This is a genomic window from Companilactobacillus bobalius (genome assembly GCF_009764355.1).
In genome coordinates this window covers 115343-173013 of sequence record NZ_LNUA01000033.1, presented here as the reverse complement: position 1 = coordinate 173013, position 57671 = coordinate 115343, and the positions used below count along the sequence as shown (strand labels likewise).

Genomic DNA, 57671 nt, shown 5'->3' with positions numbered 1-57671 from the left:
GTCTGTGAAAAACTTTAAGAAGTACGTTCATTTGACTGCTAATTTAGATAAAAATAAAGTCATATTGACTAAGAAAACGGCCAAACTTCTTAACGTTCAGAAGGGTGATCAAATTCATGTAACAATGACCAATGGTAAGAAGCTCAATTTGAAAGTTGGTGCTATTACCGAGAATTATGTCGGTCACTTCTTATATTTGAGTCCACAAATTTATCAAGATAAAATTGGTACTTTGAAACCTAATACCTTGTTGCTTGGTTTGAAGAAGCAGACTAGTGCACAAAGAAAACATTTGGCTAATCAATTGCTAGATTCTAAAGAGGTAATGGGAACTAGTTATACGCATGATGTCTTTGATACGGTTTCTAAGATGTCGAGTCTATTACGTCCAATTATTTTAATTCTGATTCTCCTATCAGGAATATTGTCATTTGTTGTACTTTATAACTTAACGAATATCAATGTTTCAGAACGAATCAGAGAACTTTCTACTATTAAAGTTTTAGGGTTCTATAATAATGAAGTTACAATGTATGTTGTTCGGGAAAATATAATTTTAACGATAGTTGGTATTATTATTGGATATGGAGTGGGTAATTTATTGACCGCTTATATCTTGAATCAAGCCGCGACAGAACAGGTTATTTTCCCATTAACGATTCACTGGTTCGGTTATATCGTCGCCACATTGTTGATGATAATTTTCACAGCAATTGTTATGCTAGTTACACATCGGAAATTAAAACACATCGATATGATCGGTGCATTGAAATCTAATGAATGATTGAAGGTAAATTTATGTCTTTAGAAAATGATAAAGTTCTCGTTATTGGGGGAACTTCGGGGTTTGGTAAAGAAGTAGCTATCATGGCTCAACATAAGGACGCTGACGTATATGTCATTGGCCGTGATCAGGAACGTGTAAATCAGTTACGTTATGAAGAGAATATTCAAGGTAGTTCGTTAGATGCACAAGATGAAAGACAGTTGAAACGATTCTTTGAAAAGTATGGTTCCTTTGATCATGTGGTATCTATGTTAGGTGGCGCTATGAGTGGTGGTTTTCTAGATAGTTCAGTTGCCACTATTAAAAAGGCAATTGATGATAAATTTTTTGCCAACTTGCAACTGGTGCAAATTGTTAGTAAACATTTGAATAAGAATGGTTCAATCATTTTAACTTCAGGTTCAGGTGGTCATCCTTACGATGCCTCAGGTGCCATTGTGGGAAATCAGGCTATTAATACGATGGTTGACGGTTTAGCAGTAGAAATGGCTCCAGAATACCGAGTGAATGCTGTGTCACCAACTTGGACACCAACAGGTTTGTGGCGGGATTTGAGTTCAAAACAACTCGCTAAGCAAAAGCATAGTTTTGAAGAGGCAGTACCGTTGAATCGTGTCGCTACGGTTGAAGAAGTGGCTTCAGCATATATTTACCTAATGGAAAATGATTTTATTACGGGTCAGATTCTAAGAGTCGATGGTGGAGTTGATTTGTAGAAGATGTTATACTTGAAGTCAACTTTAAGCAGAAGGTGAAATAATGCCAGTAAATGAAGTAGAAGAGACAGCTAAATATCGGATCAGTGACTTTGCCAAAATGGTAGGATTGAACAGTCCTACGTTGCGTTACTATGAAAAGGAAGGCCTGATTAACCCTCATCGAACTGATAGTGGCATTCGTTACTATACCGATCAGGATATTCGCTGGGTCAACTTTCTTTTACATCTCAAAAGTACCGGGATGTCAATTGAACAATTAAAACGTTACGTTACATTACGTGCGCAAGGTGATTCAACCATCAATCAACGAATCGAATTGCTAGAAGAAGTTCGTCGTAATTTTGAAGTCGAATATCAAAGACTACAAGATGGCTGGACGATTCTCAATGATAAGTTAGATTGGTACAAAGGCAAGGAAGGCGGCCACATCGAAGATAGTGAAAGCTTTTCTGAGTATTTACAGAATTTGAATCATGGTTATTTAGAAGATAGATAATATTTTTTATTGTTTGCTTCAAATTTAAAGCAGCGTCCATTTAGAATAAACGTATGATTACGTTTCTAAATGGATGCTGCTATTTTTTTCTTTATAGTATCAATATATTTAAATTTCATTTATTATTTATAGCAATAAAGAATATTTATTACCTATAGTAATGAATTAAGAATGAATTTCCGTTAGTATATATACTATAAATATATTTTTAGGGTGGATTTTATGGGTGAAATTAATGAATCAGCAGTAAGTATTACTGACGATAATGAACCAAAACTAACTGATGAGGAATTGGAACGGGCAAAAACATTATCAAAACAACTAACAGTTGATAATCAAACTTCAGTTCTCGACTATGGGAAAGATGTTGAAGATAAATTGAGTTCTTTTTCAGACGGAGTATTGGTAAAGGTTCAAAATAAGGACTTAGGTGAAATTGGTGATAGTTTGCGGGAATTAGTTACTAATTTGAATGAAACCGATCCTGATAAATTAGGATTAACTAATCAATCTAAAATTATGCGTTTCTTTAATCGTGTTAAATCATCTATCTTTGAAATGACGGCTAAGTATCAGCAAGTTAGTGTTCAGATTGATCGATCAGCAGCGCAGTTGAAGACCCAAGAAGAATCTTTGATCAATGACAACAAAACGCTGGATGAAATGTATAAGGCTAATTTTGATTATTACCAATCCTTAAATGTTTTAATTGCTGGCGGAAAAATCAGATTAAAGGAATTAGGCCAAGAAATTGCTGATGCGCAAACTAATACTAGTGCTAGCGATCAAATGGGTGTTCAACGTATTCAGGATTTGATGGCAATGCAAAGTAGATTAGATAAGCGAGTTAACGACCTAGCTTTGACACGTCAAATCTCTATTCAACAGGCTCCACAAATTCGTCTAATTCAAAATACTAATGAAGTTTTGGCTGAAAAGATTCAATCATCTATTAATACTGCTATTCCACTTTGGAAAAACCAAGTTACGATTGCGTTAACTCTATTGCGTCAAAAAGATGCCGTGTCTACACAGATGGCAATTACAGATGCAACGAATGACTTATTGAAGAAAAATAGTGCAATGTTAAAACAATCAACGATTGATACTGCCAAGGCCAGTGAACGTGGTGTAGTCGATATTGATACTTTGAAGGAAACTCAAAACAATTTGATTGGTGCCGTGGAAGAAACAATTAAGATTCAGCAAGATGGTAGTGCTAAACGTAGAGATGTTGAAAACCAATTAAGACAAATGGAAACTGATTTACAAGTGAAGTTAAGTGGTAAGTCAAAAGAAGATCCTAAAGACGTAACACCAGGGGATACTAAATAAAAAGGATAGAGTCACTATCATGTTAGATTGTGGCCTTTTTTCTATATCAAGTTAGTGGGATTAAATAATGACATTAAAAATGAAAAGTGCAGTATTTGATAAATCAGTTCGAATTTGGTTTGAACTGTATTTTGTCTTGGTTGTTATAGGGACATTATTAATAAATAGATTGCCATTATTATTAGATAATCGGAATCCACTCTATTTATTCTTTTGGTTTGTGGCCATGGTGATTGGCTGTTTGAAGGCCATTAGAGTTAAATTGGCCGTAGATTCAGAATATAGGGCTGTAGAAATAGTCGAAACCCGTAGAGGGATAAATCTTTATTTAAGAAATTATTGGCGACCTATTTATGTGCCGTTTAAATGGCTCAAAATTAAACAATCCGATGAGAATAATGATTTTATCCTAAGTTACGATAAGGCTATTCAATTTAGATTTGGCAAAGCATTATTGGTATCAGGTAATCAGGTTGAATTCAGCGAGAAATACTTTGTCTTTGAAGAAATGTCAGATATCTTTGATGTTATCGCTAACCTGCAAAAAGATCCTAATGTTGTCATTGATTATGATAAATTGAATCCGGTTGAAAAAAATGTGACTAAGGATAAGTGGAGAACGGCTAAATTCTTTCCTTGGATTCTTCTAGGGACTAGTTTAGTAAGTGTCATTTTGACGGCAATTATCAGTGATGAATTCTTTTCACCCAGTCCGTATACGCTTCAAATGGAGACCAGTTTAAATTCACCTAACTATCATAGAATTTATGATTATTCCAAAGGTATGACTATTTCGACTAATTTCTACAAATTCAAAATTCTGCATGCGTACAAGGTTCAAGAAGCAGATACTGATGATGATTATATTGTGTTGAATATTAATGCAAAAACGGCCTCGGAATATGCGACGATAAGTGACGGTAATTTTATGTCCTTTGATAATTGGAGTATGAAAGCTGAAAAAGATTCTAATGAAATAGACGATGCAAATAATAATGAGGATCTCGTTATTAAGACTCACGGGCGGAAAAAAGGTGTTATTAATATGCTTCGAAGTGGCTGGGATGGCTCCGAAGGAAATGATAACTATACCTTTAACGTCGCTTTGAAAAAAGCGTCAGGACGGACAGATATTGTTTATGCCGGATTCCAGGCCATCTTGAGTAAGAGTAAGCATGAAGATACTTCCTTTGTACTAAAAATAAATCCTAACGACTTGGAGAAAATATAATGAGACGTAAAATGTTAATTACTTTGTTATTAGGACTTTTATTTTTGGGATTCAATAGCACTAATGTCGTAGCAGTTAAGCAGCCAATAATTGATAGAAATTATAATGGCAAGACTGTGGAGTTTGATCAGGAAGATCTACATTATGAGATTTTAGGGTACAAAGTTCTAAGCAATCCTTTACCACCTTCATCAGATGGAGATTATAACGGATTGGAAAGGTATCTCGTATGTACTGTCAAAATAACTAATGAATCATCTGGCAAAGAGGCCTCGGCCGAAGAAGTCATTGCCTATGACTTTATGGGATGGTCCGGTCCTAATACCTTGTATGCCGTAAGAAAACCAGCACATTATGAAAATCCAGAGGGGACCGTAACTTTGGAAACAGATTCTGATTCACATAATAACTCGGATACACTTAAAGTGAGTCCAGGATCCTCTAAGACATTATCGTTTTTCTATATTGTTTATCCAGATGATAATTTAAATATTACGGTTACCGGATTGAGTGGAACTATTGAGAATATTTCGCTTAAAAGAACGAATTCAAATAATGGAATCGTTGCAGACTAGGAGTAAAAAATGATACAAAAAAAATCTAATCCAATTTTTAAGGTTTTAATATGGATTGCATTCATTGTTTCTTTGACGGCAATTTTTTTTACTGAAGATAGTGATATGCAAATGCTTTTATTAATGGTCTTGCCACCGTTAAGTTATTCGGCGTTTTTCTCAATTAGACTTAGCTGGTTATTATTAGGTCCAGTAACAGATTTAGTATTCTATACAGCTTTGAAGAATATGTTTTTAAAAGAAATTGCTAATCAGCGTTTAGGTACTTTCTTATTAATAGTTTCTATTGGCATGTTGGCACTTTATGCTTTATCCGAGGTAGGCTTATTCATTGACCGATCTAAAGCAACAAAGCCTTACTTTAAAGAGATTACAGAAGCTAAACTTCAAACAGGTCCTTTGGTTTTTAATGAGATTGCGCTTCATGATTCTAAAATGACTGAATCAGAGCAAGAATTCTTTCGTTCAGAGATGAAAAAATATCATAAAAACTATGAGTATCTATGCGACGTCGATTCAGAGATAAAGTTAATGTTACCGACTTATTCAGAAGATATGAAAGTTATGGATGGAATCTTCCGAGAATTACTGAACGCACCAGTACAATTACTATCGGCTTCAGATTTTCTTTATCAAGATTTGCCAGACTATGTAAGCCTAGTTCAAGCAACAGAGAATGTTTTAGATAATGTGGTTAAAAGTGACGATGATAAAAAAGTTTTGGCCGATGTTCCAGATAAGATTGCATTAATATCCCAGAATCTACAGAAGGATTTTGAGAAAGTGACTGATAGTGAACGAGAAGCTCTGAAAAAGCAGCTAAAACAAGTTCAAACTATTAGAGATAGGAATAAGTAATGGCGATATTACGTATAACCAAGGCCAAGTTTGATAGATATATGCAGGCCTGGTTCTTGCAGTATCTCCTTTGGGCAGTAATAGGTACTGTGATTATTAACCTTTTACCATATTTCAAAAAAATTACATGGTTGAATATTTTCTTTTGGATAGTACTTTTGGTAATTGGAGTTGTTCAAGCTCTCAAAGCAAAGAAATTAGTCGATCAAGAATACAAGATTGCTGAATTATCTGAAACCAGAAAAGGGATTAATTTATATCTAAGCAATAATTTCTTTGAACCTATATACATTCCCTTTGAATGGTTAGCTGTTACAAAATCGGATTTGAAACAGGAATTTACTTTTAAATATAGTAAATCTATTAATTTCGGATTTCGTGGACGAGTACAGGTTTTTCCTAAGAATAAAATTAAATTGGATGATAAGTATCTTGATCCAACCGAATTAGAGAATTTCGTTGAGATTATTGGAAAAGTACAAAAAGATACTAATTTCAATATTAACGGTTTGGATTTGTATGAACCCCAAGAGCAATATAATACTGGGAAATGGAATTTCTGGAAAAATGGGCAAGTATTTTCTTGGATAATTTTATTATTGACGATTCCTACTGTGCTTTTTACGACGGTGGTAGAAAATAATATGCACTACGTTCCCTCTAAGCAATCTACCAAAAAGAAGACTGATGTAATTAATTATCATGCAATGTATAATTACAGTCCTAAAATGACAATTAAAACTGATTTTTGGAAGTTTAAAATTGAACATGCTTACTTGGTTAAGAACAGCCAAACAGACGGGGATTTCGTAGTTTTGAATATTCATCCCAAACTGATTACTAATAAGGATTATGTTGATTTTTATGCGGGCATGTTTGAGTCCTACAGTATGTGGACTTTAGACAAGGAACAAAATTATGAAAGTATTGATTCAGCGGATAACAATCCTACCTTTGTTGCGGATGTTAATGGGAATAAAGAACGAATTATTAATATTTTGAGAGAGGGCTGGGGAATTGATAATAGTTATAATCCCAAGAGTTTTAATATAGTCCTTAAATTAGCCAAGGGAAATCATACCGATATTCTTTATCAAGCTTATAGTGATAAAAGAACAAAAGATGACGATAATGACTTTGTTCTTTCAATAAACAAAAAGGATCTGGAGACAATTAAATGAAACGGAAAATATGGATCGTAGTTTTTATCGGTTTACTCTTTATTGGTTTGAAATCAACTAATGCCCAAGCAAAAGTTGAAAATAAAAACTTTACAGGTGAACCGATTACTTTTTACCAAGAGGGATTACGCTATAAATTACTTGATTATAAAATTATAGATGATCCACTTCCTACCATGAACGCTCAAGATACAGAAGGTGTCGAAAGATATATTGCTTTTAAGATTGATGTAAAAAATATGGAATCGGATGATGATTCAGATGATCCAGGGGAGCTTGTCACTTATAGTGACTTTTCGTGTCTGACTGGTCCGAATAAAGTTATAGCTGAAACACAGCCTTTGGATTATTATGATTTAGATTCTTGGGGCGAGACGCTTGTGCAAGGTGGCAAAGAACAAAGATTGAAGCCAGGGGAGGAAAGAACTTTTAAGATATTCTTCGTCATTTATCCAGGTGATCCGATTAAATTGGAAATAGGTGGGTCTTATCAAGATAACAGTTCAGTCATTTCCGTTGAGGATAATGTTTCTAGTAATGGGGTAACTAGTAAGGTGAATAGCGATGATAAGTAGAGAGTCGGATCGATTTTTGAAGTTACTTTTTAAGGGCTTAATTGTCGCCTTAATAGTAATGGTATATTTCTTAGGGAATGGTTATTTTAGTGCAATCATTTTATTGATTCTACCAAGTTTAGCTTTCTCAGCATTCTTTTCAATCCGTCGTAGTTGGTTGTTGTATGGTCCATTGGTAGATTTATTTTGTTTGTGGAGAAACAGGTTTGATCTGCCGGGGACTCAGTATAGCGAATTCTATCACTATGCTCCTCTAACTTTGTTCATTATTTTGATAATAGGAATAATTGTTGAGTTAGTAATGTATGTTCATAGTGTTAATCAAAGTAAAAATTACTTTAAAGAGATTTCTGAAGCTAAAGTTCAAAAAGAAGCTTTGATGTTTAATGAATCAGCATTAAAAGACTCAGGGATGACGGAAGCGGAACAAGACTTTTTCCGGTCAGAAATGCGTAAACATCATGCTAAATATGAATATTTGTGCGATATACCTAATAAAGTGAAATTGACTATTCCTAACTATAAAAAAGATATGACCATTATGAATGGAATATTTAATGAATTATTAAATGCACCAGAACAATTATTAGCGGCTTCTGATTTCCTATATCAAGATCTGCCTGATTATTTGAATATAGTCAAAGGTCTCGTTAACCTTTCAGATAATGTGGTCAAAGATAAAGAGGATGAAACAGTTATTGAAAAAGCTGAAGTGGAATTGCAGAAACTTTCTGGCAACTTGGAACCGGACTTTAAAAAGGTGACGGATAATGAACGAAAAGAATTGGTCAAAAGTCTAGAACAGGCTAAGAGTGTTAGAGAAAGGGTTAATGAGGGGAAAGATTAATATTTCATCAAATCTTTTTTGTATTTACAATAGTTATTCTTACGGGAATATTATTTATTCTTCAAATCTATTTGGTCAGAAGACGGCAAAAGAATCATTAAAAGTCTTAAGAACAAGATAAATCTTGTTTTTAAGACTTTTTTTGTTTTTCTCTTGACTTAAAGTTAACTTCAAGTTGTTTAATGTACTTATCAACTTGATACGAGGAGGAATTGATTATGGCAAAGAAACAAACTGCTGGACGTGACATGTTGGGAGATTTTGCCCCACAATTTGCAGCATTGAATGACGATGTATTATTCGGAGAAGTTTGGAGTAAAGAAAATGAACTTTCTGCCCATGATCGTTCATTAATTACTATTGCAAGTATTATTTCTGCCGGAAATATTGAACAGTTAGATGCACATTTAAAAATTGGTAAGAAAAATGGTATTACAAAAGATGAAATTGTTGCCGAAATCACTCACTTAGCATTTTATGCTGGATGGCCAAAGGCTTGGAGTGCTTTCAATCGTGCAAAAGAAATTTGGAAGGAAGATTAATTATGGCAAAAAATGAAGAATTAAAGACAGATGGAGTTTTTCCTGTTGGAGATAAAAATGAAGCTTATGCTAAATACTTTATTGGTCAAAGTTATTTGAACAGTTTAGTAAAACCAGAAGATAATATTGATTTTGGAGTTGGAAATGTAACTTTTGAACCAGGTTGTCGTAATGATTGGCATATTCATCATGATGGTTTCCAAATTTTACTTGTTACTGGTGGCGAAGGTTGGTACCAAGAATGGGGCAAGCCTGCTCAACTATTAAAACAAGGTGACGTCGTTGTTATTAAGGAAGGCGTTAAGCATTGGCATGGTGCAACTAAGGATAGTTGGTTTAGTCATGTTGCTATTACTAAAGGAAAGTCAGAATGGCTTGAAAAGGTTACTGACGAAGAATATAACAAATTGTAAAACTTAAAATGATTGATTGAAAAAGAGGACTGAAAACAGTCCTCTTTTTTTACACATAATTTACATTAAATAGATTATATATATACATAATTCCAACATACTATAGCTAATGACTTATATGGAGGGTTAAATATGTCTACATTATTAACAAATGTTTGTAAACAATACGATCAAGGAAAGACGGTTCTAAAGAATGTTACCGCCGAAATTGAAACGGGTGAATTCTTCGTAATCGTTGGACCATCTGGTTGTGGTAAGAGTACTTTATTACGTATGATTGCCGGACTAACTCAAATTAGTGACGGTGAGATCAGTATTGATGGTCAAGTAGTAAACAACTTACCACCCAAGGATCGTAACTTAACAATGGTTTTCCAAAGTTACGCTTTGTTCCCATTTTTAAGCGTTTGGGATAATGTTGCTTTTGGTTTAAAAGCTAGAAAGCATGACCAATCTGAGGTTGAAGAACGTGTTAACAATGCTTTGAAGATGGTTAACTTGGAAGATTTGAAAGATAGAAAACCTCGTGAATTATCTGGTGGTCAAAGACAACGTGTGGCTCTAGCTCGTGCCGTAGCCAGCGATGCTAAGATCTGTTTGATGGATGAACCATTATCAAACTTGGATGCTCAATTAAGAATTAAGATGCGTCAAGAAATTTATGCTCTACAAAGAAAATTAGGTATTACTTTAATCTATGTTACTCATGATCAAGTTGAAGCAATGACAATGGCTGATCATATTATGGTTTTACATGATTCAAAAGTTCAACAAATCGGTACACCGGCTGAAATCTACAAGACACCAGCTAATGAGTTTGTTGCTGGATTCTTCGGAGTTCCACCAATCAATATTCTTTATGCAACAAAGATTTCAGACAAGGCTATCCGAGTTAATAATGATTTCCAAGTAGATCTTGATCAACCAGTTACTGAAAAGGAATTAAAGGTTGGTATCAGACCAAATGAATTAATTGTTGAAAAGGCTGACGAATTATCTGCTAACGCAACAGTGCAAAACGTGGAATTCTTAGGGGACGAAAAGATCGTTTATGCAACATTCAGTAATGGTAATGAAGTATCAGCTATTGTTCCAAGTAATGCTCATTTCGATATGTTTGAAAATATCAAAATTACCTCAACAAATAATGTCTTATTATTTAATCAAGATGGAATCAATATAACTGCAAATGAGGAGGATCTAATCAATGCTTAAGACTTCAGCAACTGATGTCATACCTGAAAAGAAAGTTGAAGCAAAACAAAAGAGTAAATTCAAATTAACTGCTAATGATAAATACTATGCTTCCATTTTCGCTGGTCCATCATTATTTCTTTTAGGTCTTTTCGTTTTTTATCCAATGTTTAGAACTCTTTATATCAGTTTGTTCTTAACTAATACTTTCGGTGACACAACACTCTTTGTAGGTTTAGAAAATTATGTAAAACTAATTTCTTCACCAGATTTTGTTTCTAGTATGTGGGTAACACTAGTCTATGTTGTCGGAGTAACGTTCTTTACGATTGCCATGGGTCTATTATTAGCCAATTTGGCTAGTCAAAAGTTACCAGGAATCGCTATTTTTAGAACACTTTATTCAGTGACAATGGGAGTTTCTGTTTCAGTTGCGGCTATTTTCTGGCTATTCATTTTTAATCCATCTGCAGGATTCTTCACTTTGTTAACTAAGATGTTGAATCTCCCAACAATCAATTGGTTGGCTAATCCAACTAATGCGATGTGGGCAATTATTATTACAACAGTTTGGATGCATTTAGGCTTTGTTTTCTTAGTTTTTCTTGGTGCTATTGAATCAGTACCAACAACACTTTATGAAGCAGCTGATGTTGAAGGGGTTTCTAAACATTACCAATTTTTCCACATTACTTTGCCAATGATTTCTCCAACATTATTCTTTATTTCTACAATTACGATTATTGGTTCATTTAAGAGTTTTGGTTTGATTGATCTTATCACTAAGGGTGGTCCAACCAATGCAACTAACATGCTGGTTTACCGTATTTATAATGATGCTTTCTTTGGCGGAAACTATGCTAAATCAAGTGCAGAAGCAATTATCTTAACTGTAATTATTGCCTTCTTTACTTACTTGCAATTCAAATTCCTAGAAAAGAAGGTAAATTACTAATGGCCAATATTGATGAACGTAACGTTTTGAAAAATATTTTTAGTTATTTTCTTTTAATTCTATTGGCTGTAGTTATCTTAGTACCATTCTTCATTGGTATTTGGACAAGTTTCTTGCCAACAGCTGATATTTTAAAAGGTAATTATTTCAGCACTAATATTTCACTTACTAACTATATCGATGCTTTTACGAATACACCAATTCTACGTTACCTAGGTAATACCATTGTTGTGGCAACAATTACGATGTTTGCTCATTTACTTTTCTGTTCAATGAGCGCCTATGCCTTTGTTTTCTTAGATTTCAAATATAAAAAATTCTTCTTTGCTCTATTTATGATTACAATGATGCTACCATCTGAGGCTGCTATTATTCCTAATTTCCAAACAGTAAAGGCCTTAGGATTATTGGATCATTATTCAGCAATGATTGTTCCATCTTTAACATCAGCTTTCGGTACATTCATGTTGCGTCAATCTTTCATGCAAACTCCTAAAGAATTGAAAGAAGCTGCTGATATTGAAGGCTTGAATCATTTCCAAATTTTCTGGAAAGTCGTTCTACCATATAACCGTATCAGTTTGATCACATTAGGTGCTTACAGTTTTCTAGGTGCTTGGAATTCATATCTATGGCCAATTTTGGTTACATTCAGTAACAATTCACGTGTAATTCAAAATGGTTTGAAACAATTACAATCAGAAGAAACATTTAACAACTGGGGAATGATTCAAGCCAGTGCCGCAATTATTGTTATTCCAACAATTCTTGTTCTATTCATTGGACAACATTACTTCAAGTCAGGATTGAATGAAGGAGCTGTCAAATAATGTCGAAATATAAAAAACTAGTTCTGCCCTTGATTTTAGTCTTGGCAGTTGCCGTAGTAGCAATGTTTGGAAAAACATTGTCGACTAAGTCGGCAGCAGTAAAGGATAATCGTACAGAAGTTGTCTTTTGGCATGAAATGGGTGGTCCTGCTGAAAAATCATTAATGAAAATTGTTGATGGTTTTAATAAATCACAAACTAAGTATCGTGTTGTTCCTAAGTATCAAGGTTCATATGATGCTGCAATTCAAAAGATTCTTCAAACTCATGGTACTGGAACATCTCCAGCTGTTTTCCAAGCTTTCGATATTTCAGCTGCTCAAATGATGCACAGTAAGTTTACAGTACCAGTTCAAGATTTCATCGATAAAGATGGTTTTGATGTAAGTAAAATTTCACCAGTTGCTCGTTCTTTCTATTCTAATGACGGTAAACAACAAGCAATGCCTTTCAACACATCACAACCGGTACTTTACTATAATGCTTCATTATTAGAAAAGTATGGAATAACACCACCGCCAGTATCACCTTCATACAGTGATATCACACGTGTGGCAAAACAGCTTTATGAAAGATCACATCATCAAGTTAAAGGTATGACAGTACAAATCTATGGTTGGTTGTTAGAACAAGCTATGGCCAATGCTGGTGTAGGACTTACTAATAACAATGATGGTCATACAGGTATTCCAACTAAGGCAACAATTAACAATGGTGCTTCAAAGGAATTCTTTGAATGGATTCGTGAGAATCAAAAAGCTGGTGACTTCATGAACTATGGTTCGGGTGCAATGGCCGGAACTAACCAAACAACAGGTTTCCTAAATGGTAAGATCGGTATTTATATTCAATCATCAGCAAGTATTAGTCAATTGAACAAGAAGAATAAGAATAAATTGGGAATCACATACTTCCCACATCCAGATGGCAAGAAAGCTAATGGTGTTGCTATCGGTGGTGCTGCTCTTTGGATCTCAAATGACAAACCTAAAGAGGTTCAAAATGGTGCCTTTGAGTTCATCAAGTATTCTCTAAAACCAGAAGTACAAGCTCAATGGCAAAAGGATACAGGATACCTAGCTTTAAATAAGGATTCACAACAAACATCAATTCTTAAGGGACTTTACAAGCAACATCCAGAATCCAAAGTACCTAGTCAACAATTACAAGAAGCTGTTCCTAATCACTTCAACTCAGGTATTTTGATGGAAGGAATGCAAAAGACTCGTCAAATTGAACAATTTGCAATGGAAAGTATTTATAACGGTGGCGATATCACAAATGCCTTGAAGGATGCCGACAGGAAAATTGATGATAATTTGACAACTACTAATCGAGCTAACGGTTATCACTAAATACTTAGTTTAATAGGGATGGGGTAGTTTATGTCTAAGTATAAAAAAATAATCGTGTCTGTAACTGCTATATTGGGTATTATTTTGATAGGTTTCTTCGGTAAAAATGTTTTGGCTCAATCTAAGCCGCAAGATAATCGCACGCAAATTGTTTTCTGGCATGAAATGGGTGGTCCTGCCGAGAAGACTTTATTGAAACTGGTTAATGATTTCAATAAATCACAGAACAAATATCAAGTAATACCTAAGTATCAAGGCTCTTACGACACTGCAATTCAAAAGATTTTCCAAACTCATGGAACCAATACATCTCCAGCTGTTTTTCAATCTTCAAATGTTTCTACGGCTCAGGTTCTTCACAGTGGTTACACTACGCCAATTCAAAAGTTTGTTGATCAAGATCATTATGATCTAAGTAAGATTTCACCAGTTGCTCGAGCTTTTCACGCTCAGGGTGGTAAGCAACAAGCGATGCCTTTCAACACATCACAACCGGTACTTTACTATAATGCCTCACTATTAAAAAAGTATGGAATTACACTGCCGTCAGTTTCGCCTTCATATAGTGAAATCACTAAGATTGCTAAAGAACTTTATGAAAAATCCAATCATAAAGTTAAGGGAATGACGGTTCAAATTTATGGTTGGTTATTAGAAGAGGCAATTGCTAATTCCGGCGGAATGTTTGCTAATGAAAATGATGGACATACTGGAACGCCAACAAAAGTTAACATCAATACTCCTGAATCCGTTGAATTTTTCAAATGGATTCGTGAGAATATTAAGGATGGCGACTTTATAGATTACGGTTCCGGATCAATGGCAAGTACAAACCAAACTTCTGGCTTCTTGACCAATAAAGTAGGTATTTATATTCAATCATCAGCTAGCATGAGTCAATTGAATAAGAAAAATAAGAACAAATTGGGTATTACTTATTTCCCACATCCAGATGGGAAAAAAGCTAACGGTGTTTCCATTGGTGGAGCCGCACTTTGGATTTCTAATGATAAATCTGAAGCAATTCAAAAAGGTGCCTATGAATTCATCAAGTACACAGTTAGACCAGAAGTTCAGGCTGAATGGCAAAAATCAACTGGGTATATGGCTTTAAATAGAGACTCGCAAAAAACATCAATTTTGCAAAAATTCTATGCTAAACATCCAGAGGGTAAAATTCCGGGGCAACAATTAGATAGCACGGTTCCTAATTACGGTAACTCTGGAATCTTATTAGAAGGGATGCAGACAATTCGTAAGTTAGAAGAAGATGCAATGGAAAAGATTTACCGTGGTAGCGACATTGAACAAGTTTTAAATAGTGATGAAAAAGCTATTAATGATTTGGTTTATAGTCAAAATCGCGCCAATGGTTTAACAAAGAAATAAAAAAACACGTCGTCAATTCAAATAGAATTGGTGACGTGTTTTTGTTTTAATTATGATTTTTATAACGAAATTTTAGCCTAAAGAGATTAGGCGGTAGGGCTTGTAGGAAAGTGATACCTAGAATTAGTAAAGCACCAATTAATTCAGCACCACTTACCTTGGTATTCAACAATGTTACAGCTAAAACAGTCGCTGTCAAAGGTTCAAAAGCACTTAGCATCCCTGTAGTTGAAGGTGTTAAATAGTTGAGACTCTGTAAGTAAAATAAATACGAGAACATAGTTCCTCCGGTAACAATAAAGATAATGGAAATCCAAGCTGTACCAGTTAAAGTAGGAACGTTAGTTAGATCAGCAAAAGGTGCAAAGACGATACCACCCAACAACATAGACCAGCCGGTTACAATTCGAGCGTCAAAACGTTTCAACAATTCTCTTGGTAAAAGAGTATAAGAAGCTTGACTCAAACCGGCACAGACTCCCCAAAAGATTGCTGCTGGTGATAGCATCAATTGACCAATGTGGCCATGTGTTACTAGAAGAAAAGTTCCTAATAAGGCTAAAGCAATGGAAATAATATCGATTCGTCGAGGCCACTGTAATTTTCGTAAGGATAAATAGAGAATAATGAAAAGTGGTCCTAAGAATTGTAGAACCGTAGCAGTCGGTGCATTACCATATTTGATAGCCATGAAATAAGTATACTGAGCTGGAAGCATACCTAATAATCCAAAGGCCAATAATTGAATAACGTAGCGTGGTTTTTTCAAGATAGCGAATAATTCCTTAGAATCGGCGAAATAACACCAGATGACAAGCATCAAGCCAGCAAAAATTAAACGAATACCGACGATCCACTGTGTGGGGATGCTTTCTTCGGTGAAGAGATATTGAGCAATACTGCCAGAAAATCCCCATAGAACTGGCCCCATAATTGCGTAAAAGAATCCTTTTTGTTTGTCAGTCATATAAAATCCCCCAAGACACATGTTAATCCCTACTGTAACATAAGTATTTTCATAAGAAAGGTCTTGCTTAAACACAATATAGATAAAACTCTGTATAATTTAATTTAGTAACAGTACAAGGGGGAAAGCCAATGCTAAAGATAGATCATATTAGTAAACAATTCGGCGAGTTACAAGCTTTAAAGCAAGTAACTTTTGATGTTGCCGATGGTGAAATTTTAGGGTTGATCGGTCAAAATGGAGCTGGGAAGTCGACTACCTTTCATAGTATTTTGAACTTTCTGAATTACCAAGGTACTATTTCTTGGAATGATAAACCAATCACAGAGAGTGTTTTCGATGAAATTGGTTATCTTCCGGAAGAACGTAGTCTAATGCCAAAGTTGACGATTGAGCAACAAATTATTTACTTAGCTCGATTGAAGAATAAATCAGCTAAGGAGATTAGACCAGTAATCGATGACTGGTTGAAAAAGTTTGCGGTTAAAGGGACTAAAAAGGATAAGATTAAGGATTTATCTAAGGGTAATCAACAAAAAGTACAATTAATTTGTACTTTGATTCATGATCCTAAGTTAATTATTTTGGATGAACCATTTAGTGGTCTTGATCCTGTTAATTCTGATTTATTGAAACAAGCTATTCTGGACGCTAAAAAGCGTGGTGCATCGATTATCTTTTCCAGCCATGATATGGAAAATGTTGAAGAACTGTGCGATAAGTTAGTAATGTTGCGTAATGGAAAAGTCGTTTTGCATGGAACCGTCCAAGAAGTACGTGATTCCTTTGGAAAAACTAGAATTTACGTTACAACCGATAAAACTATCGATGAATTAGCCATGTTGCCACATGTGGTCGCTGCTAAACCATTAGAAAAACGCCGCTTTGTTCTTTATTTGGATGAAGAGTCTTCAGGTAAAGCTATTTTTGATGAAATAACTCAAGGCCAATATATCGAAGAATTCAGTCAACAAGCTCCAACTCTGAATGAGATCTTTAGAAGAAAGGCTGGTGAGAAAGATGAATAAGTTATGGATCGTAACTTTTGAAACCTTTTTGAGACAAGTTAAGTCATGGAGCTTCGTCATGTTGATTCTGGGACCATTTTTAATGTTAGGTATTACGATTGGTGCAGGGTATCTAGGAGCCGCTGGTGGGGCTGATAGTTCTAATGTAGCGGTTATCAGTTCACAGCCAACATTACGGAAGAGTTTTTTTAAAGAGAATTCAGATGACATTGATAAAAAGGTTACTGATGAAAAAGTAGCTACTAAGAAGATGAAGAAAGATAATTTAGCAGGTTATATTGTTTTAAAGGCCGACAATAAGTGTGTAACGGCCAAGTATGTGGGAACAACCTCATTAAGCTCATCAATGAAATCAAAAGTAAATTCTTTCTTAGTTCAGACTCAGCAACAATTGAATATGTCACGAGCAAAGTTGTCGGCTCAACAGTCACAAGCTTTACAGCAACAACCTAAATTAACAGAGCATATTCAAAAGAAGGCCGGAACCGCTAATTTGGGCAAAATCATATCCTTCTGGATCACAGTTATTATGGTCTACATGATTTTGATTACTTATACTAGCATTACAGCCCAAGAAATTGCTTCAGAAAAAGGTACTAAAGTTATGGAAATTATTTTTTCCAGTACAACCGCTTTGAAATATTTCTTAGGTAAGATTTTTGGTGTTTTGTTAGTCATTTTGACACAAATTTTAGTTTACTTAGTAGGTGGTTGGGGTGCGTACATCTTTGCCGAGAATTCATCGCTGACCAAGTCGTTTGTTAACGAGTATCAAACGTTGATTAATTCAGTTATGCATAATTTGTTAAGTGTTAACCTGATTTACCTATTATTAGGAGTAGTTATTTACACCATCTTAGCGGCCTTTTGTGGAGCTTTAGTTGCGAAAGTAGAAGACGCGTCGAAAGCAGCTCAACCGGTCATTATGTTGAATTTGGTGGCATTCTTCGTTACATTTCCATTCCAGAATAACGTGGATTCAATTGTTGTAAAAATTTTGTCTTACGTTCCATTCTTTTCATCATATTTCATGCCGCTACGTTTGATCAATAACAACGCTAGTACCATGGAAATAACGATTTCACTATTAATTCTCTTAGCAAGTATCATTTTGTTAGCAATGTATATTGGTAAAATTTATCAAGGCTTGATGTTGCAGACAGATGATTCTAGTTTTTGGAAGAGATTCAAACGGGGATTGTCATATAAATAGAAAAAGAGCTATAACTTCTGTTGCGAAGTTATAGCTCTTATTTTTGCTTTTATATTAATAACCATGGTTCTATGTTTTATAGTGGAAACGCGTTCCACAGGCCAGATTCCTGTGCTTTGCCTGACTTCACGAACTGTCTGCTACGCAGCCAATTCGCAAAGTCCTGCAAATGCTCAGAATCTAACCGGCTTGTTCCACGCTCTATTGAAATACGTTCCACAGGGACAACCTTTTCCGGTTTGCTACAGAAGTGAAATCATCCGCAAAGTTCAACGGATAATTCCACTTCTTAGGCAAATCCTCGGAGGCTAACCGTCCCTGTTACACGCTCTCTTTAGAAGAATGCTCCATATAACTTAACGGCACAAACCGCACCTAAGATTGGAGCAACAACTGGAACCCAGCTGTATTTCCATTGAGAAGAACCTTTTGGATTTAAAGGTAATAATGCATGCAATAGACGTGGTCCTAAGTCACGAGCTGGATTCAAGGCAGGTCCTGTTGGTCCACCAAATGAAACAACTAAACACATAACTAAGAATCCTAATCCGATAAAGTCGGCACGTGGATCAATGTGATCTGATGTCAAAGCAACGGCACCAAAGACTAAAATAAATGTTCCAATAAATTCGTTAATAAATCCGTTGATACGACTGTTTTCAGCATCGATAGTTGAGAATGTTCCCAAGATACTTTCGACGTTTTCAGTCTGATTGTAATAAGGTTTGTAGGCGGCAACGATCATCAATTGACCGAAGATGGCACCTAAGAATTGAGAAATGATATATGGACCGACTTCAGCCCATGGGAATTCTCCGTTGAAGGCAAGTGCCAATGTCATGGCCGGATTAATTTGTCCACCAGAGATGGGACCAAACATCATGGCTGGAATCATAACACCGATACCATAACCAAATCCAATCAAAATCCACCCACCGTGGAAACCTTTTGTTCCTTTTAATTCAACGTTGGCAACAGAACCGTTACCGAGGGCAACCATGATGGCTGTTCCGATAAATTCAGCGACACAACGTACTAACAACGTATAGTGCATAATAGATACTACCCCTAAATATAATTTAAATTTTCTCATTAGATTTATATTATAGTTAGTAAAACACGAATATTAAAATTCACTCAAAAATGGGTCAATCGTTTGTAATTCGCTCTAATTTGTCTTTCAAGAGTGCAAATTAACATAAAAAAATTGTCCCACCAATACGGGGCAACCATCACTAACACAAATAGTAAAATAAATCAAATAATGAGCAACGTGTAATATTGTATCATACATTCCGAATATTTTTTGACAAACAATTAAATATTGGGTAGTTTTTGCTATATAGTAGGAGCATAACCTAAAATTAAAAATGAGGTAGAAAGATGAAAGTTCTTAGTTTAGTTAATTTAACCAAAAAACAACGAGAGAAGATCGAATCAATTTCTAATATTGATTTACAAGTTGTATCTCCCAAACAGGTGACACCAGAAGATTTTGATGGTGTGGAAGTACTTTATGATTGGTCCAATACTTTGAAGGACGCCGTAGTTAAAAGCGATACTTTAAATTGGATTCAAGTTGTCCGTGCAGGTGTTGATGCACTGCCATTACCTGAATTAAATAGTAAAGGCGTTATTTTAACTAATGGATCAGGTGCTAATGCAATTAATATTGCGGAACAAACTTTGGCTTATATGTTAATGTTTGTTCGTCGCATGAATTTGACAGCAAGACATCAAGATGCAAGAGAGTGGAAGCATGATGAAGGTTATGACGAAGTTTATAACAAGACTGTCATGATTGTCGGTGTTGGTCATATTGGAACTCTGATTGCTAAATACGCCAAGGCTTTGGGTATGAAGACTATCGGTGTTCGTCACAGTGATAAACCAGCCGAATATATCGATGAAATGATTCCTATGTCAGAACTTTCTAACAGAATCAATGAAGTTCACTTTGTGATCAATGCCTTACCAGACACAGACGAAACTTTAGGTATCTTCAATAAAGATTTATTCGATGCTATGTCTAAGAAGGCTTATTACATTAATATTGGTCGTGGCAAGACAACTAATATGGATGATTTGGTTGAGGCTTTGAATGATGAAGCTATTGCTGGTGCTGCTTTGGATGTAACTACACCAGAGCCATTACCAAGTGACAGTCCACTTTGGGATATGAAGAACGTTATTATCACGCCACATGATGCAGGAATGAGCGTTCATTATGAAGAACGTGCCTTTGATATTTTCAAACGTAATCTTAAGTCATACGTTGAAAATGGTGAAGTTGTTGAAAATGTGGTCAATTACTCACTAGGTTATTAATATGTTTTCGTTTACAAAGTGAAAGTAACTTGAGAAATTCGACAGAAGTATTTAAAATTGAGTTAGATATATGAAAGGAAAAATAATGTTATCTAGTGACTATTTTATAGGATTCATGTCGATTTTCTTGTTTTGGCTCTTACTTTTACTTTTGGAAATAATTTTAAACATGAGGAACACGATAATAGAATTATCTTTCTTTTCTGATGAAAAACTAAGTACGTTAGATAGAAAACTAGATCAGCGCTTTGGAGCCCGATTTCAAGGACCCTTCGAATTTATTGAATTTTTGATTATCGGTTATATCGTCTATGCAGTGTTGACCGATTTGAGATTCCAAGGTTTTCAATTGGATGCATCATCATTTGGGCAGATTATCTTTTTATCCGTCATTGTTGTAGCTGTAATGGTGGGTGACATACTGTTGATTGCTAAGGATTTACATATCTATAAATTTATTAAGCACTCAGTTACGCTATCTAAGAAAAATTAAAAGTCCATAATTTTATGGGCTTTTTTGTTTGATTTTGTCTCAATGTCATATGGTGACACATTGATTTCATATAATTGCCCTAGATATTAAGTGGAGGGTTTAAATATGAAAGAAAATGTTGAATATACGGCTAGTACTATAGAGGATGCTGAGGCAGCCATGAATGAAGCTAAGTCATTTGAAAATGATCGAAGATGGGTAATTACAACTATGATTGGTCTTTTGATGACACTGAAAGATTGAATCAAATGCCCTTGAAAGAACTTGTAGGACACATGAAATCTCTAATTGGAGCCAAATTAGAATTGGAACAATTAGGCAAAGAATTTATTCAAGATGTCAATCAATATACAGAGTCGTTCAATCAAAAAGTAGATCAAATTGATGGTCGATATGAGGATTTTGCATATGTATGTCGTCATCCTAATGAAGAAGCATATTGTGCTAAGCATAATGGAATGTTGCCACAGACTAAACCGATTGATTATTTCCGAAGAACATTTTCTAATAGAGCTATTGTATTAGGTATTATTATGTGGATAATTCCAATTACACGTATTCTGGGAATACCTCTTTTAATTCTGGGAATTATTTTCCATTCTTTTGCCAAACGTGGATATAGAATTTCTCAACCGATTGCAAGTTTAAAAAATCATTTAATAGTTTCAAAAAAGAATAGCATCCTAAATGCTGATAAGAAATATTGTCAAGATCATGACTGCAGTGATACTACTTTGAAAGAAAAATTTAAATATGATTCAAGTTTGACACCAATTTATTCGGCTTTTACAGATCAAGTCAAGCTTGATAAAAACCAGGCAGAATATAAATTAAGTTATTATAGTGAAGTTATTCGACAAAACATTGTATATTTTCCTAAAACGGCGACTGATAATATGCATTACTTTTTTGAAATATATAAAACCCTATTAGAGGGAGTTCCCACTTGGGAAAAAGCCCTGAGATATGTGGGTCAAAATCAAAAAATTGAAGAAATGAAAGATACTCTTACTGATGCAATTAAAAATGCGACTTCAGAAATTACACAAGAAATTAGAAGTGCCACAAGTAAGGTAACATCAGAACTTAAGAAGAATAATGAAATGTTAAATAACGTAGCCCAAGAAACACATCGTCAAACCGATGCCATTAATTACTGGAATACTGTTCAAACTACTATGGAAGCATATCAAATTAGTGTTATGAACGAAACCAGAAAGAACACTGAAACTATAGCTGCACAATATCGTAACTAAAAAAAGGTACTTCCGTTCACGGAAGTACCTTTTTGAGTCTAATCATATCTTTTAAAACTAATTTATTTTCGATGATTGGTTCGGAATAGTTATCAACAAAAAAATTGTTATCAATGTTAACAACTCGAAAACCGCATTTTTGATAAAGGTAGAGTTGTGCAAAACTAGTGCTACCAGTTCCAATTTCAATTGTCTTGTAATTGTGTTTCTTAGCCCAATCACAAGTAAAGTTAATTAGATACTCGCCTAGACCATGATTACGATGTTTTCCATCCACAGCAATATTCACAATTTCCACTGTTTTTGGGTGAGTGTCTAACAGTAAAACCACGCCCAATAAATCTTTTCCACAGACTAATTCAAATTTATAGGCTCGTGGTAAATAGCTTTTAATTATTTCTTGAGACGGATCGGCCTCTAAAAATAGTTGCCTGTGTTTATCGGTGATTTGTTTGATAGGTTGAATTTTATTTTCTGATTTGTCCATCGCCTTGTACCAGATACTTTGTTGTTGTTAGTTCGTTGGCACCCATGGGACCTCTAGCGTGTAGCTTTTGAGTACTAATACCAATTTCAGCACCGAAACCGAATTGTTGCCCATCAGTGAAACGAGTTGAGGCGTTAGTGTAAACAACTGCGGCATCAATTTGTTTCATGAATTGGCGACTGCTACTATAGTTTTCGGTAATAATTGATTCGCTATGCTTAGTGTTGTATTTGTTGATGTGTTTGATAGCATCGTCAATTGAATCGACAATTTTAATGGCAATAATATAGTCGTCGTATTCGGTACCCCAATCTTCTTCAGTAGCAGGCACAATATCAGGTACGATAGCTTTAGATAAAGTGTCGCCACGGACTTCAACACTATTAGCTCTTAAAGCATCAAAAAGTTCAGGCAAAAATTGATTAGCAATGTCGCGATGTAAAATTACTTTTTCAGCGGCATTGCAAACGGAAGGGCGCTGAACTTTGGCATTGATGATAATCTTAAGAGCTTTGTCCAAATCGGCATCCTTATCAACATAGATATGGCAATTACCAGCACCGGTTTCAATAATCGGAACTTTAGCTTTGTCGACGACCATCTTGATAAATTTACCACTACCACGAGGAATCAAGACATCAATGTATTGGTTCAATTCCATCATTTTTTGAGCTGTTTCATGACTAACATCATCGATCAATTGAACAGCATCTTGGTTAATACCGACTTTTTGAAGGGCATGACGTAAAGTTTCTGAGAGAGCAATGTTGGAATTGATAGCTTCCTTACCACCACGCAAAATAACAGCATTACCGGCTTTAAAACATAAGCCGGCGGCATCAACGGTAACGTTAGGACGAGCTTCGTAAATCATTCCAATAACACCTAAGGGGACACGCTCTTGAGTAATGTCGAGCCCGCTAGTTGTTTGCCAGCCACGATCAACTTTGCCAATGGGGTCAGGTAGTTCGACAACTTGACGTAAGCCGTTAGCCATATCATTGATACGATCAGGTGTAAGCAACAAACGATCAAGCATCGCTTTTTTAGTACCGTTCTCCTTAGCTTTGTCATAGTCCTCTTTGTTAGCAGCGACAATTTCCTTAGTATTCAATACTAGACTGTCGGCCATAGTCAAAAGGGCTGTATTTTTTTCTTTGGAACCTAGTTGTCCTAATTCAAAGGCAGCATCTTGGGCTTTTTGGCCCATTTCTTCGAGATTAGTCATTATTTTCACTCCTAAAACGCTTTCTAATGTTTTAAGTATATCAGTTATTGGAAAAAGTAGTTACGCAAAAAAATAGTGGACCAATGTCCACTACTTTCTTGTCTAAGTAATTTTAATTTTTTTGCGTTGTGTTGTTGTCAACGTAATTAGTATTCTACTCTATTTTATGTGGCTGTCAACATATTTAACTGTTATTAATATTTTGACTAATCTTGCCAATCATTTCTAAGAAGAGACGTTGTTCCTCAGTACTTAAACCTTCAGTGGTACTTTTTTCAGCTTCCAAAAGAATAGCGTGTAGTTTTTTTGCCATTTCAGTACCACTGTTAGTTAAGCTAACGAGTGTTATACGTTTATCTTCTTTAGATTTAGAAGTTGTTACCAAGCCAGCTTTAGTCATACGGTTGATTGATTTGGCAATAGTTGAGTGGTCGACACATAAAGTAGTGACTAATTTATTTTGTGAAACATTATTATTTTTGAATAATTCCAGTAGAATCATATCCTGACCAGGGTAGAGTCCCAAAGGTCGAATTCTTTTAGTAGCGAGATTCTTGTAACTAGTAATCAAAGTAACGATAGCTTTGGCAATAGGGTATTCGTTGTTCATATTTTCCTCCTGTAGGTCATTGAATGTTTTTGGAGAAGAGAGTCCCAACTGCATCGCCGGAAAGAATATTGAAAATAACATCAGGATTTTTACCATTTGTAAGAACCATCTGTTGATTATGTTTCAAAATTAATTCTGCGGCTTTTAGTTTAGTTGTCATACCACCAGTTCCATATTTAGTTCCGTGACCACCAGCAGCGGCAATAATATCAGGATTGATTTTGTTGATACTGTCGATTAAATGAGCATCAGGAACTTTGAGTGGATTAGCTGAATAGAAACCATCAATATCTGATAACATGATTAATAAATCAGCATCGACTAAATTAGTTACGATAGCCGACAATTGGTCGTTATCACCAAATTTAGTGTGATGATCCAATTCAGAAACAGTTACAGTATCATTTTCGTTGACGATAGGGATGGCATTGTCCATTGACATCAATTCTTGGAAACTGTTCATCACATTAGTATGACTTTCGGGATAATCGATTATATCACGAGTAATCAACATTTGGGCGACTGACATTCCATATTCGTGAAAGGCTTCATTGTAAATCTGCATCAATTCTGCTTGTCCAACAGCGGCAACAGCTTGTTGTTTGGAAATTTTGATAGGACGCTTATCGATTCCCAGTACCCCCATACCGACACCAATAGCTCCAGATGAAACAAGAACGACATCTTTACCATCTTTTTTTAAAGTGCTAAGTACATGAGCTAGTTCTTTAATAACTTCTAAGTTGATTTTGCTGTTTTGACGAATCAGAGTACTAGTACCAACTTTGACTACGATTCGATCACCATAAATTTGGCGCTTATTTTGCATTTTTTCCATCCTCTAAAAATAATTGATTAAGTTTGTTGACTATTTAACACTAATATTATTATGCTAAGGCAAGAAGTGAAATAAGAAAAGGGTGTATTTAAATTGTATAAAGTATTAATCGTGCTTCACGAAGGCGACGACTATATCCGCATGAATAAAGTTTACATTGAAAGTATGCCCGTTGCTGGACAATATATCATTCATACAGATGGTTTGGCCTATTATGTAGAAGAAGTAACCACCTTTGTTGGTTATGTAAGTAGTAAGGGCGCTATTGCAATAGTAGTTGTTCATCCAGCTCCTAAGGATTCAGCTGTTAATAAGTTATATGGTGTAGATATTGAACGGGATTTGGATGATCCTGAATATAATAAAAATTAAATAGTATTTTAAGGGTGAGTTTAAGATGCCGCCCTCCACAAAAATCGGGAATGCATTGGAACGCTATGGGCACGGCTTGAAGCTAATTATTTCACACTTCGTGCAAAATAATGGATCTTCAAGTCCGGCCTTATTGTAAACGGCAAAGCCGTTAACAATAATCTCATAGCTGAATGCATTTCCGATTTTTGTTTCGGGCTAGATCCTATTCTTATTATTTATTTCGGGGTAAATAATAAATAGCTATTCGTTAGATGAATTAAAAGCAGTATCTATTTTATGGGATTAGTACACTTAAGTGTATTGAAAACTATGAATAAATACTGCTATTTTTTATCAGTTATTTCAAAAATTTAGAAAAGAAACAATACATAGAATACGTTTACTAGTCTGGAGTAACAAATCCAATTGGTCTCAGCTGTGAAATTGTCCTTAGTGGGTTTCCCACTTAGGACAAGACCAGTATTTGAGATAATTGTGAACTTCAATTAGCTCAAATCTGTGTCCACAGCGTTCCAGACCAATTGGATTTGTTGCGGAAGACGGCATATTTCACATAAAATTAATAAGAAAAACGTAATTTACAAATGTAGGCTTGCAATTTCTTGGTTTTAGTTTTAAATAGAAGCTGATAAGTCTATATTTGTAAACTTTATTTTCGAGAATTGGTATTAACCAATGTTCATGCGCTTTAGAGCAAAAAAAATAAAGGCCTACCACTAGCCTTTATTTTTGCGAGAAATTTAAACCAGAGCCTACCACTAACCCTGATTCCTAAGCAGTTGAGAAGGAGTACTACTCTAAAAGGATAACAATGAAACATTGTTAGGTTAATACATCTCGCCTATATAACCAAATTAATTATAAGTCTGATATAAATTTATTTCTACAATTCAGGAAAATAATTTGAGCAAAAAAACAAGATTTTAAAAAGATTCATAAATTAAATACACTATTTTGTTGTATTTGATGACATCAATGACAGAGGATACATTGAATGTCATACTCTAAGTACGTGTAGAATACTGATATTATATAACTTGTTCAGAAAAGTATAAGTATTTTATATAAAACTGGAAGCACATCAGTGACATTGTGATACATAATGGACATTGATAAAGAGAGATTATTGCATATTGAGGATATCTTATAGAGAAGGGTGGTATGACTTTGAAAGAAGTACGCATTTCTAGCGTGGAACGTGATAACTTTATTCGATCAGTAGAGGAGTCTGTTGGATCTTTTAACTTGGGTCGTGAAGGATCATTAATAAGACTAGTGTTCAAGCACCTAGAATTACTAGAGTATAATGACAGTTTGGAAGACGAGTTAAATAACTTTCGACGTGATTTGATTGAATATGATATCAACACGGGTCATCGTCACAATCGTGATGTAGAGGAATTATTATTCAAAATTAAAAATCGTAATTTACCGTATATATAATATAAAGTAGGAATATTCTGTATTCCTACTTTTTTTGTGCTTGATGCGATAATATTATGGTCATGAGGTGTGAAAATGCTAAAAATAATTCCTAGATCTATCCAAGATGTGCCAACATTAGAAGTCATACAAGAAGAACTAATTAATGAACCTTTGCCACTAGTAGTTTTTTATCACGGTTGGCGTTCAGCCAAAGAACAAGTTTTGACACAGGCCAGAAAATTAGCGCAGAAAAATATTCGAGTTGTTTTACCTGATGCACCTAATCATGGAGAACGTCATGCGGATGTTTCCTCGGTACCTTCAGTGACTTTCTGGAACAGTATTCAAGGCAATCTCAGTGAATTCTCGCTAATTTGCCAGTACTATCAAAAAAGTGATTTGATAAAAGATCAAAAGATCGGTGTTGGTGGTTACTCGATGGGCGGTATCACTACGGCGGCTTTATTGACGCAACATCCAGAAATCACCGCTGCTACAGTAATCATGGGCACACCTAATTTAAAAGGTTATGCTCAATTGATTATTGATGATGCCCAAAAACGTAATTTATATATGCCAGCTGATTTTGATAAATTGGTAGCTTGGATCGGTAATTACGATCTCAATAGTCGGCCTGAAAAAATCAATCGCCGTCCAGTCTTATTTTGGCATGGGACTAAAGATCCACGAATTCCATATCGGATGTCAAAAGATTTCTTCGATAATTTGCAAGGAAAAACTTATGGTGAGCAAGTAGCCTTTATTACTGGGTACAGAGCAGGGCATTTAGTGGAACCAAGATTGATGGATAAGATTGCTAATTTTTTTGAGTACTATTTAGAGTGATTTGCTTTAGGAACGAAGATAAATAGGATACCAAGATTGATTAGTCCTAAGATGACTAAAACGATAAATGCATGTTGAGTACCAATGGCAGTTGATGTTGCAGTACTCAAATGAGTGTTATTTTGACTTTGAGCGATAATGGCGGAAACAATTGAAGTACCAGTAGCTCCAGCAAACTGTTGTAAGGTGTTGAATAAGGCGTTACCGTCAGCTTGATCGTTGTTGGAAAGATATTTGAGACCGTCAGTCATAATGTTACCGAACGACATACCCATACCTAACATGTAGATAATGTAGAACCAAATAATCATTGTGTTACTTAACTTCAGACTGAAAATTGTAAAGATAATCAATGAAATATTAGCCAGAGTTACACCGGATAAAATTGGAATTCTGGCGCCAACCTCGTCCAAAATTTTTCCACCTAAAGGAGCTAAAATAGCGCCGACAACTCCGGCAGGTAAAACGGCTAAACCGGCAACGGTGGCGTTATTACCGTTAACCAACTGAATATAGTTTGGCAGTATAAAGGCAAAACCTAGAGACAAGATCTGAAATAGGAAGAACTGAATAGGTGACCACTAAAAATGTGATTTTTGAGGACACCTAAATTCAACAATGGTTCACTAAGACTGTTGGAGCGAAGGATGAACCAAATTAAACCGATAATTCCAATAACAAAGGCTAAGATAACAGTTAAATTCATTTGGCTCATGTTACTGAAACCAAAGATAAGGCCAGTAAAAGTTAGAATCAAAGCAATTAAACTCGGCAAATCAAATTTAGACTTTTGCAAAGGACTCTTTTGATTAATGTTTTTAATACCTAAAAAGAAAGAAATAATTAATACTGGTAGTAAGATGACAAAAATATAACGCCAACCGAATGAACTGACGACTAGGCCACCGAAAGTAGGACCAATAGCGGGAGCTACAGCTGTGATTAAGGTACCTAAGCCCATCATCAGACCGATTTTACTTTCGGGAACATTTTCTAAAATGATATTGAACATTAAGGGTAAAGCAATTCCTGTTCCTAATCCTTGAATAACACGTCCTAAAAGAAGTGCAGGGAAGATAGGGGCTATGGCGTCAATTAAAACCCCAAGAATGAAGAAGAGGTTTGCATAGATAAATAAAGTTTTAGTTTTAAAATTGCGTTTAAAAAATGAAGATAAGGGAACGATGATGGCAACGACTAACAGATAGATGGTAGTCATCCATTGAACAGTTGAAGTGTTGATGTTGAATTCTTTCATCAAAGTAGGGAAGGCTATGTTCATTGAAGTTTCAACGATAACCCCACAAAATGACATTAGCCCTGCCGCAATGACTGCCAGCAGAACTTTTAGTGGTATCTTTTCTTGATTTTCCATTATTTTTCCTCCTGAAAAGCTTGGAATTTAAGAAATTTCTCAACAATGGTTAATTCCTCAGTAGTAAAATTTTTCTCTAATATTTGCTGTTGATGAATCATGTAGTCACTGATTTTCCTTTCGAGTGCATGTGCTTTGTCAGTTAGATAGACTGATTTTTGGCGAGCATCTTGAGTTGAAGGTTTTCGATAAATCAAATCTTTTTTTTCCATTCGTTGTAAGGCAATCGTGGCCGTTGAACGTTGGATAAAGAATTCTTCCTCTATATCGCGTTGAAATAGTTCTCTGTCTTTATTGTGACTGAGAAAGTCAATGATCGACATTTGAACCCAAGTCATATCGTAGTCTTTGGCAAAAGCATCGAAGCGTCGGGACAATTGAGTGGATGCAATTTTTAGTAATGTATTGGTATTTTTTGACGTCATAAGTTAACCTCTTTAAAATAAATGTTAGATGTCTAACGATTAATTATCTTACTACGATGTTTTTTTGAATGCAATATGAAAAATGCCATCTTACACAACAAGTACGATTGGTCTCGAACGAATACTATTAAGAAAAAATCCTGTTAGGCTTATGTATAATCGGCCTTAACAGGATTTTGTTATTAATTTCTATAAAATTTTATACTTCATTTCGAATAGCTTAGTATGTAAAATCTTTCCACTGGTAGTCTTAGGAATTTTCTCGACTAAACGGAATTCAGTTGGGACTTGATAGTCGATTAAATTGTGACGACCAAATTCTTCCAGGGTAGCACCACTGAGATAGGCGTTCTGCTTTAATTCGATGTAGGCTACTGGGACTTGGTTTTCTAAATTATTATCAATTCCGACGATACAAATATCGACAATACCGTTGATACTGCGATAAATATTTTCAATTTCACGTGGATAAATAATTTTGTTACCACGATAGATCAATTCCGACTTGCGACCCTTGAGGTAAAGAAAATTGTCTTCGTCCAAATAACCCATATCGCCAGTTTTGAAGAAGCCATCTTTGGTGAAACGTGATTGGTATAGTTGACGTTTATTCAAATAACCAATAGCAATAGTGGGTGATTTAACCTCAATACAGCCGATATTATCTTGATTGATATCGGTAATTCTTATTTGTTCCGTGAAAAATGGTTGTCCACAGGATCCAGTTTTAGCCTCAGCATCGTTGAAACTTAAGGCGGCAATATTAGAAGTGGTGTCAGTCATGCCATATGATTGCAATACGGGGATGTCGAGCATGTTACAACGCAAGATAGTCCAGTTATCGACTAAACCATAACCTAGGAAAACACAACGGAATTTAGAATTGTAGCTTTTGCCTTTGGGTAAAGTGTTTAACAAATCTCGCAACATTGGTGGCGTAAGTGAGATTATTGTGGCTCTTTCATTGATAAGAACTTTATTTATCTGACTAATATCAAAACCATCAATTAAATAAACGCCAATACCATAAATCAATGAACGCATAATGATTGAAAAACCGGGAGCATTGAAAATTGGTAGTGTTAGAACCCAAATATCTTGTTTGGTAATGCCTAAACTCAAAGAAGTTCCCATAGCAGAGAAGAAAAAATTGCCATAAGTCAGCATAACACCGATATCATTGTTATCATTAGGAGTATAGAGAATAACAGCAACCTGATTATCGTCGAATTCGGAAACCGGCGTGTAGTCAGCACTTTTGTTAAGGCTCAAAATATCGGACATTAAGGTCTGTGACCAGTCCACTTTGGTAATCTCTTCTGTGGAAGCAGAGTCACTGATCAGGATAGTTTTGGGCTTGCAATCGTGAATTTGATAATTCAATGAATCAAAGGAAAGCTCGGTATCAAGCATGATTGTCCGTGCACCTAATTGTTGAAGTGCTAGAATGGCAACGTAACCGTTGAAACAATTATCGGAAAATAATGCTACGGGATCATTTTTGCGAATTCCGCTGGTAAATAATTTGCTAGCAAATAATTGAACACACACATTTAGTTCTTTGAAGGTGAAATCCGCATGTTCTAGGATTAAAGCCACCTTATCTGGATCTAATTTTGCACGTTTGACTAACCAATTTTCCAAAATGTGACCTCTTTTCCTTTAGTAATTTGATATTATTAAAATTGCTATAACTTGATTGTAAAACATTTGAAGAATAAAATTTTAACTAATTATGAAAAAAATTGAGGTAAAAAATGAGTTTGCTAAATGATTTGGGAATTGAAGTAGTTGAAGAAGGAAAACATAAAGTGGTTTTGCAGATGGATATCAACGACGAACATCTACAAATGGAAGAAAAAAAGGCTGGCAGTATCAATGCTATGTTGTCAGAAACGGCTGCTAGTATTGGGGCTAATTTGAATATGGAAAACAATGATACGGCTGCTATTTTGAGTGTATCGCTTCATAACCTCAATTCATTGAAAATCGGCAAAATTCAAGTAGAAGCAATCTCAATTAGAAATGGTAGTAATATTCAAACGTGGCAAGCCACGATTCATTATGACAACAGCGCTATTACAAATAGTTTGAGTACTATTACCTTAAAAAAAATCCAGATCTAACTTAATGACGATAGATTCTGGAATTTATAATTTCGAAAAAGGCCAATACAACTAGGCTTAATCCGAATAATTGATAAATGAATATAATTGTTTTAGAAGGGTTCAGAATAAACACAATACCTGCAAGCATTAGAAGGGCTGAGTAAAAATAGTCCAAGTAGGGTGTTATCTGAACCCTTTTTGTCATCTCGTGAGAATCTCGGAATTGATTGATACCATTCACTAACAAGATGATACCTAAAACGGGAGGTACCAAATTAACAAAAAAACGTGCAAATAGTAAAACCCCTAAGGCCAAGAATAAAGCGCCGACACCTAATCCAATAGCAATATTGTTTTCCCCTGTACTTTTACGAATACTTAAACCGTCGATAATTGATAGAACACCATAGATGGCGATGTAAGTAGAAACGATGTAGATGATGATATCAAAACTCTTGATTGGTGCAATGACAATTAGAATACCTGCCACTAGTAAAAAAATGAAACGCAACCAACGATAAAGCTGGAATTGCTTAACCATATTGTGATCCCCCTAGAAATGTCTAAATATATGATAACAGAAAATAGAAAAAATAGAATTACTCATAAATAATGTGTTCACAATCTGAGTTATCAAAATATAAATAAATTGATATATCAGGACGTGAGCATATTGCTTCTATTGTGAAATTATTATGGTACGGTATAAGTAACTGATACTAGGAGGGACAACTATGAGTGTTCGTGCATCTGATAAAATGGTCGAAGTTTTAGAAAAATGGGGTGTCGATAATATTTACGGAATACCAGGTGATTCCGTTGATACGACAATTGATGCTTTGTATCGTTCACAGGATAAGATTAAATTTACACATGTTTTGCATGAAGAAGTGGCTGCCTTGTCGGCTGCCGCACATGCTAAATTAACAGGTAAGTTAGGTGTTTGTTTGTCGATTGGTGGACCAGGAGCTATTCATCTGTTAAATGGTTTGTATGACGCTAAGATGGATCATGCGCCTGTTCTAGCAATTTTAGGACAAGTTCAATCGAAACTATTGAATACTGATTTCTTCCAAGAAGTTGATACGCATGTTTTGTTTGAAGATGTTGCCGTTTACAACAAAATTATCATGGATCCACAATCACTGCCAAGAATCATGGATGAAGCTATTAGAACAGCTATTGCTAAAAAGGGTGTTGCTGTTTTGACAATTCCAGATGACATTCCAGCACATATGATTAAGGATAATTTCACTCCTAATGTTGATAATTTCAAGTTAGATGACTACAAAGTTAATGATGATCAGATTAAGCAAGCCGTGGAAATGATGAAAATTCACTCTAATCCGATTGTTTTAGCTGGTGTTGGTATCAAAGATGCTAAAGCTGAAACAAAAGAATTCATTGAAAAATATAAACTGCCAATTATTTTGACAATGCCTGCCAAAGGGATGGTAGACGATGACCATCCTTATAACTTAGGTCAGTTAGGTAAATTGGGGACTAAACCGGCTTTTGAAATGATGCAAAAGGCTGATTTGGTAATTATGCTGGGTACAGACTATCCTTATGCACCATATTTAAATAAGAAAGTTGATGCTATTCAAGTTGATATCAATGCCGATCGCTTAGGTAAACGTCGTCACGTCAATTTAGCTATTCAAGGTGATACCAAAGAAGTCTTGAGTCGCTGGAATGAATTAGGTGAACCAGTTAAGGAACGTCATTTCTTGGATCTAGCAGTTGCAAAGATTGGCCAGTGGCACAGTTGGATGCATGATGTTTATTCCAAGAAACACGATGGTGTCTTACCGTCATTAATGTTCCATAATCTTAGTAAGAGTGCTCCTCGAGATACTGTATGGTCGATTGATGTTGGTACTTCGACAGCTTTTGGTGCTAGATTCTTAACCGCTAAATCTAGTCAGATGTATACTATTTCAGCTTGGTTAGGGACGATGGGCTGTGCTTTGCCAGGCGCGATTGCCGCCAAGATGGATATGCCTGATCGACCAGTTTATGCGATTGCCGGTGATGGTGCCTTTTCAATGGTAATGCAGGACTTTGCAACAGCAGTGAGATATAAATTGCCAATGCTATTTGTGGTCTTGAATAACAAACTACTAGCCTTTATCGAATATGAACAACAGTCAGCTGGGCAACAGAATTATGGTATCAGTTTGCCAAATATTGATTTTGCCAAGTTTGCTGAAGCTTGTGGCGGTATCGGTGAGAGAATCACAACTGATGAACAGTTCTCTGAAGCAATTGCCAAGTATCGTAACCCTGAAAAACCAGTTCTTTTGGATGTAGCAGTTAATGATGAGGCTCCACTTCCTGGTAAAATTATGATGGATGAAGCCCAAGGCTATGCTAAATTTGGTTTTGGTCACGTTGTTGATAAGAAGAGCTTGCCAGAATTACCACCAATGAAAGAAATTTTACGTTCATTCTTATAAAATTGAGATACAAAAAACCCGCCAATCTTTTTTAGATTCGCGGGTTTTTGTGTATCTAGTTATTAACGTCTGATATCAACATCATCAGCTTTAACAAATTCATCAGTAGCGACACGATAGTACTTTACACCATTAATGTAAGTAGTGGCATCGACTAACCAATTAGAACTAGCACCAAGAGTGCGTTCCTTAACTAGTTGACCTTTGTCGTTATAAACATTTTTAGCTGAATCGGCATGAGTTGTAACAACCAACTTGGCTGGTGTGTAAACATAAACGTCATCGGCTTTGACAAACTTGTTAGTAGCGACACGATAGTATTTATCACCATTGATATAAGCAATACTGTCAGCTTTCCAATTAGAATTGGCATTGAGGACGTAGTTTTCGACTAATTGACCTTTAGCATCATAAACTTTCTTACTTGAATCAGAATGAGCTGCCACGGTCATCTTAACTGGTGAATATACATAAACATCAGTGGCCTTAACAAATTCATTAGTAGCAACACGATAATATTTTTCACCATTAATGAAGTAAGCCTTTCGATCAGTGATCCAGCTTGAACTTGGAGCTAATGTCTTATTAGCAATCAAATCTTCTTCAGCTCTGTAAAGTGGTTTAGCAGAGTCATTGTAAGTTCTGATGTACAAATTCAAAGCTTCGTATGGATAGGCTTGAATAGTTTTGACGAATTCGTTAGTAGCAACGCGATAATAAGTTGTTCCGTCGATTGTGATAACGGCATCGCTCTTCCAATTAGTGTGATGAGGGAGGATACGACCTTTGATTGCTGTCATTGTATTGTCAGAATCAAGTCCATAAACTTGAACATCTGGTTTGTCAGCGTAGGTAGAAATTGTCTGATATTTCATTTCAAGAGTGGTTTCGTTACCAGTAACGTTTGAATTACTGTTATTTGAAAGAATCTTTGTGTAAATGACCTTATCAGCAGTAGTAATGCTGCCATCGGGATTGATAATGGCTTTAACTGTTCTGACATTTGAGCTGTAACCATCAATTTTTGGTACGACAACTTCTAAGGTATCTCCGACCTTACCGCTTAAGCCAGTAATTGTTTGGGTAGCATCTTTAGAATCCTTGGTTGTAGGAATATTTAAGGATTGATTGTTAACTGGATTACCAGTGTAAGTAACTTTTTCATTAGGAGTGACGGTTCCATCAGGATTCATAGTACCAGTGATAGTAGATTTATCAGGAGTATAGCCTTGAACATCAGGAACCTTGATAGTTACACCATTCTTGTTGTCGACTGTACCAGTTAAATTAGTGATAGTTTTATCACCATCGGGTGTACTGATAGTGATTTTACCGTTATTAACAGCATTAGGAGTGTAATTGACAGTTTCGCTAGGTGTGACAGTTCCATCAGGATTCATAGTACCAGTAATAGTAGGTTTGTCAGGGGTATAGCCTGGAACGTCGGGAACTTTAATGGTTACTCCATTTTTATCATCGACAATACCAGTTAAACCAGAAACAGTTTTATTACCTTTAGATGTACTAATAGTAGCTGTGACATCTTTAATATCGTTTGGTGTGTAGTTTACTTTTTCATCAGGAGTAACAGTTCCATCAGGATTCATGGTGCCAGTGATAGTAGATTTATCAGGAGTATAACCTTGAACGTTAGGTACCTTAATACTTACGCCACCTTTTTTATCAACAGTACCGTTTAAACCTGAAATTGTTTTACTACCTTTAGGTGTATTGATAGTAGTTGAGGCGTCTTTAATATTATTAGGAATGTAGTTAACAGTTTCATTAGGTGTGACAGTTCCGTCGGGATTCATAGTACCAGTGATAGTGGATTTATCAGGGGTATAACCTTGAACGTCGGGCACCGTAATAGTTACTCCGTTTTTGGCATCAACGACTCCATTTAGTCCTGTAACAGTTTTATCACCCTTGGAAGTACTGATGATGGTTGTGACATCTTTAATATTGTTAGGAGTGTAGTTAACAGTTTCATTAGTAGTAACGGTTCCATCAGGATTCATAGTACCAGTGATAGTAGATTTATCAGGAGTATAACCTTGAACATCGGGAACTTTAATGGTTACCCCGTCTTTTTTGTCAACGGTACCGGTTAAGCCGGAAACAGTTTTATCACCCTTGGAAGTACTGATGGTAGTTGTGACATCTTTAATATTGTTTGGTGTGTAATTAACAGTTTCGTTAGGTGTGACAGTTCCATCAGGATTCATAGTACCAGTGATAGTAGATTTATCAGGGGTATAACCTTGAACGTCGGGTACCGTGATAGTTACTCCACCTTTTTCATCAACAGTACCAGTTAAACCTGAAATTGTTTGACTACCTTTAGGTGTGCTAATAGTAGTTGAGGCACCTTTAATATCCTTTGGAGTGTAGTTAACTTTTTCATCAGTAGTAACGGTTCCATCAGGATTCATGGTACCAGTGATAGTAGATTTATCAGGAGTATAGCCCTGAACGTCAGGAACCTTGATATTTACACCATTCTTATCGTCAACAGTACCAGTTAAGTTAGAAATAGTTTTATTCCCATTAGGTGTACTGATAGTGATTTTACCATTATTAACAGTATTTGGAGTGTAGTTGACGGTTTCGCTAGGAGTAACAGTTCCATCAGGATTCATGGTACCAGTGATAGTAGACTTATCAGGAGTATAGCCTTGGACATCAGGAACTTTAATAGTTACTCCGTCTTTTTTGTCAACGGTACCGGTTAAGCCGGAAACAGTTTTATTACCCTTGGATGTGCTGATAGTAGTTGAAGCGTCTTTAATATTGTTAGGAGTGTAGTTAACGGTTTCATTAGTAGTAACAGTTCCGTCAGGGTTCATAGTACCAGTGATAGTAGACTTATCAGGAGTATAACCTTGAACATCGGGCACCGTAATAGTTACCCCGTCTTTTTTGTCAACAGTACCGGTTAAGCCGGAAACAGTTTTATCACCCTTGGAAGTACTGATGGTAGTTGAAACATCCTTAATATCGTTAGGAGTGTAGGTAACAGTTTCATTAGGAGTAACGGTTCCATTAGGATTCATAGTACCAGTGATAGTAGATTTATCAGGAGTATATCCTTGAACGTCGGGGACCTTGATAGTTACTCCACCTTTTTCATCAACGGTACCGGTTAAGCCGGAAACAGTTTTATCACCCTTTGATGTACTGATGGTAGTTGTGACATCTTTAATATTGTTAGGAGTGTAATTAACAGTTTCGTTAGGAGTAACGGTTCCATTAGGATTCATAGTACCAGTGATAGTAGATTTATCAGGAGTATATCCTTGAACGTCGGGGACCTTGATAGTTACTCCGCCTTTTTCATCAACGGTACCAGTTAAACCAGAAATAACTTTATTACCTTTAGACGTATTGATGGTAGCAGTACCGGTATCTATCTTTTTAGGGGTGTAAGTTACGACATCCGTAGAAGTGATGGAACCACCTGGGTTCATAAGTCCAGTAACTGTAGATTTGTCTGCTGTATATCCCTCAACGTTAGGAACGTTGACAGTCACAGTTTCACCAACTTTACCGCTAAGATGATCAACATGCTGATCACCGAGATTAGATTTAATTGTAGCTGGCGAGTCTGTATATGCAACGCCAACATAGTTGACTGGTTCTTTAACTAAAACTGTTTTACCGTCAGGTTGGATAATACCTTTAACAGATTCGGGGCTAGTATAACCTTCTTTAGTTGGAACTTTGACATCAACAGTGTCGCCGACATTACCAGAAATTCCGGCAACAGAAATATCTGGTAGCTTCGTAGTGCCATTTTGAGTTGCTTTGATTGTTGCAGAAGCACTAGTTACTGGGTTACCCGTATAAGTAATGTCCTGATTTGGATCTAAGGTAATAGTTCCATCAGAATTAATAGTACCAGTAATTTGAGAGGGACTTGCTGTGTAACCATCTGCCTTAGGAACATCAATTTTAACCGGCCCAACAGGACCAGTGACACTGACAGTTTGATCAGGGAAATTAGACTTTATGGTTACAGTATTAGTGTATTGTTTTCGTGAATAAGTTGGATTGTCAAAATCAACATCAACATCACCTTTGGAATTAATAGTCCCAGTTATAGTGCTTGAAGTGACATCATATCCAGCAACGGTTGGAGTATTAAAAGTAACTTTGTCACCGACTCGTGGATTTTCACCAGCATCATTTTTAGTACCAGTAATTTCCTTTGTTGAACCATCTGGTAATTTTACGGAAGCGGTCCATGTATTAACAGGATTGCCTGTATAAGTAATGTAATAGTTAGTTGTGGCAGTGGTGTCGTTAATGATTGTTCCATTAACTTTAGAAATATCAGATTTGTATCCGGGTAATTGAGGAACTTTGACATCAGTAACTGCACTGTTAAGGGTTCCCTGGACAGTAACATTTTGATTACCAAGGTTAGAAGGAATTGACATTGTGGCGTTAATAATTGTGACAGTTTCATCTGGGTTAGGAACCAAATTGATTTTTGAAACAGCGGGAACTGTATCAGTAAATAGGGTTCCAAGAGTTTGTCCGTTATCATTGGCAGCTAAAGTTGAAAATTTTATATTATTGTTGCTGTCGTACCAGTGATTGGAAGCTTTAGAAGGTAGATCAGTATAACTCTTAAAACGATTGTATTTGGATAATGTGATTTTATTTAAGTTAGTACCATCAAACATTCCCTGACCTATGGAAGAATCTCCAGTTTCATTAGGAACAGGGCTTCTGGTCATATCCCATGTACTTAAATCAAGATTGGTTAAATTAGCATCATTTTGAAACATACCAGTTAAGTCTTTGTGGTTACGGAATTGCCAGTTGGCAAGGTTAACAGTTTTAAGATTAATATCATTTTTAAACATATAGGAATCATCAGTAGATTGAGCAAAAGTTGAATATTGATCAGCAGGTAGGTCAATTTCAGTGACAGAGCTGTCGTTTAAAAACATTTTGCTTGAATTTTTTACAAAGAACAAATTAAGAGATGAAAGATTCAGTTTTTGATTGTCGGCAGTATGTGTTTCCCCTGCATTTGTTGCATCAACTAAATTAGTATCATTAGCAAACATACCAGAAGTATTTTCTGTATCAGAAACATCAAGATTATCGATGTTTTTAATACTCTTCAAATTAGTAAGGTTAGCAAACATATGGTTCATATCAGTAGCGGCTGTAACTTTACCATCAAAAATAATGGTATTGATACTGTCAGCATTAGTTGCCCATGGAGAAGTTGGGGTAGTTGATTCAGTTGTAGTACCAGTAGTTGAACTGCCGGTAGATGTTTTATCAGTTGATTCACTAGTCTTGTTAGTTGTAGTTGCAGTATTGTCAGCTAAAGCAGTTGTGGATGATGCTGTACCAAGATGAAGAACGCCATCAGTAGAAATGTACCAAGGGGTAGTTCCTTGGGTACTTTCAGCGATATTTCCATCAGGTAAGGTGGTAGCTTCTGGTGTAATTGAAAGAAGTTCTGCCTTAACACCTAAATTGGCTAATTTGGTTTTTGAAATCGCCAAATTAGTAGCTAAAGTTTTTTCAGCTACAGGAGTGTCTTTGGATTCGGTTGTGGTTGTGTCAGAACTAGTTTTAGAATTGACATTTTCATTAGTAGTATCGGCATTTGAAGTGTCTGCCTGCGTACTATCAGTTGAAGTTGTACCTGTTTCAGGAGTAACTGTTTGTGTTTCAACAGCTCCTGATTCTTTTGTATCAGTAGTTGAACTTACCGGAGTATCAGTTGGCTTAGATACAGCAGCGGTTTGATCTGTTGCTGTTTTTTTGGCTGTGTTGTCAGTAGTAGTGTTGGCAACTGCAGCAAGTTTATCTGTGGCTGATTGAGTTTCCGTCGAAGGGGCTTTGGCAGTCAAAGTTGTTTGTACTTGGTCATTAGTTGTATCAGCTTTAACCAAAACACTTGGTGCGCTTAGTAGAAACAATCCCCCTGCGATTGAAAGGCTACTAAGAACAACCCAGTTCTTCTTTGATTTAACGAGACGCTTTTTCTCGATAGTATTTGGATCGTGCTTTAATTGTTGAAATCTCATAATTATTACCCCTTTATTCTATAAAGAATATAAAACATCACGGTATTGATTATAGTTCTCTACTATTTTTATAATATTTCAGAAATGATAAACAATTCTTAACAAAAATGGAACATTTATCGTCAACAAAAGTATTAATGAAAAAATTATATTTGTGATAAAAATAAATCATTTATATATAATGGTATATACAGGATTAATGCGGATCTAATTTATCGAAAAAACATATGGCTAGGATATATATTGAAAATTCAAACTTTCCAGTCTTGATAGTGCTTCCAGCCTTTATAAAAGTCTTGCAAGTAAATTAAAAAAACATTAAAATAAGACGAATTATATAAAATAGTAATCTGAATTATTCAATACAAGATTTCTTGTAAGAAGGGATGTTTATATGAGAAACCTTTTTAGGCGTTTGACCCTAAAAGAAGATCCGAGTATTTATGAAGATAAAGATTCACATTTAGTGAGAGTTTTAACTGTTAAGGATTTCTTGGCTTTGGGAGTGGGGACGATTGTTTCAACTTCTATCTTTACTTTGCCAGGGGTTGTTGCGGCTCAACATACAGGGCCATCAGTTGTTTTTTCATTTATAATTGCGGCTGTTGTAGCCGGATTAGTAGCGTTTGCCTATGCTGAAATGGCGGCAGCAATGCCATTTGCGGGTTCAGCTTATTCATGGATTAATGTTATGTTCGGAGAATTCTTCGGCTGGATTGCTGGTTGGGCACTGTTAGCGGAGTATTTCATTGCTTTAGCATTTGTTGGTTCGGGGCTGTCAGCTAATTTCCGTGGACTACTGGAACCGATTGGGATTCACTTCCCCAATGCAATTGCTAATACTTTAGGTAGTAACGGTGGAGTTTTGGATTTAGTCGCGGTTATCGTAATTGCGGCCGTGGCATGGCTACTTTCTCATGGAGTTAGTGGTGCTGCTCGAGTTGAAAATATTTTAGTTGTTTTAAAAGTTTTAGCGATTTTAGCTTTTATTGTTGTTGGACTAACAGCAATTCATATTGAAAATTATGTACCATTTATTCCTAAGTACCATTTGAATAGTGATGGAACTGCTTTTGGTGGTTGGCAAGGAATCTATGCCGGTGTTTCAATGATTTTCTTATCCTATATTGGATTTGATTCGATTGCGGCCAATTCGGCTGAAGCCAAAGATCCAGGCAAGACGATGCCACGTGGTATTTTAGGTTCATTGTTGATTGCGGTAACTTTGTTTATCGCTGTAGCGTTAGTTTTAGTAGGAATGTTTAAATATTCTTCATACATTAATAATGCGGAACCAGTTGGTTGGGCATTACGCCAAGCCGGTCATCCGTTGGTAGCTAGTGTAATTCAAGCCATTGCGGTTGTCGGTATGTTTACAGCGTTGATTGGTATGATGCTGGCAGGTTCACGTCTAATTTATTCCTTTGGTCGTGATGGGATGTTGCCTAAGTGGTTAGGTAAACTTAATCAGAAGAAACTTCCTAACAATGCCTTATTAGTTTTATCAATTGTTGCCATTGTTTTAGGTGCTGTTTGTCCCTTTGCTTTCTTAGCACAATTGATTTCAGCTGGTACTTTGATAGCCTTCATGTTCGTTTCTTTGGGAATCTATCCATTGAGAAAAAGGGAAGGTAAGGATATTCAGAATCCTGATTTTAAAATGCCGTTCTATCCAATTTTGCCAGCTTTAGGTTTTCTAGGTTCACTAATTGTTTTTTGGGGACTAGATATTCAAGCAAAACTTTATGCTGGCGGTTGGTTTGCTATTGGTTTAGTTATTTACTTTGCCTATGGAATGAGACATTCAACGTTAGGTAAAAAGTCTCAAGAGAAACAAAAAGAAGCTGCCAAGTAAATGGCAACTTCTTTTTGTTTCTCGCCCGAACGATTGTCGATCATCCAATCCATCGCTGGGTTCGAGTAATAATTTTGTATACTCAGTATAACAAGTGACCAAGCAAAAATAAAGTCAAATTTCAATCAAATTTGTTATACAAAATGTATAATTTCAAATATATCTTTCGAAACATATAGTTATCAATATCTATAATTAAAAAAATTATGCCAATTGCAATAATTATCGAAAATAATAAACATTTAGTGTGTCACTTTTTCAGATTAGAACTATAATGAACTCGTAACTAAGGAGGTTGTTGAATTATGGCAGAAGTAGATCCATCAAAGATGGCTGATGCAGCCATTGCAAAAGAACCAGAAGTATTAAACCTAAAGATGAGTGAGGCTTTCGACTGGAGTGACGATAAGACAGTCGTTCGTGACGCTATTTGGGATTATTTCATGGAAAACAACGATCACGACACAGTTAAGGCCGAAGAAGCTGAAAAACCATTCTTGGATATGAAAGATGCAGATGTCCGTGACTGGATTGAGAAGAATCTCAAGAAATAAGCTAGTCTTTAAATTTAAATAGTACCAACCTTCCTTTAGAGTACGAGAAGCGTTCTCTAAAGGATTTTTTTATGCAAAAATTAATACAGAATTATCATGATATATAAAAGCCCGCCTCTGATTTCAGAAGTGGGTTTTGTGTTATTTCAAAAAGTGTTTGTAGGTATCAATGTGATTCTTCCAGTAAGGAGCATTTTGTTGATTCATTAGATCGTTGAACCAAACAAATTTTACGTAAGGTACATGTTTTGTTAACTCTTTCTTACCATTGTAGTAATCAGGGTCACTGACACGTATTAGGTTAGCGTGATAATTAGCATACATCATTGACTGATAAGTATAACCACAGACAATTAGTGTCACTAACAATACAAGATTGATCAAATAATTTTGTATTGGTAATTGATCTAAAGCGGATAGGACGAATTTCATTCCGATTAAATACATCAAAATATAAGATAAGAAATAGCCACGGCTGTTCACGGGGGAAGAAACGAATAACAATTGTCCAGCAATAACACCAGTCAATAAGTAATAGAGCCACATTTTAGGATCATCTCTGAAGAAGACCCAAATGCAATAACCGATAAAAATCATTAGTGCGATACTGACTAAACTCTCCGGTACGGCAATGCTTGCACGAACTGTTTTGTAGCCATACATCGGATTTAAATGAAAATTATTTCTGAAGAAATTGTTGATAACGATGTAATAAACCAAAAAGATAATTGAAAAGATAGAAACGGCCAATTTATTTTCTGATGAAATCTTAGTTTTGATTGCTAAGACGAAGATGGCCAAGAGAATAGCTATCAAAAGAATAAGATTGAAAGTAATCAACCAAAAGTGAGTGACTTTAGAATAAGTATCCCAAATGGTACTTAGAGTATATGAAGTTTTACGGTAAGTACTGGCCTCGTGATATCCCTTATGAGTAAACATGATAATTGCTGAACCAATTGTTCCTAAAAAATAGGTGATATGGTAACTTTTGAGGCCTTTTTTCCAATAAAAATATCCCAAAACTAATAATCCTAGGGCTAATTGGGTGATGTTCCAAACTTCATTAAATAGACCACCTGCCAAACCTAATAGTAGCAACAAAACAGAAACTATTGGAACAAATTTCTTTGCAACGCCTTTGTCGACGACGATGATATAAATCAATCCCATAACAACAGGTGGGACATAATTTACGAACCCAGCATTCCAACCTAAGATGTTATTAATGAAAGCATCTTGCATGGTGAAAATGAAGAGAAATGATAATAGAAGTGATGTGATGGTCTTTTTAGATAAGTACCAGATACACCACAAGAGCAGGGTCCAAAAGATTCCGTAAGCTAAAATGGCTACTGGCAATTTGTGCATGGTGACAATTTCCAAAAGATTTCCTAGGTAGCGACCATTACTACTACCACCATACGTGGCTTGGGGACCATAGAACATGTGATTCATTAAGTATTTCCCCATTTTACCCAACCAGAAGTAATCATCGCCAGATGGGATCACTAAGAATCGAAAGGCACAAAAGTATATAAATGATGCTCCAAACATTATTATCGTAAAGATTTTTTTGAGTGTACTATTACCACTTATTTTTTTGGACATGAGGTTGATTAGATCCTATCTATAATTATTTAAAATTTATTTACTAGATGTAAAAACATTAGAAAAATCGGATGAATATTTGTTGATTGTAAATTGTTTATACTTGTCTAGACTACGATGTTTTAAAGTAAGAACCATTGTGTTATTGATAATATGATTATCAGTACGAATATAGGGTTTAATTCGATATATCAAAGCATATTCATGTAGATTTTTCATTTTATAAACATCGATGGAAACCGTTTGGTAATTATCCCAATCAAAAGGGCCATCTTTTTGGTCAATGGCCTTTCGCGCTAGCTTAGTGAACTGTTTTTTTTGGTAATCATTCAAATGATGTGTTTTGTCATTTTCCAAAACAATCTGTTTGCCAGAGAAATAGAAGTAGGGAGCTGAATAGTAACTGCGATGAACCTGGGGAATAATAAAGGCTGCCAAAAGTAAAATTAGACAAAAGAATAGAACGACCTTATCCAGAAAATTATGTTTTTTAGCTTTAACTATGTTATCTTCCCCCTATACTGAATTCCTAGTACATTAAATGTACAAAATCAAAAATCTATTTTAAATAACGTTCCTCAATTTGATTTTCTTCGGATAATAAACTTTTTATACTAAGTCGAGTTTCAACTAGTTTATCATTTAACTTATCGCGATAGTATTGTTGTACCAGTTGTTTCATAGAATCAATTTGGTAGTCAGTACCGTCCCAATTTAATGTACCATCTTTTACGAATTTTTTTGCAACTTCATCAAAAGATTTTTGAGTCCATTTAGTATTTTTGGTATGAGTTGACCTTTTTTCTAGTTCATGTAGCACATCCATTGCCTGTCCTTCAAAGGATAATACTTGATCAACATAGATTTTTTGAAAATATGGATTAGAGATGCGATCGATTTCTTCTAAATTGGTTTCGTAATTGACACCTTTAGAAGTGAATATCTGAAATAAGCCTGGGTAAATCTCTTTGAATATGCGATCCTCAACGCTAGATTCATCGTCTCTTAAAACGTGGTCCTTCAATTTAGTGATATGTCTGACAATGACGTCATCAGGATGAAAGTCACCATTGGTTACATCGATTAGTTTTTTGAAGGTGACATTTGATTTGTAACCATAGTTATTGATGATTTTTAAAACTTTACTTTCTAAGACATCTTTAAGATCACCATAGTATAGGTAGTCACTGCTGGTATTAAGTACTGTCGATAAACGGTCCATTGTCGTTTTCTTAGGGAGTCCACGACCCTTTTCCCATTCATTAATAGTACTTTTACCACTGACACCGATAATGTCGGCCAATCCTTGCATGCTTAGATTTTTACTTTTTCGTAATTTCATCAGGCGAACACCAAAATCGGATTTTGAAATATTCATATAATTTAACATCACCAATCATTTTTGATTTAGTACTATTATTAGTACAACTAATGCACAAAAGGATAATAAAGTGGTATATAATATAATGTACAATTAGTTAATATCTAATATTATTAATAGTATTATTTTATTAAAGTGCGGAAAAAAAAGCATTTCCATAGCCCACATGACTAAGAAATGCTTCTTCCATTATTATTAGTAATAACTAATTAGAAATGTTAGTTGCAAAGTTTGGCTCGCAGGCACATGCGTTAGCAATTCTTTGATGTAGATTAATGCTAATAATTTTGAGCTTTGATTTTATATAAAAGGGCTACGAGTTAACGTAGCCCGGTACGCAATTATCATAGGATTGATTTGTCAGATGTACCAACGTTTAGTTATTTGAGGGAGTAACTTACTTAATAAACTACCGCATTTATTAAGAGTATAAGAGTCCATCTGTGACAAATACATGAATTCATGAAGGCTGTTTAAATTACTTTTTAATATTTGACTGATTCCACCCTAGAAATATATTAATGATGTAATTTTTAGCAAATGAGGATTATTATGTGCGTTCAATTCGAAATATAATAATCACGTACTTTTTTATGATAATACTAGTATAGAATATTCGCAATATTTTTATAATATGTATCAATTTTTAGCCGTATAGCCATATAAACAGTGAGTAGTTAGAATAATTTGAATTAAGAGGTGATGCCTATGGTTAAGCGCTTTAAGTTTATTCGGGATAAACGTAATGAAATGGGGTTAACCATAGAACAATTGGCTGATCGAGCTCATGTATCTCCAGATTTGATATCACGTTTGGAACGAGGTAATAGAGATGACGTGTCTCTTTCTCGTTTAGAGAGTATTTTAGACGCTTTGAATCTAAAATTAGGTGATGTCTTTGATCAAACTGAACTAGATGAGCAGAGTAACCAATTTGTACAGGCTTTTTATTTAATGGATAGTGAAAAGAAAAAGCAGTACGCAAAAGTCTTTATGGAGATTATAGACTTGAATAGTTGATTCAAGTCTTTTTTTATATTTTAATCTATTGGCTATGGAGTCCATTGGGAATTATCGCCACCATCAGGAGCAGCCATATTTGAATATTTACCAGTAAGATTTCCATTTACATCGTAAAAGTCACCATTGGGTTTAACCACTGTTACAATTGGGTTATTTAAATTGTTCAAATAGACGTGATAACCATCTGGCTTAGCCTCAACACTAAATGATGCGGGAGAAGCCCCACCATTGGCATGTGCAACTAAACTTCTAGCTTGATCTGCAGTAGTGATAACTGCGGCTACCTGCTGATTTGTAGTTGCTTGTTGATTGTTGTTAGAAGTAGCTGTGCTTTGGCTTTGACCCTGATTAGTGTTTTGAGTTTGTTTTGAACTCTGCTGGTTATTTGAATTTGATGTTGTATTTTGGTTGTTAGTGGAAGAATTTGTTTGTTGATTTTGTTGTGTCTCATCATTGTTGGAAGTAGATGCTTCCTTTTTTGATGAGGCCTTTTTTTTCGAAACTTTTTTCTTAGAAGAACTCTTCCTGGCTTTTTTATGTGATTCTGTTTTGACAGTTGAATCTTTTGAGCCAGCGGAATTTTGACTATTGTTAGAACAACCTCCAAGTGCTAATACGGATGCTACCAATAAAAGACTACTCAATATTTTGAGGGTAGTATGTTTCATGTTGTTATTTCTCCCTATATCCAAATTTTGAAATAAATCTTAATACCGATTTCATTGATCACCACCTTAATCCGTACAATTCATTATTTTATAGTCGACACAGAATATTAGCAACAAAATCTATTTTTAATAGATTTATTGCCACGATGTAAATCTAATAAAAAGCCCCTTAGCTGGAAGCTCTACGAGACTGTCTGGATATATGCAAAGATGAATAGTACTCATATCGTCTTTGTAATAATTCTGTAACATTATTGTAGCATTTATGTAACAATTAGCAATATCAAATCAAAAATTATTAATTCTGTACGCAAAAAAAGGGCCTCCATTCTTTTGGAGGCCCACTATATCAGGGAGGTAATTATATTTAGTTTATATTATAAGTTAGTATCCAATATTCTTGTTTACCAAGTACTATATTAGATTATAAATGTGAAGAAAATGTGAAATATACAAATATTAATATAATTGTTCCGATTATTGTGTAACAGATGTTGCAAATTCAGGCTCACTACTTACATTATTTCCAGCGTCATTTTGATTTAAATGCATATTTGAACTTTGTGCCCATTCATTAGTTGATACTTGATAGAAGGTATGACCGTATTTATTTTGAACCATTTGGCCAATTTTCCAGTTAGATCCTTCAGGTAATTGACGGTCTGAGAAAGAGTCCATTGAAGTATCATATAAATCAGCGGGACCATTAACAACAGTACCAACTACTGGTTGCTGTTGTTGTGTGGTAGTTGAAGCAGCATTGGTTGTAGCGTTATTTGTAGTGTAACTTTGATTAGGTTCAGTCACTTGAATGTTCAAGTCATTAGCAGCGACCCATTCATTAGTAGCAACTTGCAAATAAACATTTCCATTAACATTTATGGATGCACCAAGTTTCCAATTAGTTCCAGCTGGTAAAGTTACCCCAGTAATAGCTTGGCCTTGACTGTTAACTACAGCAGAAGCCCACTTTGTCGTTCCAACTTTAGTGGCGTTAACATCAATTTGGTTGCTAGTGTCTGAACTAAGATTAGTTACTTGATGGGATGAATTACTGATATCAATGCTATCAGCAGCAATCCACTCGTTAGTAGCAACTTGATAATAAGTAATGCCATTGATTTGAGTTGAAGGACCAAGTTTCCAAGAGCTGAAGTTAGGAAGATAAGTACTTGTAATAGTTTGACCCTGGTTGTTAACCAGAATACCGCTACCACGACGAACAGTACCAATCAATCCGCTTTCTGTTGATGTTTCTGCCGCACTCACGTCTTGAGGCGACAAATTAGACAGAACAGTTGGGGCAATTAATAATGCCAGTGCTGAGCCGAGTAGAACTTTATTCTTTTTCATCTTTTAAACCTCCTCGTCTTATTTTGCGGTTCATAGTAAACCTATAATGCAATCAGATTTTAATCAATACGTTTAAAAAACTGTTAAGAGAAACGTTACGTTTTCTTTAGAATTAGCTCAATATTTTTGTAATATATTTGAAATAAATGAATTTATATATAGAAAAAAAGAGTGATGCCGACTTGATATATCGGTGTCACTCCTTTTTTATAACCATATTTCTTGGAAATCAATGTGCTAGAACTTTTTTATTGAATCTTACCATCAGATTCTTTAACGGTTGAACGTCCATCTTTAGCAGCGTTCTTAATAGCACGAACAATATCATTGTCACTCCAGGCATCAACGTTCTTAACACCAGAGTCAGTTAATTGTTGTCTAGCTTTGGCGATGTCGGAATCAGTAATGGTTTTACCATCGACTTCTTTCTTTTCAACATCGAAGTCGCCACCTTTAGCAGCTGGATTATTGCTTTGGTCGCTTGATGAGTCAGCACTACTATTATCAGTAGAATTGTTGTTGTCAGTTGTAGTTGTTGTAGAACTATCATTATTAGTATTACTGTCAGTATCGGTACTATCTTTAGTATCAGTAGGTAATGACTTAAGCAGAGTATTGGCTTGTGTGTAAAGATCTGAATAATACTTACCCTTAATACCCTTGAATGTTGTGATTTGTTCTAGTAAAGCTTTAGCTTGATCATTAGCACCTTGTTTGATTAATTCTTTAGCGTTTTTGATATCAGCCTTGAAGTTACTACGATTGAATTGAATCTTCTTTACTTGTTTAGTCAATTTCTTAGCTCTGGAAACCATCTTCTTGTTTCCGTTATCTTGATCCGTAACCTTATTCAAAGCTGATCTGGCAGAATCAAACTTACGTTGGTTCATAAATCTCTTCGCCTTGACCAAGTTTTGAGCTTGGATCTTTGAGTCATGTGCTTTGTCAGTTTTTTTCGCCTTAATTGCTGAATCAAAGTGATCAGCGGCCTTTGAATATTCTTTATCGTCTACGGCATCGTTACCTTTAGTCATTTCTGTCTTGTAAGTATCACTACTATTATTAGACTTAGATGCTGAAGAGTTGCCGTTACTGCAGCCAGCTAGCAATAGTGCTACCCCTGTTGTTGCTAGTAATAAAGCTTTTTTCATTTTTGAAATTCCTCCATATAAGTGCTGGTTGAATTATAACATGTTGAGAAAAATTTCAAAAAAAATTTCCGCTTTGGATACTTTCAACCGTTACTATCTGTGTAAGTTACTTAAACCGGCCGATTAGTTCTTACAAAATATAAAAAAGAGGTAATTAATAATGTGGAAGAAAACAGCAATCGTCGTAACAATGGCAAACGAAAAGTATCCAAAAGGTAAGAGAGCAATTAACTTTAATAATATAGTAGAAAACCCAACTCAAGAACAAATTGATCTCCTCACGCAAGGACTAGTTCTACTATCAGATGGCGATGCACTTTATGGAACAGAAGTAATTAAACACAATACAATGGATGCAGAATAGGGGCGTAAATTATGAAAAGATTACAATTGAAATTTAAAACAGCAGATGGCCACAGTAAGAATTTAGTTTTGAGTTATGTTAAAGCTGATTTAGATCCAGAAACAGTCAAGACAGCGATGGACAAAATTAGTGCCAGTAAGCTATTTGAAAAAGGTGCTATTCAACTTTATCAAGAAATCACTGGTGCCAAATATGTTGAACGTGTTGAAAACAAAGTATTCTAAGCCTTTTCAGATTTTAGTAAAAATTATTAAAATATTTAAGGTATAAACCTTGAGCCTACGTCTTATTTAGAATAGAATAAAAGTAGGCTCTTTTGGGTTAACAAAATTAATCTAGTCATTGTTTAAACGTTAATTACATGACAATTAGAGTTTTTTTCTTGGAAAAAATTTGATTTTGACTGTAAATGTGTATGGAATGTTACAAAATCGTGATATTTAATACAGAAATGTTACAAAAACAGTGACTTTTTAAATTTCAGTTGATTCACAAGCCGGAGTTTCATATAATGGTTGTCAGTGGGATAGCCCACGACAATTAAAAATAATAAATTCTTGTAGTCCAGGGGAGGATTAACATTGAAAAAATCTATTAAATATGCAGGAATCGCTGCTGCTACACTTCTAGCTGTTGCACCAGTTGCTGCTCCTGTTGTTTCAACTACTGCACAAGCTGCTGTTACATCAGTTGCTACAGACCAATCAAAACAAAATGATGCTGTTACAGCATTTGGTAACCAATTTGCTGACGTTACTGCTAAGAGTATCGTTGACGGTGGCAAGAGTATTACTCTTGGTTCACAAAAGTTATCAGACTTTGCTACTAACAATGCTGATTTGATTAAGACTGCTGCTACTCTTGAAAATATGAACGATCTAATTGGTAGCGGTGCTACTGTTACTGTTTCTGCTAAGTATGGTTCAACATCAATTAACCAAGCTGATCTTACAAAGATCTTGGCTGATGAAACATATCCAGCAGTTGAATTTACAATTACTTTGAACTACAACAACTTGAATGATCAAGCTGTTTCAAAGACATATACTGTTAAAGCTACTAGAACAACAACTGACAACAATGCTAACGAATTGAAGACAGTTAATGCTAAGTTCACAACACCTGTTTCAGTTGCTTTGGACTCAACAACAACAAGTACACAATTGACAGCTACAACTGACATTCATTTGACAGACCAAAATGGTGATGGTGTTGTTGCAGGTACTGTTAAGGCAGATACTAACTATTACAACACATATGCAGATGCTATGAATGGTAACACTACTTCAGCTACTAATACTGTTGTAAACAACAAGTTTACTAAGGCTGGAACATATTACCAAGCAATTTCATTTACTGCTGGTAATGGTTCATCATTAGCTACATTTATTAGTAACTATACACAAGACCCATCATCATACACTGTATATGTAAATGGTGCTAAAGCATCAGCTGGTTATGACTTCAAGGCAAGTACTGACAACACAACACTTACATTTGTTCGTGCAATCAACGTTTCAAACACAACTGATAACTGGACAACAACAGATACTACAGGTGTTGTTACAACAAAATCTGCAAGCAAGTACTACACACTAAAGAACGATGACAATGCTACAATTGCTAACCGTGCTTTAGGTGCAAACACACCTTGGAGAACTGACAAAGTTCGTACAAACCAAGACGGTGTAAAACAATACCGTGTTGCTACTGGCGAATGGATCGATGCTGACAATGTTGTTTACTCAAACGGTGACAACAACAACAGTAACAATGGTTCAGGCTTGACAGATATCAAGACTGTTTCAGGTGTTGCTACTTTGACAAAAGCCAAGGGTTACTTCATGGCATTGTTCAACGATGAAGGAAAGGCTTATGATAACAAATATCTTGGCTCACCTTCAGCATGGAGAGTAGACAGAACTGCTAAGGGTGCCGATGGTAATACTTACTACCGTGTTGCTACTAGCGAATGGCTACAAGCCGGTGAAGGCGTTTCATTCAAATAATTTTTAATTATTGAATATTAAGAGAACTCGCATATGCGAGTTCTTTTTTTATGCCATTTTTAGAAAACGGTTGCATGTACTCCTCAGTATTATAAAATTAATATATTAACAATTTTATCGACAATGGGGGGCATAATTGTGGAATCGAAATATGAGGTATTAACGAAATTAAATGATTTGAATTACAGTCACTCGTTGCCAATTAATACTAGTGATCTATCTCAACAGGTTAATCTTAGTCGTTCGGTTACTAGTCATTACTTGAATCAATTACTAGAAGATGGATTGGTAGTTAAACTAGAAGGTCGGCCGGTTTTGTGGAATTTAACTGAATCGAAAAATAATAAAAAAATTTTACCGTTCAATGATTTTATCGGATCGAATGGTAGTTTGAAAAATGTTGTTTCTCAATGTGAGGCAGCGGTAAATTATCCGCCCAATGGATTGAGCATTATCATTACGGGAAATAGTGGTGTCGGAAAGAGTTTCTTAGCCAAACAAATCTATAATTATGCAGTTACTTCAAAATCAATCTCTAGCAATGCACCATTTCTAACTTTGAATTGTGCTGATTATGCTAATAATCCGGAATTACTTTCGAGTATTCTATTTGGATATGTCCGAGGAGCCTTCACAGGTGCTAATGATGACAAAAGTGGTTTGTTGGAACAAGCTGATGGTGGTTATCTCTTCCTCGATGAAGTCCATCGCTTATCAAGTGAGAACCAGGAGAAACTTTTCAGTTTTATCGATAGTGGTTCTTTCATGCGAATGGGTGAAAATAAGCAGACTAAGACTTCAAAGGTTCGTTTCTTGTTTGCCACTACGGAAAAAACAGACGACGTTTTACTGGAAACTTTCCGTCGACGAATTTCAATTGCGGTTCATTTACCGGATTACCATAATCGACCAAGAAATGAACGTTTAAGTTTAATCTATTCTATTTTTTATCATGAAGCACAAAAGATGCAAAAGCCATTAAGAATTGATGATGGGGTAATTGAGTCACTGATCAATTTGAAGTCAGATGGAAATATTGGAAGATTGAAGAATATTATCCGAGTTAGTTGTGCCAATGCCTATAAAGATCAAAAGCTTAACGATGAAATTAAGATTCAATCTGATTCGGTTATTCTTAAACAGAAATCCTCCGATACAGGTAATTTCGTAGATATAGATCCAACACATCAATATAATTTTTCCGAAGTTTCGATTGGTGATTCGTATCAGAAGAAAATAGAGAAGATTATCAACGATTTGAGTTCTTCAGACGTTAATTCATTCCAATTTCAAAGTAAGAATGCCATTCACGATATTGAAAAGCTGGAACAGTCGGTGAAAATAAATGAATTGGATCAACCAACTTTTCTGAAATTTCAAAAACAAATGGAGAAGGTAATTGGACGTCGCTTTGGTATTAAGGAGATTGCTGATATCAGTTCAATTATTTTCAAGCTGTATCGTTCTAATTTTACTTTGCCTGTGGAAAACTTGGATAAACTTGATAAAAAATTACAGAGTCTTTGCCCACGTTCAGTTCATGTAGCTGATTGTTTCTTTAGAAGTCTTCATTATCGGTTAACGACAAAGTATCATTCATTAGGTATTGTATTGTCAATTTTGTTGAGTGATCACGTTGACGAATCGATAAAGTTGAGAGGCTTGTTATTGGCGCATGGGGAATATACTGCTACTAGTATTCAAGCAGTAGTCAATCAGCTCTGTGGCAATTATATTTTTGATGCAATCGATATGCCAATCGATACGGGATTGGCTGATATTGTTCAGAAAACTAAGACGTTGTTCGATTCTTACGATACTTCGAACGGTACAGTGATGATTGTTGATATGGGTTCACTCAATCAGCTTTATTCGGAAATTAAGAATCATCTTAATGGTGATTTATTGGTGGTTGATAATCTAACCACAGCAACAGCTTTGGATGTGGCTTTGAAAATTCAAAGTAAGGAAAAATTTAAAGCAATCGCGGCCGCCGCTGAAAATGAATACGAGATTCATAGTCAGTATTATTCTGGCTATTCGAATAAGAAGAACATTATCATTTCTTGTATCTCTGGTTTGGGAATATCGGAGAAAATCAAAGAGACAATGTTGCCTTATTTTCCCAAGGACATTCAAATCAATACGCTTGATTACTACGATTTGAAGAAGAATATCCATCAAAATGACAATCATTATTTTGATACGACTCTGTTTGTTTTGACAACGACTAGTTTGCCGGATGATTTCATTATTCCTAATATCAATATTTATGATTTGTTGGATGCTAAAGGTGAACAGAAGTTGACTAAATTATTGACGCCTTATTTAAAAGCCGATGCGATTGATGATTTGAATCAGGAGTTATTACGTTTCTTCTCGATTGAAGGAGTCAGTGAGCGTTTGAGTTTCTTGAATCCTAAGATCATCATCAAAGAAGTTGAAACAGTAATTTATAAGTATGAGAGTTACTACAATCTTAAATTGGATGGGAAAGTTAAACTTAATCTTTATATGCATATTGCTTTGATGATCGAACGTTTAATGATTCGTAAATCACAAAAAATGCCAGAGATTAAACCAACTGAAGATGAACAAGAGTTTATTTCGATTTCCAAGAGTATCTTCCAACCTTTGGAATTAAAGTACAATGTGGAAGTTAATGACTATGAATTATCACTGATGTATGAAGTGTTCAAGCAACTGTTTTAGTGTTCAAAATAAAAGAGAGCTAGTGTTTAACGTTAAACACTAGCTCTCTTTTTGTCGTCAGAATAGGCTTTTTAAAAGTTGGCATGAAACTTGCTTATATAAAGGTGAAGACAATGCAAGGAGTAAGGGGATATGAATAAAATTTTAATCGCGAGTCATGGTCATTTAGCCAGTGGCGTTCAGAGTTCATTGGAAATATTAACAGGTATGGGAAATAAGGTCACAGTAATCGATGCTTATGTTGATGATCATGACTATGTACCAGATATTAAAAAGTTCATTGACGGGCTAGATGGTCAAACGGGAATTATTTTCACTGATTTATTTGGAGGAAGTGTAAATCAAAAGGTCATGCTTGAAGTTGCTGACCACGAAAATGTTTTTGTGATTACTGGCACAAATTTACCAATTGTTTTGTCAGTCGTTTTGGAAAATGAGGCAATAACCAAAACAAAACTGGAAGAATTGATTGCAGCTAGCCAAGTACAGTTAGTTGAAGAACCAAAAGATGATACAGATTTATCAGATGACAGTTTTTTAGAATAATTGGAGGAAGAAATTATGATTGCACAATTAAGAGTAGATGATCGTTTAATTCACGGACAGGTAGCCCTAGTTTGGACTAAAGAATTGGATACACCAGGAATCGTCGTTGCTAACGACAATGCAGCTAGTAACGAAATGGTTCAAATGACTTTGAAGATGGCTACACCAACAGGTAAAAAACTTTTGATTAGATCAGTTGATGATGCCATTAAAGTTTTCAACAATCCCAAGGGTAAAGGAATGCGTATGTTTGCTTTAACTAACAACGTAGCCGATGCCTTGAAGATTGCTCAAAATGTTTCTGATATTGATGGTATTAATGTAGCAAACGTTGGTCGTTTCGCTGATAAATCAGAAGGTGAAACTCATCAAGTTGGTAGTACGTTGATGTTAAGTGACAAGGAATTGGCAGCTTTGAAAGAATTAACTAAATTAGATGTTCCAGTCTTTCAACAAGTTGTTCCAAGTAATCCTAAGTCTTCAATTGCTTCAATGCTTAAAAATAAATAAGGCCTGAGGGGGAAATAATTATGTATAGAGAAGCGTTTTTAGCCGCTTTGACCGTTTTCGTTTGTTACGGTGGAAATTGGCTATTCGGTCAAACAATGATTGAACGTCCACTTGTTGTTGGATGTATTGCCGGTATTATTTTTGGAGATATGCGTGCCGGAATTATCATGGGGGCTTCACTGGAAGCTATCTTCATGGGAGCTGTTGATATCGGTGGTGCTTTATCAGCCGAACCAGTTACCGCTACAGTTTTAGCCACAACATTCTCAATTGTATTGAATGTTAATGAAAAAGCTGCCTTGGCATTGGCTGTGCCTATTGGAGTTTTAGCCGCTTTTATTTCTATGTTTATGAAGAACGTCGTAATGAACTTATTCGCACCACTTGTTGATAAATATGCTAAGGATAACAATCCTCGTGCTATGGCAATCATGCATTATTCAATGTGGTTTATTAATTACTTTGTATTCTCACTAATTACATTTTTCAGTGTTCTTGAAGGAGCAAAACCAGTTCAACATATGATCAATAGTATTCCTGATAATTTGATGGCTGGACTTTCAGCTACTGGGGGACTATTACCAGCTGTCGGATTCGCTATTTTGATGAGAATGCTTTGGAGTAAGAAGTTAGCTCCATACTTCTTCTTAGGCTTTATTATGGTTGCTTACCTCAATTTACCATCCGTTGCTGTTGCAGCTTTAGGTATCATCTTAGTTCTAGTAATTAGTTTCAAAGACAAACAATTATTAGATATGGAGAACAAACAAAAAGAATTAGAGAAGAGACCAGTGGCTGCTGCCGGAACTGGGGCTTCTAACAACGAAACAGCTGAGGAACAAGAAGAGGAGGATTTTTTCTCATGAAATTAAATGAAAACATTTCAAAAGAAGATCGAAAGATGCTAAATGGTATCTTCTGGCGTTCATTTACCGTTTTTGCCAGTCGTGCCGGTGCTACAAAAGCTCATGCTCCCGGGTTTATTTACTCAATCACACCTGCTTTGAATCGTTACTACAAAGATGATCCTGAAGGCAGACGTGAAGCCATGATGCGTCACACAACTTGGTATAACATCACTCAAAACGTTGGTACTTTCGTTATGGGATTAGTTGCTTCCATGGAAAAGAAG

At 35.5% G+C, this 57671-nt stretch carries 55 protein-coding genes and 1 pseudogene (2 of these 56 running past the window's edge); 39 read left to right on the top strand and 17 right to left on the bottom strand.

Annotation, left to right across the window (positions count from 1 at the left end):
* From ATN92_RS12215 to ATN92_RS12135, 17 genes are all read left to right on the top strand, one after another.
* A protein-coding gene (locus tag ATN92_RS12215; RefSeq protein WP_056953255.1) for an ABC transporter permease crosses the window boundary here: on the top strand, positions 1-784 show its 3' portion. 1739 nt of this gene lie to the left of the window's left edge; 784 of the gene's 2523 nt are visible here — the last part of the coding sequence; the start codon falls outside the window, past its left edge; the stop codon is at positions 782-784.
* 14 nt (positions 785-798) lie between these two features.
* A complete protein-coding gene (locus ATN92_RS12210; protein ID WP_056953257.1) occupies positions 799-1503 on the top strand; it encodes an SDR family oxidoreductase in 705 nt (234 codons plus the stop codon).
* Positions 1504-1546: 43 nt separating this feature from the next.
* Positions 1547-2002 carry a MerR family transcriptional regulator gene (locus ATN92_RS12205; protein WP_056953259.1) on the top strand — a complete coding sequence of 152 codons (456 nt, stop codon included), beginning with the start codon at positions 1547-1549 and terminating at the stop codon, positions 2000-2002.
* 222 nt (positions 2003-2224) lie between these two features.
* Complete coding sequence (locus tag ATN92_RS12200; protein WP_056953261.1) at positions 2225-3337, top strand: toxic anion resistance protein; 1113 nt, start codon at positions 2225-2227, stop codon at positions 3335-3337.
* 67 nt (positions 3338-3404) lie between these two features.
* A complete protein-coding gene (locus ATN92_RS12195) occupies positions 3405-4568 on the top strand; it encodes a G protein-coupled receptor family protein (RefSeq protein WP_056953263.1) in 1164 nt (387 codons plus the stop codon).
* Positions 4568-5143: a hypothetical protein gene (locus tag ATN92_RS12190; RefSeq protein WP_056953265.1), complete on the top strand. Its 576-nt coding sequence runs from the start codon at positions 4568-4570 to the stop codon at positions 5141-5143. Before ATN92_RS12195 ends, ATN92_RS12190 begins: the two co-directional genes overlap by 1 nt.
* A 9-nt stretch (positions 5144-5152) precedes the next feature.
* Positions 5153-6001, top strand: coding sequence for a 5-bromo-4-chloroindolyl phosphate hydrolysis family protein (locus ATN92_RS12185; RefSeq protein ID WP_056953269.1), 849 nt, complete (start codon positions 5153-5155; stop codon positions 5999-6001).
* Positions 6001-7182, top strand: coding sequence for a hypothetical protein (locus ATN92_RS12180; protein WP_056953277.1), 1182 nt, complete (start codon positions 6001-6003; stop codon positions 7180-7182). Before ATN92_RS12185 ends, ATN92_RS12180 begins: the two co-directional genes overlap by 1 nt.
* Positions 7179-7757 carry a hypothetical protein gene (locus ATN92_RS12175; protein WP_056953282.1) on the top strand — a complete coding sequence of 193 codons (579 nt, stop codon included), beginning with the start codon at positions 7179-7181 and terminating at the stop codon, positions 7755-7757. The genes ATN92_RS12180 and ATN92_RS12175 overlap by 4 nt, the downstream gene beginning before the upstream one ends.
* On the top strand, positions 7747-8604 hold the full coding sequence (locus ATN92_RS12170; protein ID WP_056953291.1) for a 5-bromo-4-chloroindolyl phosphate hydrolysis family protein: 858 nt from the start codon (positions 7747-7749) through the stop codon (positions 8602-8604). Before ATN92_RS12175 ends, ATN92_RS12170 begins: the two co-directional genes overlap by 11 nt.
* A gap of 218 nt (positions 8605-8822) precedes the next feature.
* Positions 8823-9146 carry a carboxymuconolactone decarboxylase family protein gene (locus ATN92_RS12165; protein ID WP_025084757.1) on the top strand — a complete coding sequence of 108 codons (324 nt, stop codon included), beginning with the start codon at positions 8823-8825 and terminating at the stop codon, positions 9144-9146.
* Positions 9147-9148: 2 nt separating this feature from the next.
* Entirely contained in the window at positions 9149-9559 is a 411-nt protein-coding gene (locus ATN92_RS12160; RefSeq protein WP_056953300.1) for a cupin domain-containing protein, read from the top strand.
* A gap of 132 nt (positions 9560-9691) precedes the next feature.
* Complete coding sequence (locus tag ATN92_RS12155; protein WP_056953304.1) at positions 9692-10774, top strand: ABC transporter ATP-binding protein; 1083 nt, start codon at positions 9692-9694, stop codon at positions 10772-10774.
* Positions 10767-11708, top strand: a complete 942-nt coding sequence (locus tag ATN92_RS12150) for a carbohydrate ABC transporter permease (protein WP_056953310.1) — start codon at positions 10767-10769, stop codon at positions 11706-11708. The genes ATN92_RS12155 and ATN92_RS12150 overlap by 8 nt, the downstream gene beginning before the upstream one ends.
* Positions 11708-12538, top strand: coding sequence for a carbohydrate ABC transporter permease (locus ATN92_RS12145; RefSeq protein WP_056953316.1), 831 nt, complete (start codon positions 11708-11710; stop codon positions 12536-12538). Before ATN92_RS12150 ends, ATN92_RS12145 begins: the two co-directional genes overlap by 1 nt.
* A complete protein-coding gene (locus ATN92_RS12140; protein WP_056953323.1) occupies positions 12538-13893 on the top strand; it encodes an ABC transporter substrate-binding protein in 1356 nt (451 codons plus the stop codon). Before ATN92_RS12145 ends, ATN92_RS12140 begins: the two co-directional genes overlap by 1 nt.
* Positions 13894-13923: 30 nt before the next feature.
* On the top strand, positions 13924-15282 hold the full coding sequence (locus ATN92_RS12135) for an ABC transporter substrate-binding protein (protein ID WP_056953331.1): 1359 nt from the start codon (positions 13924-13926) through the stop codon (positions 15280-15282).
* Positions 15283-15328: 46 nt separating this feature from the next.
* Here ATN92_RS12135 and ATN92_RS12130 read toward each other — a convergent pair whose 3' ends face one another.
* The gene (locus tag ATN92_RS12130; RefSeq protein ID WP_056953333.1) at positions 15329-16249 is read right to left on the bottom strand and encodes a DMT family transporter; all 921 of its coding nucleotides are present in this window, start codon (positions 16247-16249) and stop codon (positions 15329-15331) included.
* 131 nt (positions 16250-16380) lie between these two features.
* On the opposite strand from ATN92_RS12130, the gene ATN92_RS12125 reads away from it, so the two are divergent.
* A complete protein-coding gene (locus ATN92_RS12125) occupies positions 16381-17277 on the top strand; it encodes an ABC transporter ATP-binding protein (RefSeq protein ID WP_056953335.1) in 897 nt (298 codons plus the stop codon).
* A complete protein-coding gene (locus ATN92_RS12120; RefSeq protein ID WP_056953337.1) occupies positions 17270-18490 on the top strand; it encodes an ABC transporter permease in 1221 nt (406 codons plus the stop codon). The genes ATN92_RS12125 and ATN92_RS12120 overlap by 8 nt, the downstream gene beginning before the upstream one ends.
* A gap of 334 nt (positions 18491-18824) precedes the next feature.
* Here the strand turns inward: ATN92_RS12120 and ATN92_RS12115 are convergent, their stop codons facing one another.
* Complete coding sequence (locus ATN92_RS12115; protein WP_025084767.1) at positions 18825-19544, bottom strand: MIP/aquaporin family protein; 720 nt, start codon at positions 19542-19544, stop codon at positions 18825-18827.
* A gap of 329 nt (positions 19545-19873) precedes the next feature.
* Between ATN92_RS12115 and ATN92_RS12110 the strand changes: the two genes are divergently transcribed.
* From ATN92_RS12110 to ATN92_RS12095, 4 genes are all read left to right on the top strand, one after another.
* Positions 19874-20818, top strand: coding sequence for a D-2-hydroxyacid dehydrogenase (locus ATN92_RS12110; protein WP_056953339.1), 945 nt, complete (start codon positions 19874-19876; stop codon positions 20816-20818).
* 70 nt (positions 20819-20888) lie between these two features.
* Entirely contained in the window at positions 20889-21311 is a 423-nt protein-coding gene (locus ATN92_RS12105; protein WP_056953341.1) for a hypothetical protein, read from the top strand.
* Between the two features lie 105 nt (positions 21312-21416).
* A complete protein-coding gene (locus ATN92_RS12100; protein ID WP_156638762.1) occupies positions 21417-21554 on the top strand; it encodes a hypothetical protein in 138 nt (45 codons plus the stop codon).
* Positions 21506-22567, top strand: a complete 1062-nt coding sequence (locus ATN92_RS12095; RefSeq protein WP_158106785.1) for a hypothetical protein — start codon at positions 21506-21508, stop codon at positions 22565-22567. The genes ATN92_RS12100 and ATN92_RS12095 overlap by 49 nt, the downstream gene beginning before the upstream one ends.
* 16 nt (positions 22568-22583) lie before the next feature.
* Here ATN92_RS12095 and ATN92_RS12090 read toward each other — a convergent pair whose 3' ends face one another.
* The 4 genes from ATN92_RS12090 to proB form a co-directional block, all read right to left on the bottom strand.
* A complete protein-coding gene (locus ATN92_RS12090) occupies positions 22584-23054 on the bottom strand; it encodes a GNAT family N-acetyltransferase (RefSeq protein ID WP_056953346.1) in 471 nt (156 codons plus the stop codon).
* On the bottom strand, positions 23035-24282 hold the full coding sequence (locus ATN92_RS12085; RefSeq protein ID WP_056953348.1) for a glutamate-5-semialdehyde dehydrogenase: 1248 nt from the start codon (positions 24280-24282) through the stop codon (positions 23035-23037). Before ATN92_RS12085 ends, ATN92_RS12090 begins: the two co-directional genes overlap by 20 nt.
* 184 nt (positions 24283-24466) lie before the next feature.
* Complete coding sequence (locus ATN92_RS12080; protein ID WP_056953350.1) at positions 24467-24892, bottom strand: MarR family winged helix-turn-helix transcriptional regulator; 426 nt, start codon at positions 24890-24892, stop codon at positions 24467-24469.
* Between the two features lie 16 nt (positions 24893-24908).
* Positions 24909-25721 carry a glutamate 5-kinase gene (gene proB / locus ATN92_RS12075; protein ID WP_056953352.1) on the bottom strand — a complete coding sequence of 271 codons (813 nt, stop codon included), beginning with the start codon at positions 25719-25721 and terminating at the stop codon, positions 24909-24911.
* 102 nt (positions 25722-25823) lie between these two features.
* Here proB and ATN92_RS12070 point away from each other — a divergent pair, with 102 nt between their 5' ends.
* The 3 genes from ATN92_RS12070 (at position 25824) to ATN92_RS12060 (ending at position 28376) form a co-directional block, all read left to right on the top strand.
* Positions 25824-26102 (top strand): hypothetical protein, encoded by a 279-nt coding sequence (locus ATN92_RS12070; RefSeq protein ID WP_054643555.1) that lies wholly within the window; start codon positions 25824-25826, stop codon positions 26100-26102.
* Positions 26103-27272: 1170 nt separating this feature from the next.
* Complete coding sequence (locus ATN92_RS12065) at positions 27273-27548, top strand: hypothetical protein (protein WP_143444241.1); 276 nt, start codon at positions 27273-27275, stop codon at positions 27546-27548.
* Between the two features lie 75 nt (positions 27549-27623).
* Positions 27624-28376 (top strand): alpha/beta fold hydrolase, encoded by a 753-nt coding sequence (locus ATN92_RS12060; protein WP_056953355.1) that lies wholly within the window; start codon positions 27624-27626, stop codon positions 28374-28376.
* Here ATN92_RS12060 and ATN92_RS12055 read toward each other — a convergent pair.
* From ATN92_RS12055 to ATN92_RS12045, 3 genes and pseudogenes are all read right to left on the bottom strand, one after another.
* Positions 28364-29751: pseudogene (locus tag ATN92_RS12055) on the bottom strand (MDR family MFS transporter). The gene ATN92_RS12060 and the pseudogene ATN92_RS12055 sit on opposite strands and share 13 nt — an antisense overlap.
* On the bottom strand, positions 29751-30176 hold the full coding sequence (locus ATN92_RS12050) for a MarR family winged helix-turn-helix transcriptional regulator (RefSeq protein ID WP_056953357.1): 426 nt from the start codon (positions 30174-30176) through the stop codon (positions 29751-29753). Before ATN92_RS12050 ends, ATN92_RS12055 begins: the two are co-directional and overlap by 1 nt.
* A 189-nt stretch (positions 30177-30365) precedes the next feature.
* Positions 30366-31820 (bottom strand): AMP-binding protein, encoded by a 1455-nt coding sequence (locus ATN92_RS12045; RefSeq protein ID WP_056953359.1) that lies wholly within the window; start codon positions 31818-31820, stop codon positions 30366-30368.
* Positions 31821-31933: 113 nt separating this feature from the next.
* On the opposite strand from ATN92_RS12045, the gene ATN92_RS12040 reads away from it, so the two are divergent.
* On the top strand, positions 31934-32302 hold the full coding sequence (locus tag ATN92_RS12040) for a PaaI family thioesterase (RefSeq protein ID WP_054643558.1): 369 nt from the start codon (positions 31934-31936) through the stop codon (positions 32300-32302).
* Position 32303: 1 nt separating this feature from the next.
* Here ATN92_RS12040 and ATN92_RS12035 read toward each other — a convergent pair whose 3' ends face one another.
* Positions 32304-32825, bottom strand: coding sequence for a DUF308 domain-containing protein (locus tag ATN92_RS12035; protein ID WP_056953362.1), 522 nt, complete (start codon positions 32823-32825; stop codon positions 32304-32306).
* Between the two features lie 193 nt (positions 32826-33018).
* Between ATN92_RS12035 and ATN92_RS12030 the strand changes: the two genes are divergently transcribed.
* Positions 33019-34743, top strand: a complete 1725-nt coding sequence (locus tag ATN92_RS12030; RefSeq protein ID WP_056953364.1) for a pyruvate oxidase — start codon at positions 33019-33021, stop codon at positions 34741-34743.
* A 62-nt stretch (positions 34744-34805) separates the two neighbouring features.
* Here the strand turns inward: ATN92_RS12030 and ATN92_RS12025 are convergent, their stop codons facing one another.
* Complete coding sequence (locus ATN92_RS12025; protein ID WP_087721289.1) at positions 34806-40802, bottom strand: beta strand repeat-containing protein; 5997 nt, start codon at positions 40800-40802, stop codon at positions 34806-34808.
* Between the two features lie 394 nt (positions 40803-41196).
* Between ATN92_RS12025 and ATN92_RS12020 the strand changes: the two genes are divergently transcribed.
* Positions 41197-42657 (top strand): APC family permease, encoded by a 1461-nt coding sequence (locus ATN92_RS12020; protein WP_056953367.1) that lies wholly within the window; start codon positions 41197-41199, stop codon positions 42655-42657.
* 305 nt (positions 42658-42962) lie between these two features.
* Positions 42963-43211, top strand: a complete 249-nt coding sequence (locus ATN92_RS12015) for a P8 family protein (RefSeq protein WP_025086369.1) — start codon at positions 42963-42965, stop codon at positions 43209-43211.
* A gap of 141 nt (positions 43212-43352) precedes the next feature.
* Here ATN92_RS12015 and ATN92_RS12010 read toward each other — a convergent pair whose 3' ends face one another.
* From ATN92_RS12010 to ATN92_RS12000, 3 genes are all read right to left on the bottom strand, one after another.
* A complete protein-coding gene (locus tag ATN92_RS12010) occupies positions 43353-44669 on the bottom strand; it encodes a hypothetical protein (protein WP_056953369.1) in 1317 nt (438 codons plus the stop codon).
* A gap of 189 nt (positions 44670-44858) precedes the next feature.
* Positions 44859-45260 carry a hypothetical protein gene (locus tag ATN92_RS12005; protein ID WP_056953371.1) on the bottom strand — a complete coding sequence of 134 codons (402 nt, stop codon included), beginning with the start codon at positions 45258-45260 and terminating at the stop codon, positions 44859-44861.
* Positions 45261-45381: 121 nt separating this feature from the next.
* Positions 45382-46164 (bottom strand): helix-turn-helix domain-containing protein, encoded by a 783-nt coding sequence (locus tag ATN92_RS12000; protein ID WP_158106626.1) that lies wholly within the window; start codon positions 46162-46164, stop codon positions 45382-45384.
* Positions 46165-46911: 747 nt separating this feature from the next.
* Here ATN92_RS12000 and ATN92_RS11995 point away from each other — a divergent pair.
* A complete protein-coding gene (locus ATN92_RS11995; RefSeq protein ID WP_054643565.1) occupies positions 46912-47223 on the top strand; it encodes a helix-turn-helix domain-containing protein in 312 nt (103 codons plus the stop codon).
* Between the two features lie 32 nt (positions 47224-47255).
* Here ATN92_RS11995 and ATN92_RS11990 read toward each other — a convergent pair whose 3' ends face one another.
* The 3 genes from ATN92_RS11990 to ATN92_RS11980 form a co-directional block, all read right to left on the bottom strand.
* Positions 47256-47894 (bottom strand): hypothetical protein, encoded by a 639-nt coding sequence (locus tag ATN92_RS11990; protein ID WP_056953375.1) that lies wholly within the window; start codon positions 47892-47894, stop codon positions 47256-47258.
* Positions 47895-48371: 477 nt separating this feature from the next.
* Positions 48372-49247, bottom strand: a complete 876-nt coding sequence (locus tag ATN92_RS11985; protein ID WP_025086344.1) for an SLAP domain-containing protein — start codon at positions 49245-49247, stop codon at positions 48372-48374.
* A 248-nt stretch (positions 49248-49495) separates the two neighbouring features.
* Entirely contained in the window at positions 49496-50398 is a 903-nt protein-coding gene (locus ATN92_RS11980) for a hypothetical protein (protein ID WP_056953377.1), read from the bottom strand.
* 160 nt (positions 50399-50558) lie between these two features.
* Between ATN92_RS11980 and ATN92_RS11975 the strand changes: the two genes are divergently transcribed.
* From ATN92_RS11975 to ATN92_RS11940, 8 genes are all read left to right on the top strand, one after another.
* The gene (locus ATN92_RS11975; protein WP_056953378.1) at positions 50559-50762 is read left to right on the top strand and encodes a hypothetical protein; all 204 of its coding nucleotides are present in this window, start codon (positions 50559-50561) and stop codon (positions 50760-50762) included.
* Between the two features lie 11 nt (positions 50763-50773).
* On the top strand, positions 50774-50986 hold the full coding sequence (locus ATN92_RS11970) for a DUF2922 domain-containing protein (protein WP_025085390.1): 213 nt from the start codon (positions 50774-50776) through the stop codon (positions 50984-50986).
* Positions 50987-51343: 357 nt separating this feature from the next.
* Positions 51344-52771 (top strand): hypothetical protein, encoded by a 1428-nt coding sequence (locus tag ATN92_RS11965; RefSeq protein WP_056953380.1) that lies wholly within the window; start codon positions 51344-51346, stop codon positions 52769-52771.
* A 138-nt stretch (positions 52772-52909) separates the two neighbouring features.
* Positions 52910-55483: a sigma 54-interacting transcriptional regulator gene (locus ATN92_RS11960; RefSeq protein ID WP_056953382.1), complete on the top strand. Its 2574-nt coding sequence runs from the start codon at positions 52910-52912 to the stop codon at positions 55481-55483.
* A 132-nt stretch (positions 55484-55615) separates the two neighbouring features.
* The gene (locus ATN92_RS11955; RefSeq protein WP_056953384.1) at positions 55616-56029 is read left to right on the top strand and encodes a PTS sugar transporter subunit IIA; all 414 of its coding nucleotides are present in this window, start codon (positions 55616-55618) and stop codon (positions 56027-56029) included.
* A 15-nt stretch (positions 56030-56044) separates the two neighbouring features.
* Positions 56045-56539 carry a PTS sugar transporter subunit IIB gene (locus ATN92_RS11950; RefSeq protein WP_056953386.1) on the top strand — a complete coding sequence of 165 codons (495 nt, stop codon included), beginning with the start codon at positions 56045-56047 and terminating at the stop codon, positions 56537-56539.
* Between the two features lie 20 nt (positions 56540-56559).
* Entirely contained in the window at positions 56560-57405 is an 846-nt protein-coding gene (locus ATN92_RS11945; protein ID WP_056953388.1) for a PTS mannose/fructose/sorbose/N-acetylgalactosamine transporter subunit IIC, read from the top strand.
* Positions 57402-57671: the beginning of a PTS system mannose/fructose/sorbose family transporter subunit IID gene (locus ATN92_RS11940; protein WP_054643577.1), read on the top strand. It continues 558 nt past the right edge of the window; the window shows 270 of its 828 coding nt (coding positions 1-270); its start codon is at positions 57402-57404; its stop codon lies beyond the right edge, outside the window. Before ATN92_RS11945 ends, ATN92_RS11940 begins: the two co-directional genes overlap by 4 nt.

Excerpts from the sequence above, each read along its gene's own strand:
- ATN92_RS12100 (WP_156638762.1), top strand. The coding sequence starts at position 21,417 with ATGAAAGAAAATGTTGAATATACGGCTAGTACTATAGAGGATGCTGAG.
- ATN92_RS11950 (WP_056953386.1), top strand. The coding sequence starts at position 56,045 with ATGATTGCACAATTAAGAGTAGATGATCGTTTAATTCACGGACAGGTA.
- ATN92_RS12015 (WP_025086369.1), top strand. The coding sequence starts at position 42,963 with ATGGCAGAAGTAGATCCATCAAAGATGGCTGATGCAGCCATTGCAAAA.
- ATN92_RS12185 (WP_056953269.1), top strand. The coding sequence starts at position 5,153 with ATGATACAAAAAAAATCTAATCCAATTTTTAAGGTTTTAATATGGATT.
- proB (WP_056953352.1), bottom strand. The coding sequence starts at position 25,721 with ATGCAAAATAAGCGCCAAATTTATGGTGATCGAATCGTAGTCAAAGTT.
- ATN92_RS12165 (WP_025084757.1), top strand. The coding sequence starts at position 8,823 with ATGGCAAAGAAACAAACTGCTGGACGTGACATGTTGGGAGATTTTGCC.
- ATN92_RS12000 (WP_158106626.1), bottom strand. The coding sequence starts at position 46,164 with ATGAAATTACGAAAAAGTAAAAATCTAAGCATGCAAGGATTGGCCGAC.
- ATN92_RS12180 (WP_056953277.1), top strand. The coding sequence starts at position 6,001 with ATGGCGATATTACGTATAACCAAGGCCAAGTTTGATAGATATATGCAG.
- ATN92_RS12195 (WP_056953263.1), top strand. The coding sequence starts at position 3,405 with ATGACATTAAAAATGAAAAGTGCAGTATTTGATAAATCAGTTCGAATT.
- ATN92_RS12105 (WP_056953341.1), top strand. The coding sequence starts at position 20,889 with ATGAAAGGAAAAATAATGTTATCTAGTGACTATTTTATAGGATTCATG.
- ATN92_RS12020 (WP_056953367.1), top strand. The coding sequence starts at position 41,197 with ATGAGAAACCTTTTTAGGCGTTTGACCCTAAAAGAAGATCCGAGTATT.
- ATN92_RS11975 (WP_056953378.1), top strand. The coding sequence starts at position 50,559 with ATGTGGAAGAAAACAGCAATCGTCGTAACAATGGCAAACGAAAAGTAT.
- ATN92_RS12085 (WP_056953348.1), bottom strand. The coding sequence starts at position 24,282 with ATGACTAATCTCGAAGAAATGGGCCAAAAAGCCCAAGATGCTGCCTTT.
- ATN92_RS12205 (WP_056953259.1), top strand. The coding sequence starts at position 1,547 with ATGCCAGTAAATGAAGTAGAAGAGACAGCTAAATATCGGATCAGTGAC.
- ATN92_RS12155 (WP_056953304.1), top strand. The coding sequence starts at position 9,692 with ATGTCTACATTATTAACAAATGTTTGTAAACAATACGATCAAGGAAAG.
- ATN92_RS12080 (WP_056953350.1), bottom strand. The coding sequence starts at position 24,892 with ATGAACAACGAATACCCTATTGCCAAAGCTATCGTTACTTTGATTACT.
- ATN92_RS12175 (WP_056953282.1), top strand. The coding sequence starts at position 7,179 with ATGAAACGGAAAATATGGATCGTAGTTTTTATCGGTTTACTCTTTATT.
- ATN92_RS12040 (WP_054643558.1), top strand. The coding sequence starts at position 31,934 with ATGAGTTTGCTAAATGATTTGGGAATTGAAGTAGTTGAAGAAGGAAAA.
- ATN92_RS12135 (WP_056953331.1), top strand. The coding sequence starts at position 13,924 with ATGTCTAAGTATAAAAAAATAATCGTGTCTGTAACTGCTATATTGGGT.
- ATN92_RS12120 (WP_056953337.1), top strand. The coding sequence starts at position 17,270 with ATGAATAAGTTATGGATCGTAACTTTTGAAACCTTTTTGAGACAAGTT.
- ATN92_RS11955 (WP_056953384.1), top strand. The coding sequence starts at position 55,616 with ATGAATAAAATTTTAATCGCGAGTCATGGTCATTTAGCCAGTGGCGTT.
- ATN92_RS12150 (WP_056953310.1), top strand. The coding sequence starts at position 10,767 with ATGCTTAAGACTTCAGCAACTGATGTCATACCTGAAAAGAAAGTTGAA.
- ATN92_RS12200 (WP_056953261.1), top strand. The coding sequence starts at position 2,225 with ATGGGTGAAATTAATGAATCAGCAGTAAGTATTACTGACGATAATGAA.
- ATN92_RS12125 (WP_056953335.1), top strand. The coding sequence starts at position 16,381 with ATGCTAAAGATAGATCATATTAGTAAACAATTCGGCGAGTTACAAGCT.
- ATN92_RS12210 (WP_056953257.1), top strand. The coding sequence starts at position 799 with ATGTCTTTAGAAAATGATAAAGTTCTCGTTATTGGGGGAACTTCGGGG.
- ATN92_RS12160 (WP_056953300.1), top strand. The coding sequence starts at position 9,149 with ATGGCAAAAAATGAAGAATTAAAGACAGATGGAGTTTTTCCTGTTGGA.
- ATN92_RS12050 (WP_056953357.1), bottom strand. The coding sequence starts at position 30,176 with ATGACGTCAAAAAATACCAATACATTACTAAAAATTGCATCCACTCAA.
- ATN92_RS12030 (WP_056953364.1), top strand. The coding sequence starts at position 33,019 with ATGAGTGTTCGTGCATCTGATAAAATGGTCGAAGTTTTAGAAAAATGG.
- ATN92_RS12060 (WP_056953355.1), top strand. The coding sequence starts at position 27,624 with ATGCTAAAAATAATTCCTAGATCTATCCAAGATGTGCCAACATTAGAA.
- ATN92_RS11995 (WP_054643565.1), top strand. The coding sequence starts at position 46,912 with ATGGTTAAGCGCTTTAAGTTTATTCGGGATAAACGTAATGAAATGGGG.
- ATN92_RS12190 (WP_056953265.1), top strand. The coding sequence starts at position 4,568 with ATGAGACGTAAAATGTTAATTACTTTGTTATTAGGACTTTTATTTTTG.
- ATN92_RS12035 (WP_056953362.1), bottom strand. The coding sequence starts at position 32,825 with ATGGTTAAGCAATTCCAGCTTTATCGTTGGTTGCGTTTCATTTTTTTA.
- ATN92_RS11970 (WP_025085390.1), top strand. The coding sequence starts at position 50,774 with ATGAAAAGATTACAATTGAAATTTAAAACAGCAGATGGCCACAGTAAG.
- ATN92_RS12110 (WP_056953339.1), top strand. The coding sequence starts at position 19,874 with ATGAAAGTTCTTAGTTTAGTTAATTTAACCAAAAAACAACGAGAGAAG.
- ATN92_RS12090 (WP_056953346.1), bottom strand. The coding sequence starts at position 23,054 with ATGGACAAATCAGAAAATAAAATTCAACCTATCAAACAAATCACCGAT.
- ATN92_RS11945 (WP_056953388.1), top strand. The coding sequence starts at position 56,560 with ATGTATAGAGAAGCGTTTTTAGCCGCTTTGACCGTTTTCGTTTGTTAC.
- ATN92_RS12145 (WP_056953316.1), top strand. The coding sequence starts at position 11,708 with ATGGCCAATATTGATGAACGTAACGTTTTGAAAAATATTTTTAGTTAT.
- ATN92_RS11990 (WP_056953375.1), bottom strand. The coding sequence starts at position 47,894 with ATGAAACATACTACCCTCAAAATATTGAGTAGTCTTTTATTGGTAGCA.
- ATN92_RS12025 (WP_087721289.1), bottom strand. The coding sequence starts at position 40,802 with ATGAGATTTCAACAATTAAAGCACGATCCAAATACTATCGAGAAAAAG.
- ATN92_RS11985 (WP_025086344.1), bottom strand. The coding sequence starts at position 49,247 with ATGAAAAAGAATAAAGTTCTACTCGGCTCAGCACTGGCATTATTAATT.
- ATN92_RS12170 (WP_056953291.1), top strand. The coding sequence starts at position 7,747 with ATGATAAGTAGAGAGTCGGATCGATTTTTGAAGTTACTTTTTAAGGGC.
- ATN92_RS12115 (WP_025084767.1), bottom strand. The coding sequence starts at position 19,544 with ATGCACTATACGTTGTTAGTACGTTGTGTCGCTGAATTTATCGGAACA.
- ATN92_RS12010 (WP_056953369.1), bottom strand. The coding sequence starts at position 44,669 with ATGAATCACATGTTCTATGGTCCCCAAGCCACGTATGGTGGTAGTAGT.
- ATN92_RS12130 (WP_056953333.1), bottom strand. The coding sequence starts at position 16,249 with ATGACTGACAAACAAAAAGGATTCTTTTACGCAATTATGGGGCCAGTT.
- ATN92_RS12140 (WP_056953323.1), top strand. The coding sequence starts at position 12,538 with ATGTCGAAATATAAAAAACTAGTTCTGCCCTTGATTTTAGTCTTGGCA.
- ATN92_RS12095 (WP_158106785.1), top strand. The coding sequence starts at position 21,506 with ATGGGTAATTACAACTATGATTGGTCTTTTGATGACACTGAAAGATTG.
- ATN92_RS11980 (WP_056953377.1), bottom strand. The coding sequence starts at position 50,398 with ATGAAAAAAGCTTTATTACTAGCAACAACAGGGGTAGCACTATTGCTA.